Genomic DNA, 54,988 nt, shown 5'->3' on the forward strand with positions numbered 1-54,988 from the left:
AATCGGCACTACCCGCCCGCTGCCGCCTCCTCCTGCGCCCAGTTGGACATAATCCGACGGTTCTTCGAGGTGTCCAGATGACCAGCACCAGTTCGGGGTCGAGCGAGATGACCGGCAGACCGGGCACGAAGGCGAGCAAGGTGCCGCCGGTCAGCAAGGCGACCGCCGGCGGCAGGCCCAGCCGATGCGCGGCATAATGAAGCGCGATGATCGCCAGCAGCATGGCCACCAGCAGTTCGAACAATTCCACCGGATGCATCGGCCTGGCCCCTGTCTGTCGATCGCCCTACCCTAATAGGGTCGCCGATCCTGTCCAGCGGTCCGCCCGATCATCGCACCGGACAGGCGGCGAGGGCGGTGGCGATGGCATCATAAAAGGGTTTGGGCCGCAGCGCATCGTCAAAGGGGTTGCCGCGCATGGGCAGGCCATCCGGGCGGCGGCTCTTGGTCGGATAGCTGTCGCGATTGAGATTGGAATAGCGATCGCTGAGGCCCCAGCAGATGATCTGGGAAACATTGCGATGGCTGAGCGTGATGTCGAGATAGCCCTTCACAAAGGCGGCGATTTCGGCATCGCGTCTGGCCGGCTCCTGGTCGCTCAGATGGCGGTCGGCGCAATCCAGTTCGGTGATCAGCACCGTCATGCCCATGGCGTCCAGTTCGGCAAGGAAGCGATTCCAGGCCCGTTCGTCGCGGCCGCGGCCGAGCGTGTTGCCCAGATGGCTCTGGATGCCGATAGCATCGACCGGCACGCCGCGCTTGAGCGCCTGTTCCAGCACGCGCAGCACGGCGTCGCGATGATCGGGATTCTGCTCCCAGCTCATATTGCCATTATAGACGCGCTGCGCATGGGGGGCATATTGCGCCATCAGTTGAAAGGCGAGGTCGAAGAAGCCCATGCCGAGGATGCGGGTGTAGATCGAGTTCTTCAATTGTCCGCTCTGGACGACGAACGCCTCGTTCACGCAGTCCCATGATTCGATCTGGGGGAAGGTGGTCGCAAGATAGCGGGCATGGTCGTTCATCAGGGCGATGAGCGGCGCGCCCCCCTTCTGCGCCAGCGCTGCCTCATTGGCGATCAGCCAGCCGGGCACCCGATCATCCTGGTTCCAGACGAATGTATGGCCCCGCGGCGACATGCGATGGCGGCTGGCGAAGCGCAGGACGCGTAGCGCCTTCGCCGGGTTGCGCTGACCCTCCTTGGCTTCGAGATATTTCCATTTGAAATTATTCTCGGCGGTCAGCACCGAACATTCCCGGACGATCAACTGGGCAAAGGCAGAATCGTCCAGATGGGTGGGCGATACGGCGGTGCCAAAGCGCAGGCCCCGGCTGCGGGCGATGGCGTCGAGTCCGGAAGGCGGCGCGACGGCCAGGCCGGGCGCGCAGGACAGGGCCGGGATGGCGCCCGCCGTCAGCGACAGCATGTGCCGGCGGGACAGGGGCGGGCCATGGTCTTTCATGCTGCATTTGTCCGAGCGGAGAGGCGCAGAGGCAATCGGTAATTGGCCCGAGGGGGCTGCCCGCAAAAAAAAAAGGGCCGCCCCATGCGGGACGGCCCAATGCTTCTGTTGCCGGGGAGTTGCTGTCAGAAGCGGAATTTGAGCGCGGCGCGATAGCTCTGATAGCTGAGGTTGCCGCGCCAGGCGGTGGTGTCGGCCGACAGGCTGATGTCGACATTGCCGGTGCTGAGGGTCAGGCCGCCGCCCACTTCGCCCCAATTCTTGTCCGACCCGCCCAGCGCGAAGGGCGCGAGCGATCCGGTGCCGCCGACGAAATTGGCCAGGAAATAGGCCGGCTGGTCGCGGAACTCATGGACATAATTGGCGGTCAGATAGGGCTTGAACCCGCCGACATCGATCTTCGCCGTGGCCCCCAGGCGCCCCTGCGCGCTCTGGATCGCATGGCGATGGATCACCAGCGCGGTGTCGCCGCCATATTCAGCGAGGTTGCCGCCGCTGATATAGGCGCCGCGCAGCGAGGCGCGCGGCGTGATGGTGAAGGCGTCGCCACCCAGCGGCGCGCCGATGCCGATCTCACCCGACAGGGCCAGTTGCTGGTCGCTGCCGCGCAGTGTGTAGGGGGTGGTGCCCACCGCAAAGGCGCGCTTGGTCTTGCTGGTGAGGGTGCCGGCGCTGCCGACGCCATCCAGAACGACGCCGCCCAGATCCCAATTGCCATAGACGGTGGCCTGGTACAGGCGGGCACGGGCGGTGTCGCCGATGCCGGTATTGCCCTTCAGTTCGCTATAGGAGGCGGCCAGGCCGATCACGGCATCGTCGCCGATCATCTTTTCGATGCCGGCCGCACCATACCAGCCGTCGAACTTGTCGCGGCCGGTGGTGATGGCGCCCCGCATCGGATCGCTCTTGCCGTCGATATAGCCGCCGGCGATGAAGGCGCTGACGTCATCGGGCAAGGCATTTTCCTGGGTGACGGTTTCGTTGCCGCCGCCCTGATCCATGCCCAGGTTGAGATTGTTCATGCTGAGCGCGGCGAACTGGAGCGGCTGACCGGTCATGGTCAGCGTGCCGCCCATGCTGCCGCCGCTGACGCGTGCCAGGCGGTCGCGATAGAAGCGGGCCATATTGTCGTTCAGCACCTCGGACATGGAGGTGCGGAGCGCTTCGGTGCGCGGCGCCATGGCTTCGAGCGACGCCTGGATCGCGGCGATGCTCAGCAGGTCGGCCTCACCATAAAGGGTGGCATAATTGCCGTAGAGGGCGCGGTTCTGATCGAGCAGGCGGGCGAAGCTGGTCTGCACCTGCGAGCCGCCATTGACGACGCCGGCATAGGTGCCGGCATCGATCGTGACGCTGACACTGTTGGCGCCATAGGTCAGCACGGGCTTCAGGATGGCGCTGATGTTGGTCGGTGTGTCGAACGTGCCTTCGACGCCGCCTTCCGCAGTCAGGAAGGTGTAGCGGCTGCCATAGCGCAGCTTGGCGCCGGTCGCCGCGCCGAAGACGACCTTGCCATCGACCGCCGCGACGCCTTCGACATCATCGGTGGCCTTGACCGCGAGCAGATCGGAACCGCTGCTGCCAAGGTCGACATGCAGTGTGCTGCCCGAGGAGAGGATGGTATTACCCTCGACCGTGAGCGTGCCGACCGTGCCGATGCCGCCAGGGGCAACCACGCCCATGATGTTGGTGAAATAGGGGGTGCGCAGCGTGCCCTTGCCCGAGAGCAGGCCCGAGAGCAGCAGATAGTCGCCCGGTGTTTCGACCGCGCCATCGACATTCACCACGCCGGCGAGATGATTGATGTCCATCAGGCTGGTGAGCGACCCGGCGCTGGTCACGTCGAGCGTCGAGCCGGTGCCCGAGATGGTGAAGCGATCGACGGTGGCGTCGATGTCGAGCGTGGTCTTGCCGGCGGCGCTGAGCGTGACGTCATAATAGCGACCGACGACGCCCTGCGCGGCGACCGGGTCGATATTGTTCGGCACGAAATTGGTGGCGCCGGGCAGGCCATTGGCCAGGGTCGCGGCGGGCAGGACGGCATCGCCCTCCGCCTGGGCCTCCACGATGGCCTCGTCCGCCAGGCTGGCGGCACCATCGGACGGGCTGCGTTCGGCGATCTCGACCTTGCCCTTGTTGTCGGCGACAGTCTTGCTGCCGCTGGTGGTGGTCGCGTCGGTCGCCTCGACCGGCTCGCCATTGATCAGCAGCGTGTCGGTGCCGACATCGTAACAGGCGTCGTCCGAGCCATCATTGGGCTGGTAGCAGACCTGGCCGAACTTCTGCGCATCATCCTCGCCAAAGGCGCCGGCGCCGGGCGTGGTCGGCACGCCGTTCACCAACGATCCGTTGCTGTCGATGATCATGTAATTGGGATCGAGCGCCGTCACCCAGTGGCTGGCGTCGCTCCATTTGCCGTCGCCGGCCTTGGCAGTGGCGTAGCGATAGGGATTATTCTGCGCGATCCAGTCCCAGAAGAGGTAGAGCGGTTGATAGAAGGCGGAGCCGCCATAAGAGCTTTGCGGCTGTTCCAGGAAGTAGCGGCTGCCGCCCGACAGGACGCCCAGCACCACCTTCTGGTCGAAGGTCTGGTCGAGGATCAGCGGGCCGCCGGAATCGCCGCCAGCGGTATTGCCTTCATTGGGAAGCGCATCGTCCTTGAAGACATTGAAGTCGAATTCGTTGGTCCGGGTCGGATCGTCGAAGTCGGTCTGGTAGAGATTCTGGGTGTAGCCACCGCCTTCGCCGAACAGGAAGATGTCGATATCGTCGAGCGAGCCGAGCATGCCGAGGAAATTCTCGGCCACCTTGCGGCGATAATCGATGCCATAGCTGTTGCCGGTGGTGCCGCTGCCGCTGCGGCCATAGCCGGTGATCGTCACATGATAGCCGGTGCCGGTCGTGTCGCTGATGCTTTCCGGCGCGGGCAGGGCGGAAAAGAGCATCGCCCAGGTCGGCACGTCGCTGGCCGGCGTGTCGAGCGTGGCCATCGCCGTGTCGCCATAGAGGAAGCTGAGCGCCGGCGGATCGAGCGAGTCCGGATTATAGGCGATATTGTTGACGTTATAGACGCTGAGCGCGGTGTTGGTGCGATAGCCGTTGCTGATCCAGTTGACGAGGCCGGGACGGGCGTTGCTCTGGAAGGCGAAGGCGACGGGAATGCCGTCATTCACTGTGCTGTAGGTGCTGGGGTCATAGTCATTGACGCAGTGGGCGGCGAAAATGACGGTGCGCGGATTGATCAGCGTGCCGGTGCAGACATAGCCGTCGGCGCGATACATGATGCCGACGCCGTTCACATCGGTGCCATCGACGATGTCGGCCGGCGTATTATTGTCGTTCGGCACGACGGCATGAGCCGCCGGTGCGATGCTCAGAGCGGACAGAGCGGCCGATGCCAAAAGGGCAGAACGACCGGCGCGTGCCAACAGGCCCGCGCCATTCTTACGAATGCGCATGATGTTAACTCCCGAAAGACCGTTGGCGAGGCTATGCAGCTATCAGGCGCAAGACAATTGCCCAAAAATGAAAGTTTCTGTCATGTATCCAAAAAGACACAATGTTATCTTTGCGTTATGAATATCCAGCCTTGATTGATTGATCCGGCGGTCATGCCGTTTTCTATGTTAACGGTATCGATTATGTAATTTATGCAAATGTAATGGGTTGAAGAAATGCCGGGGATTTTCGGCTTGTTTCCCGCCCACTTGCGGAAGCGGGCGGTTCCGCTTAAGCATGAAGGCAAGTTCCGATCGGATTTGCGCGGTCGGCGATTGATGAAGTGAGATACGGCCTTGGTGCAGCATAGCCGCCCATCGCCGCAGAGTTCCGGCCCGGTTGGCCGCGTTTCGGGCAAGTCCGCCCGTTCCGGTTCGGGTAATGGGAGCAAGGCTGCGGCCATTACGCCCCCGTCGAAGCAACGGGGCCTTTATCCCTACACGGCGCGTGACCGCCGATCCTATGCGGCAATCGATCTGGGTACCAATAATTGTCGTCTGCTGATCGCCAAGCCGTCAGCGGACGGGTTCATCGTGGTCGATGCCTTTTCCCGGATCGTGCGTCTGGGCGAGGGGCTGGCGGCTACCGGTCGGATCAGCGATGCGGCGATCGACCGGGCCATCGCCGCGCTGTCGGTCTGTGCCGACAAGCTGCGCCGCCGCCATGTGACGCTGGCGCGGTCGGTTGCGACCGAGGCCTGTCGGCGGGCGAGCAATGGCGCCGAATTCATCCAGCGCGTCTATCGCGAGACCGGGATCGCGCTCGACATCATCAGCGCACAGGAAGAGGCGCGGCTGGCGGTGCTGGGGTGCCATGCGCTGCTGGAAGAGGGCAATGGCCCGGCGCTGATCTTCGACATTGGCGGTGGATCGACCGAACTGGTGCTGGTTGATTCCCATTGCGACGGCGCGCCGCGCATCGTCGATTGGGTGAGCGCGCCCTGGGGCGTGGTGTCGCTGACCGAGAGTGAATTGTTCGACCATGCCAATCCGACCGAGCGGCTGGCCGCCTATGGCCGGATGCGCGCGCGCGTGGCCGAGGCGTTCGCGCCGCTCGCCCGTCGCCTGCCGCAGGGCGAAGCCGGCATCAGGCTGCTGGGCACGTCGGGCACGGTGACGACTTTGGCCAGCCTGCACCTTGACCTGCCGCGCTATGACAGGCAGGCGATCGATGGGTTGATCGTGCCGAGCAGTTCGATGCGCGCGATTTCCGAACGGCTGTCGACCATGGCGCTGGCGGATCGGCAACGATTGCCCTGCATCGGCACGGAGCGCGCCGATCTGGTGGTCGCGGGCTGTGCCATTTTGGAATCGATCCTCGACATCTGGCCGGCCGAGCGACTGGGCGTCGCCGACCGCGGCATTCGCGAGGGCATATTGCGCGGCCTGATGGACCGCCATGGAGCAACGACGTGAGGGGTTCTGGCGCAGGCAAGGTGCGGGTGAAATCCGCCAAGGGGCGCACCGCGCAGTCGGTGCGCTGGCTGGAGCGGCACCTCAATGATCCCTATGTCCACAAGGCCAAGCAGGAAGGCTGGCGCAGCCGCGCCGCCTTCAAGCTGATCGAGCTGGACGAGAAATTCCATTTCGTGAAGGGATCGCGCGCGGTCGTCGACCTGGGCGTGGCACCGGGCGGCTGGGCACAGGTGATCCGCAAGATGGCGCCCAAGGCGGCGGTGGTCGGCATCGATCTGTTGCCGGTCGATCCGATTCCGGGTGTCACCCTGTTCGAAATGGATTTCATGGACGACAAGGCGCCCGACCTGCTGCGCGAGGCGCTGGGGCAGGAGCCGGACCTGGTGATTTCCGACATGGCCGCCAATACCGTCGGCCATGCCCAGACCGACCATCTGCGCACCATGGGGCTGGTCGAGGCAGCGGCGGATTTCGCGGTGCAGAATCTGCGCAAGGGCGGCACCTTCGTCGCCAAGGTCTTTGCCGGCGGCACCGATGCCGAACTGCTGGCGGTGCTCAAGAAGCATTTCACCACGATCAAGCATGCCAAGCCGCCGGCGAGCCGCAAGGGCAGCGTGGAATGGTATGTCGTGGCGCAGGGATTCAAGGGACGGCCGGACGCGCAGGAATAGCAGGAGCAAGCGATCGGCCGCCTTCTCGGGGGAAAGGGGCGGGGCCTTTGGTAGCGACGGTTTCGACGGTGGCCTATCTGGGCCTGGAAGCGCGCACGGTCGAAGTGCAGTGCCAGCTTGTTTCGGGATTGCCCGCCTTCATCGTCGTCGGCCTGCCCGACAAGGCGGTGGCCGAAAGCCGCGAGCGGGTGCGCAATGCGATCGCCGCGATCGGCCTGTCGCTGCCGCCCAAGCGGATCACCGTCAATCTCTCCCCGGCCGACCTGCCCAAGGAAGGATCGCATTTCGACCTGCCGATCGCGATCGCGCTGCTGGGCGCGATGGGGGTGATCGATGCCGAGACGCTGGCGGGCTATATCGTCGTCGGCGAACTGGGGCTGGACGGCCGTACCGCGCCGTCGCCCGGCGTGTTGCTGGCGGCGCTGCATGCCGGCGAACAGGATCTGGGTCTGGTCTGTCCGGCCGCACAGGGGAGCGAGGCCGCCTGGGCGGGGCAGGTGGAGGTCGTGGCGACACCCGATCTCCTCAGCCTGCTCAATCATTTCAAGGGCGCGGCCGCGCTGTCGCCGCCCCAGCCCGGCGCGGTCGAGCCGCCGATGCGCACGGCCGACCTGCGCCAGGTGAAGGGGCAGGAAAGCGCCAAGCGCGCGCTGGAGATCGCGGCGGCCGGCGGCCATAACCTGCTGATGGTCGGGCCGCCGGGGGCGGGCAAGTCGCTGATGGCGAGCTGCCTGCCCGGAATATTGCCCGAGCTGACGCCGACTGAGGCGCTGGAAACGTCGATGGTCGCGAGCGTCGCCGGCACGCTGGAGGGCGGACGGATCAGCCGCGCCCGGCCGTTCCGCAATCCGCATCATAGCGCATCGATGGCGGCTCTGGTCGGTGGTGGCCTCAAGGCGCGGCCTGGCGAGGTCAGCATGGCCCATCTGGGCGTGCTGTTCCTGGATGAGCTGCCGGAGTTTCAGCGGGTGGTGCTGGATTCGCTGCGCCAGCCGCTGGAGAGCGGCGAGGTCAGCGTGGCGCGGGCCAACGCCCATGTCACCTTCCCGGCGCGGGTGCAGTTGATCGCGGCGATGAACCCCTGTCGCTGTGGCCATCTGTCCGACCCGGCGCTGGCCTGTTCGCGCGCGCCGCGCTGCGCCAGCGATTATCAGGCCAAGGTGTCCGGGCCGCTGCTCGATCGCATCGACCTGCATGTCGAGGTGCAGGCGGTGACGGCGGCCGATCTGGTGCTGCCGCCGCCGGCCGAGGGATCGGCGGAGGTGGCGGCGCGCGTCGCGGCGGCCCGCACGCTGCAGACTCGGCGCTATGCCGGCAGCAAGGTGCGGACCAATGCGGAGGTTGATGGCGAGCGGCTGGAGGATGTGGCCGGGCCGGACGAGGCCGGGCGGCAATTGCTGGCACAGGCCGCTGCCGCGATGAAGCTGTCGGCGCGCGGCTATACGCGGGTGTTGCGGGTGGCGCGGACGATCGCCGACCTGGCCGGCGCCGAGCAAGTCGGCCGGGTGCATGTGGCCGAGGCGCTGAGCTACCGGCGGCGCGCGCCGGTCAACTGAGCGCTCAGGCTGCGCTGTCGCTGGTGATGAGCTTGAGGTCGGCGGCCGCGACCGGGCCATTATCCTTGTGGGCGAAGCGGCCTTCGACCCGGCTGCCGGCTTCGATCGTGATCCGCTCGTAGGTCACGTCGCCGGTGATGCGGGCGGTGCTTTCGACCACCAGTTCCTCGGCGCTGATCGATCCGTCGACCAGGCCCGCAAGGCGGGCGCTCTGCGCGGTGACATGGCCGATGATGCGGCTGTCGGGGCCCTGGACCAGCGCGGCGCAGCGAATGTCGCCGTCGATCACGCCATCGACATGCAGGTCGACGGTCGCGGCGAGATTGCCGGTAATCGTCACGTCGCTGCCGATCAGCGAGAAGGGGGTGTGCTTAGCCCCGGTTGCCGACATCGGCGAGACGGGCCGTGGCGATTTGCTGGACTTGGAGAACATCTTTGCGGGCCTCGAGGAAACGGCGGGGATTGATGGGATCGCCGTTGACGCGCACCTCGAAATGAAGATGCGTGCCGGTCGAGCGGCCGGTGGAGCCCATGCGGGCGATCTGGTCGCCGCGCGCGACCTGCTGGCCGACACGGGCATTGAAGCCGGACAGGTGGGCGTAGCGGGTCATGATGCCATTGCCATGGGTGACTTCCACGACATTGCCGTATCCGCTGCGCTGGCCGACATAGCTGACCTTGCCGGGGGCAGCGGCCAGAATCGGCTGGCCATAGCGGCCGGGAAAGTCGAGTCCGGCATGGAAGGCGGCGTGGCCGTTGAACGGGTCACGGCGATAGCCATAGGAGCTGCTGAGCATCGGCGTGCCGGTCGGCTGGCCCGATGGAATGCGCAGCAGGCTGGTTTCCAGAAATTCCATGCGCGACAGGGCGGTGGCGAGCTTTTCCAGCTCGGCCGGCATCGCATCTTCGTCCCCATGCCAGGGCACGAACGGGCCACCCTGGGCGCGGGCCGCGTTGCGGGCGAGCGCGTCGGGATTGAGGCCGAAGCTGCGGATCGCGGCGGCCGCCTTCTGCGCGCGGGCTTCCACCGCACCGGTCAGCAGGGCGGCAAAGCGGCGCTGGCGGGCGTCGACCTGCATCAGCGGCGCGGCTTCGGGCGCCATGCTGATCTTGGCGTCGAGCTTGCCCTGGCCGGCCTTGTCCGTGGCGGCGTCCGCCTTGCCGACCGGGGCATTGGCCGCGGCATCACCGGGTTCGCCGAAATGGGTCTTGTAGAGATCGTCGATGAAATCCTGGCGCGCTTCCAGGTCATGGGCGAGGTCGTTCACAGACTTGCGATAGCCGTCGACCTTGCGTGCCTTGCTGGCGACGGCCGCACCCTTGGCGTCCAGCATCGCCCGGTCATGGGCGACGGCGGCGCTGCTGGCGAGCATCGATATGGTGACCGCGCCCCAGCCGACCAGGCCGGTCGACAGGATGCCGAGGGCCATGAGCTGGGCGCGCTTGGAAATGCGGATGAACTTTACCTGGCCGCCCGAGCGCAGGAAGATTTCCCGCTCCGGGCACAAGGCACTGAGCCTGGCCCAGAGGGTGGCGACCCCCTTCTTCTTGCGCTGCGACAATTGCGACCCCGTAACTATTTATTTCGGTGAGTCGGGCCGGTAGCAAAAGAAGATCGGACGCGCGAATCCACAGCCGCGGACTCGTGACGAGTCGAAGCTAAACCGGGACGAAATGATCTTCGTCCCATTTGGTTCCCTGGCTTTGAAAATATTTTTCGCGATCCGCTTCAGCTTCGGCGGGCGAAGCGGGAGGGCTCAAGAAAGCTGGGTAATTGCGATGCCGGAACGGCAGCGCTCCAATAATAGCCCTGGCCATAATGGCAACCACCTGATCGCAAATATTCCAGTTGTTCAATCGTTTCGACGCCTTCGGCGACGGTCTTCACGCCCAGGCTGTAGGCGAGATTGAGCACGGTGCGCACGATGGCGGCATCATCCGGGTCGGTTTCCAGGTCGCGGACAAAGCCCTTGTCGATCTTGATGACGTCGATCGGAAACTGCTTGAGGTGGGACAGCGAGGCGTAGCCGGTGCCGAAATCGTCGAGGGCGATGGCCATGCCCGCCTGGCTGAGGCGCTGAAGATTGCGTTCCACCACATCGACATTGCGGCCGAGGAAGACGGATTCGGTGACTTCCAGTTCGATCCGGCGCGGTTCGACATCGGCATGGGCGAGGCGGGCGAGCAACCGGTCGGGGAAGGCGCGGTCATGCAGTTCGACGCCGGGGACATTGACCGCGACATGGCCGAAATCGATGCCGGCGCTGATCCAGCCCCGGCAATCGGCCAGCACCTGATCGATCATCCGCTCGGTGATCTTGCGGCTCAGTTCGGGATGTTCGAAGGCGGCCACTATCTGGTCGGGCATCATCAGCGTGCCGTCCGGACGGACGCAGCGCAGCAGCGCCTCGAAACCGATGACGCGGCCATCCTGCAGGTCGACCTTGGGCTGATACCAGGGCACGGGCTGGGCATGGGCGAGCGCGTCGCGGGCCCGTTCCAGCATCCGCGCCTCGGTCTGCCAGCTTTCCAGCAGGCCGGGTTCGAACAGGCAGGCACGTCCGCGTCCGCTATTCTTCGCCTCATACAGCGCGATGTCGGCATGCTTCATCAGGTCGATCATGTCGCCGGCATGATCGGGATAGAGGGCGACGCCCATGCTGACGCGGCAATCAATGTCCCGCCCGCCATGGCGCAGCGGCATGTGCAGGCGCGCGATCATGCGGCTGAGGATGGTGTCGAGATCGGCCAGGCCGCGCAGGCGGGTGAGGATGACGGCGAACTCGTCGCCGCCCATGCGGGCGATCATGTCGGCGGGGCGTACCGAGTCGCGCAGCCGTTCCGCCACGGCGCATAGCAGGGCGTCGCCGGCATCATGGCCGGCGCTGTCGTTGATCCGCTTGAATTCGTCGACGTCGATCAGCACGACCGCCATCTGGCCGCCGGATCGTTCGGTCGACTGGGCCGCCTGCATCAGGCTGGCCATGAAATGGGATCGGTTGGCGAGGCCGGTCAGGGCGTCGGTCATCGCCAGATGGGCAAGATGGCGTTCGGCCTGCTTGCGGTCGGTGATGTCGACGATGCTGGCAAGGATGCATTGTTCGCCGGCGAGCAGGATCGGGCGGGCGCCCAGCAGGACATCGCGGATGATGCCTTCGTCATTGGCGAGGCAGCATTCGTCATTGTCGATGCTGTCGCCCCGCGTCAGCCGATCGAGCAGGCGCAGCGGCGGGGCATGGTCGACGATCAGCGCCAGTCGGGCGACATCGTCCGCGGTGCCCAGGTTACGTGCGGCGGAATCGTTCATGCGCAGGACGGTGCCGTCGTCGCGGATGACGATCAGCGGCAGCGGCACGGTCATGAACAGCCGTTCGAGCGCTTCGCCATTGGCGGCGAGGGCGACGCGGGCGGCCTGCGCGTCCTGGCTGGCGGTCCATTCCAGCCGCTGCAGCCGGTTGGTGCGGGCGATCGCGATCCACATGCCGCAATGAAGCATCAGCACCGCCATGATCATGCCGGGCATGGTCGGTGATAGAGGGGCGGGGGCCAGATAGCCGATCAGCAGGGCGACGCCGCAGCCCAGGCCGCCGCCGACATTGCCGCGGAAGCTGGTCGGCACCACCAGGTAGAAGACGAGCGGCAGCATCACCAGGACGAAGATGGCGATGTCGCTGCGTGAGGAGACGAGGAAGGCGACGCCGATGGCGGTGACGCATTGCCAGGCGAAACAGATGCGTTCGACCGCCTTGAAGCTGTGCATGTAGCGGCACAGGCCCAGGCTGACGAGCGACCAGAAGACCACGACCAGGCGGGCGGGCACCGCGACCCAGAAATGGGCCGTGCCGGCAAAGCGCCAGTCGCTCAGCAGGAAGAGGGTGTTGAGCAGCGCCGACAAGGCGAAGAGCAGATGGGCATGGCGCCGCGATTCGGGCAGTCGATCGGCCTGGAAGGCGGCCTCCCGTTCCGGGCTGTGGAATTCGCCGCTAATGCGGGAAAGTGCAATCACGACTGGTCCATCTGGATATGGGGGCTGCGGGGAAAGATCCCATAATCTGCAGCATGTTAGCAAAATACTAAAAAGTCATTCACTATGTCGCGCGCGCATCTCCGCGCGCCTTCGGGCGCCGTGCTTGACCCTTCCGTCCCCCGTCGCTATAGGGCCGCTGCCCCGCGCTATGCGTCTGGAAGACTCGTTTTCCCGTCGCTTTCCGGGGCAAGCACTAGAGCTGAACATTATCGGCTGTCCCTGCGGCTCCGGGCGGATCTTGTCCGTCGGGGGCCTTTGCCGTTCGGAATTTTCGTGATTCCGGCCGGTCAGGAACGCAGGTGGCGTCCGGTAAAGTAACTGAAAAGGTGAAGGGCTTCATGCCAACAATCAACCAGCTGGTCCGCAAGGGCCGCGAACTGCAGAAGACCAAGTCCAAGGTCCCTGCGATGGATGCGAACCCGCAGAAGCGTGGCGTTTGCACCCGTGTCTACACGACGACCCCGAAGAAGCCGAACTCGGCTCTCCGTAAGGTGGCGAAGGTGCGTCTGGTCAACCAGCGCGAAGTCATCACCTACATCCCGGGTGAAGGCCACAACCTCCAGGAACACAGCGTCGTGCTGATCCGTGGCGGCCGTGTGCGAGATCTTCCGGGCGTGCGCTATCACGTTCTTCGCGGCGTTCTGGATACCCAGGGCGTCAAGGATCGCAAGCAGAGCCGTTCGAAGTACGGCGCCAAGCGTCCGAAGTAAGGGGAGAACAGTAATATGTCACGTCGTCGTCGCCCCGAAAAGCGCGTTATCCTGCCGGATCCCAAGTTCGGTGATATCGTGCTGTCGAAGTTCATGAACAGCATCATGCAGGACGGCAAGAAGGCCGTCGCCGAGTCCATCGTTTACGGTGCGCTCGACACTGTCGAAGCGAAGTCCAAGAAGGACCCGATCGGCATGTTCCATGACGCGCTGAACAATGTGAAGCCCGGCATCGAAGTCCGCAGCCGCCGCGTCGGCGGTGCGACCTACCAGGTCCCCGTCGAAGTGCGCCCCGAGCGCGCCCAGGCGCTGGCGATCCGCTGGCTGATCACGGCTTCGCGCAACCGCAGCGAAACCACCATGGCTGCCCGTCTGTCGGGTGAACTGCTGGACGCTGCCAACAACCGCGGCAATGCCGTCAAGAAGCGCGAAGATACGCACCGCATGGCGGAAGCGAACCGCGCCTTCTCGCACTACCGCTGGTAACAGCAGGGCGGGCGCTTATGTGCCCGCCTTGTTATTTGGTTTCCAAAATCGGTCCGTTCGCCGTGGGTGGCTACCCATGGCGAGCGGATTGGTTTAGGGGCCACGCGCAGAATTAACGAATCCCCAACCGCCGGCGCGCCGGCAACGGAGAAGCATCATGGCCCGCAGCCATCCGCTCGAACGCTATCGCAATTTCGGTATCATGGCGCACATCGACGCCGGCAAGACCACCACGACCGAGCGTATCCTTTACTACACCGGCAAGTCCTACAAGATCGGCGAAGTCCATGACGGCGCCGCGACCATGGACTGGATGGAGCAGGAGCAGGAGCGTGGTATCACCATCACCTCGGCTGCAACGACCTGCATCTGGAACGACCACCGCCTGAACATCATCGACACCCCCGGCCACGTCGACTTCACCATCGAAGTCGAACGCTCGCTGCGCGTGCTCGACGGTGCGGTCGCCGCGTTCGACGGCGTTGCCGGCGTTGAGCCGCAGTCGGAAACCGTGTGGCGCCAGGCGGACAAGTACAAGGTTCCGCGGATGTGCTTCATCAACAAGCTCGACCGCACCGGTGCCGACTTCTATTATTGCGTGCAGACGATCATCGACCGTCTGGGCGCGACCCCGGCCGTCCTGTATCTGCCCATCGGCGCAGAGTCGGACTTCAAGGGGCTGGTCGACCTGGTCGAGAACCGCGCGATCATCTGGAAGGATGAGAGCCTGGGCGCCGAATTCTACTATGAAGAAATTCCGGCCGACCTCGCCGACAAGGCTGCCGAATATCGCGAAAAGCTGATCGAACTTGCCGTCGAGCAGGACGATGCTGCGATGGAAGCCTATCTGGAAGGCAATCTGCCCGACACCGCGACCCTCAAGAAGCTGATCCGCAAGGGTACGCTGGGTCATGCCTTCGTGCCGGTGCTGTGCGGTTCGGCGTTCAAGAACAAGGGCGTTCAGCCGCTGCTCGACGCCGTCGTCGACTATCTGCCGAGCCCGCTCGACATCGAAGACGTCCAGGGCGTCAAGATGGACGGCGAAACCCCCGACAGCCGTCCGACCTCGGACGACGCGCCCTTCTCGGGCCTGGCGTTCAAGATCATGAACGACCCGTTCGTCGGCTCGCTGACCTTCCTGCGCATCTATTCGGGCACCCTGACCAAGGGCACCTACCTGAACTCGGTGAAGGACAAGAAGGAAAAGATCGGCCGTATGCTCCTCATGCATGCGAACAGCCGTGAAGACATCGACACCGCCTATGCCGGCGACATCGTCGCGCTGGCCGGCATGAAGGAAACCACCACCGGTGATACGCTGTGCGCCGAGCGCCAGCCGATCATCCTGGAGCGGATGGAATTCCCCGAGCCGGTCATCGAACTGTCGGTGGAGCCCAAGACCAAGGCCGACCAGGAAAAGATGGGCGTTGCCCTCAACCGCCTGGCCGCCGAAGATCCCTCGTTCCGCGTCTCGACCGATCACGAATCGGGCCAGACTATCATCAAGGGCATGGGCGAACTTCACCTCGAAATCCTGGTCGACCGCATGAAGCGCGAGTTCAAGGTCGAGGCGAATGTCGGTGCGCCGCAGGTGGCCTATCGCGAATATCTCAAGAAGGCCGTCGACGTCGACTACACCCACAAGAAGCAGTCGGGCGGTACCGGTCAGTTCGGCCGTATCAAGGTCAAGCTGACCCCCGGCGAGCGTGGTTCGGGCTTCGTCTTCAAGGACGAGATCAAGGGCGGTAACATTCCCAAGGAATATATCCCCGCGATCGAAAAGGGCATGCGCGAAACCGCTGCCACCGGTTCGCTGATCGGCTTCCCGATCATCGACTTCGAAGTGCTGCTCTATGACGGTGCGTACCATGACGTCGACTCGTCGGCGCTGGCGTTCGAAATCACCGGCCGCGCCGCGATGCGCGAAGCGGCGCAGAAGTCGGGCATCACCCTGCTCGAGCCGGTCATGAAGGTCGAAGTCGTGACCCCGGAAGAATATCTGGGCGACGTCATCGGCGACATGAACAGCCGTCGTGGCCAGATCCAGGGCACCGATACGCGCGGCAACGCGCAGGTGGTCGAGGCGATGGTCCCGCTGGCCAACATGTTCGGCTATGTGAACTCGCTGCGTTCCTTCACCCAGGGCCGCGCGAACTACTCGATGATCTTCTCGCACTATGACGAAGTGCCGCAGAATGTTGCGGACGAAGTCAAGGCGAAGATGGCCTGACGAGTTTCCCTGTCCGGGCCGTGCAATCGGCTCGGATAGGGGCTGGTAATCTGTGAATATGCTGCTATGGACGCGCCTTCGCGAGGCGCGGCCGAGCGGTCAGACCCAAGCTGATTTTGATTAGAAGGTAGGATAAAATGGCTAAGGCTAAGTTTGAGCGGAATAAGCCGCACTGCAACATCGGCACCATCGGTCACGTTGACCATGGTAAGACCTCGCTGACCGCGGCGATCACCAAGGTTCTCGCCGAAACCGGCGGTGCGACCTTCACCTCGTACGACAACATCGACAAGGCTCCCGAAGAGCGCGAGCGCGGCATCACCATCTCGACCGCCCACGTCGAATATGAGACCGAAGCCCGTCACTACGCGCACGTCGACTGCCCGGGTCACGCTGACTACGTCAAGAACATGATCACCGGTGCCGCCCAGATGGACGGCGCGATCCTGGTCGTTTCGGCCACCGACGGCCCGATGCCGCAGACCCGTGAGCACATCCTGCTCGCCAAGCAGGTCGGCGTTCCCCAGCTGGTCGTGTTCATGAACAAGGTCGACCTGGTCGACGACGCTGAAATCCTCGAGCTGGTCGAGCTGGAAATCCGCGAGCTGCTGAGCTCGTACGACTTCGACGGCGACAACATCCCCGTCATCGCCGGTTCGGCTGTCGCTGCCCTGCAGGACAAGACCCCGGAAATCGGCCACGACGCCGTTCTGAAGCTGATGGCTGCCGTCGACAGCTGGATCCCGCAGCCCGACCGTCCGGTCGACAAGCCCTTCCTGATGCCGATCGAAGACGTGTTCTCGATCTCGGGTCGTGGTACCGTCGTGACCGGCCGCGTCGAAACCGGCATCGTCAAGGTTGGTGAAGAAGTCGAAATCGTCGGCATCAAGCCCACCAAGAAGACCACCGTCACCGGCGTCGAAATGTTCCGCAAGCTGCTCGACCAGGGCCAGGCCGGCGACAACATCGGTGCGCTGATCCGTGGCGTGGGCCGTGAAGAAGTTGAGCGTGGTCAGGTTCTGGCCAAGCCCGGCTCGGTTACCCCGCACACCGAATTCGACGCTGAAGTCTACGTGCTGTCGAAGGAAGAAGGCGGCCGTCACACCCCGTTCTTCGCGAACTATCGTCCGCAGTTCTACTTCCGCACCACCGACGTGACCGGCGAAGTGATCCTCCCCGAGGGCACTGAGATGGTCATGCCTGGCGACAACGTGAAGCTCGGCGTCAAGCTGATCGCTCCGATCGCCATGGACTCGGGTCTGCGCTTCGCAATCCGTGAAGGCGGTCGTACCGTCGGCGCAGGGGTTGTCGGCACGATCTCGAAGTAATATAGGACCGCAGCGGCGCGAATCGCCCGATTCGCGCCGCTGAAGTTTTTTACCCGCCCCGGATCGCCTTTCTCCGGCTCGAATGAGCTAGAAGGGCAAGACGGGGCGGATATTTTTTTTGTTGGCGTGTTTTTGTAAATCAACGGCTGCTCCGGCTGATTCATGAAAATGCGCTGGTTATTGGCTCTTTCGCATCGGTACAGGAACAATGGACAGCAACATCCGCATTCGCCTTAAGGCGTTCGATCATCGCGTGCTCGATCAGGCGACCGGCGACATCGCCGAAACCGCCCGCCGCACCGGCGCCCTCATTCGCGGTCCGATTCCTCTTCCGACGCGCATCGAAAAGTTCACGGTCAACCGTGGTCCGCACATCGACAAGAAGTCGCGCGAGCAGTTCGAAGTCCGCACCTACAAGCGTATGCTTGACATTGTGCAGCCGACGCCGCAGACGGTCGACGCGCTGATGAAGCTGGACCTGGCTGCCGGCGTGAACGTCGAAATCAAGCTGGCCTAAGGTCGGCAAGTCCCCGCCTTCCGCAAGGTAGGCGGGGTATCGGGTATTCTGTTCCTCTTCTCTGGAGAGGCGGAAGCTCAAACGACACAAGGGATACCGCACGGCCCGCCGGTGAACCGGCCAAGGCGCGTGGTCCTGGTCCCCCGTCGCCTTTCCCGAGAGGGATCGGCATCCAACCCGGACGGGGTGATCTATACATTGGGTTGGGCCGCGAAGCAGAGATGCTGAGCGGTTTTTTCGTTGGATACGCCCGCTGCTATGGCGGGCCTCTATGGGAGTAATCAGTGATGCGCACTGGCGTGATCGCTAAGAAAGTCGGGATGACCCGCCTGTTCCAGGACGACGGACGTCACGTCCCCGTCACGGTCCTCAGCCTTGAGGGTACGCAGGTCGTCGCACGTAAGGAAGTCGAGCGCGACGGTTATGTCGCCCTTCAGCTGGGCGCTGGCGTTGCCAAGGCCAAGAATGTCGCCAAGCCGCAGCGCGGTCACTTCGCCAAGGCGGAAGTTGAACCGAAGGCGCGTCTGGTCGAATTCCGCGTCGCCGAGGATGCGCTCCTCGACGTCGGCGCCGAAATCGCCGCTGACCACTTCGTCGCTGGCCAGCTGGTCGACGTTGCCGGTCACACCCAGGGTAAGGGCTTTGCCGGTGCTATGAAGCGCTGGGGCTTCGGCGGTATGCGCGCCACCCACGGCGTGTCGATCAGCCACCGTGCGCATGGTTCGACCGGTAACCGTCAGGATCCGGGCCGCGTCTTCAAGAACAAGAAGATGGCCGGTCACATGGGTGATCGCGAGCGGACCCAGCAGAATCTCGAGATCGTCCGCACGGACGTCGAGCGTGGTCTGCTGTTCGTCAAGGGTTCGGTTCCGGGCGCCAAGGGCACCTGGCTGACCGTCAGCGACGCCGTGAAGGTTCCCCGTCACGCCGACGCGCCCTATCCCGCCAGCCTGAAGCAGGCTGCAAACAGCAATGCCGCGCCGGCCGAGACGCCCGCGGAAGCGGCCGCTCCCGAAGCGACCGAAGGCCAGGAGGGCTAAACCATGAAGGTCAATGTACAGACCCTCGACGCCGCAGCTGCCGGTGAGCTGGAACTCAACGATGCCGTTTTCGGCCTCGAGCCCCGCGCCGACATTCTGCACCGCGTCGTCACCTGGCAGCTCGAAAAGCGTCGTGGCACTGCCCGCGGCACGCGCGAGCGTTCGGATGTCGCTCGTACCGGCAAGAAGTTCGGTCGCCAGAAGGGCGGCGGTACCGCTCGTCACGGCGATCGCCGCGCTCCCGTCTTCATCGGCGGTGGTAAGGCTCACGGTGCCCGCGTTCGCGACTTCAACCCCTCGCTGAACAAGAAGGTTCGCGCGCTGGGTCTGAAGATGGCGCTGTCGTCGAAGGTCAAGGATGGTTCGCTGATCATTCTCGACAATCTCGACGTTGCCGAAGGCAAGACCAAGGCGCTGGTCGCCAACCTGGCCAAGCTGAACCTGAACAAGGTTCTGTTCATCGACGGCGACGCCGTGAACGTCAGCTTCGCCAAGGCTTCGGCCAACATCGTCGGCGTCAACCTGCTGCCGGCCGTTGGTGCCAACGTCTACGACATCCTGAAGGCCGACTCGCTGGTGCTCACCCGCGCCGCGGTCGAAAAGCTGGAGGCCCGTTTCAATGGCTAAGAAAGAAGCCGCGACCGTGGACAACCGTCACTTCGACGTCGTTGTCGCGCCGGTCATCACCGAGAAGTCGACCCTTCTCTCGGAAAACAACGCCGTTGTTTTCCAGGTCGCCAACGACGCATCGAAGCCTGAGATCAAGGCTGCCGTCGAGGCGCTGTTCGGCGTGACCGTCAAGGCGGTCAACACGCTGGTGCAGAAGGGCAAGGTCAAGCGCTGGAAGGGCAAGCCCTACAAGCGCAACGACGTGAAGAAGGCGATCGTCACGCTGGCCGAAGGTCAGTCCATCGACGTCACCACCGGTATTTGAGGCGAGATAGATGGCACTCAAGCACTATAATCCGACGAGCCCGGCCCAGCGCGGCCTGATCCTCGTCGACAAGTCGAGCCTGCACAAGGGCAAGCCCGTCAAGGCGCTGACCGAAGGCAAGCGCAAGACCGGTGGTCGTAACAACAAGGGCCATGTCACTTCGCGTGGTATCGGTGGCGGTCACAAGCAGCGCTATCGTATCATCGACTTCAAGCGTCGCCTGTGGGACGTTGAAGGTACGGTCGAGCGTCTGGAATATGACCCCAACCGCACCGCCTTCATCGCGCTGGTCAACTATCCCGACGGCACGCAGGCGTACATCATTGCGCCGCAGCGTCTGGCTCCCGGTGACAAGGTCATCGCGGGCAAGAAGACCGACGTGAAGCCGGGCAATGCGATGGAACTGGGTCAGATGCCGGTCGGCACGATCATCCACAACATCGAGATGAAGCCGGGCAAGGGCGCGCAGCTCTGCCGTTCGGCAGGCACCTATGCCCAGCTGGTCGGTCGCGATCGTGGCATGGTCATGGTGCGTCTGTCGTCGGGTGAGCAGCGCTACATCCGTTCGGACTGCATGGGCACCGTTGGCGCCGTGTCGAACCCCGACAATGGCAACACCAACCTTGCCAAGGCTGGCCGCAACCGTTGGAACGGCATCCGTCCTCTGACGCGCGGTGTTGCGAAGAACCCGGTCGATCACCCGCATGGTGGTGGTGAAGGCCGGACCTCGGGCGGCCGTCACCCGGTCACCCCGTGGGGCAAGCCGACCAAGGGTGCGCGCACCCGTCACAACAAGGCAACGGACAAGTTCATCATCCGTAGCCGCCACGCGAAGAAGAAGAGGTAAGCGAGATGGCTCGTTCCGTCTGGAAAGGTCCGTTCGTGGACCTCAGCCTTCTGAAGAAGGCGGAAGTCGCGCAGGAAAGCAATGGCCGCTCGGGTCCGATCAAGACCTGGTCGCGCCGTTCGACCATCCTGCCGCAGTTCGTTGGCCTGACGTTCAACGTCTATAACGGCCGCAAGCATGTTCCGGTTCTCGTGAACGAGGATATGGTGGGTCACAAGCTGGGCGAATTCGCTCCGACCCGCTTCTTCCCCGGTCACGCTGCCGACAAGAAGGGCAAGCGCTAATGAGCAAGGAAAAGGCTCCCCGTCGCGTCGCCGACAATGAAGCGCTCGCCGTCGGCACGCAGATCCGTGGTTCGGCCCAGAAGCTGAACCTGGTCGCCACGCTGATCCGCGGCCGCAAGGTCGAGGACGCGCTCAACATCCTCGCCTTCTCGAAGAAGGCGATGGCTGTCGACGTGCGCAAGGTGCTGGCTTCGGCCATCGCCAATGCGGAAAACAACCACAATCTGGACGTCGACGCCCTGGTCGTCGCGGAAGCATCGGTGGGCAAGAGCTTCACCCTGAAGCGCTTCCACGCTCGCGGCCGCGGCAAGTCGACCCGGATCCTCAAGCCCTTCAGCCGCGTGCGCATCGTCGTGCGTGAAGCTGGCGAAGAAGCGGAGGCGTAAGCACATGGGTCACAAGAGCAACCCGATCGGTCTGCGTCTGCAGATCAACCGTACCTGGGACAGCCGCTGGTTCGCCGAAGGCGCCGACTATGGTCGCCTGCTGCTGGAAGATCTCAAGATCCGCCAGTACATCATGAAGAACCTGCCGCAGGCCGCGATCTCGAAGGTCGTGATCGAGCGTCCGGCCAAGCTGTGCCGCGTGTCGATCTACGCTGCCCGTCCCGGTGTCATCATCGGCAAGAAGGGTGCAGACATCGAAAAGCTTCGCAAGAAGCTGGGTGCCTTCACCTCGTCGGACGTGTCGCTGAACATCGTCGAAATCCGCAAGCCGGAAATCGATTCGAAGCTCGTCGCACAGGGCATCGCCGACCAGCTGGAACGCCGCGTTGCCTTCCGTCGCGCCATGAAGCGTGCGGTGCAGTCGGCTCTCCGTCTGGGCGCAGAAGGCATCAAGATCACCTGCGGCGGCCGTCTGGGCGGCGCGGAGATCGCGCGTGTCGAATGGTATCGTGAAGGCCGCGTTCCGCTGCACACCCTGCGTGCGAACGTCGACTATGCCGAAGCCACGGCGCACACCGCCTATGGCGTTTGCGGCATCAAGGTCTGGATCTTCAAGGGCGAGATCCTCGGCCATGATCCGATGGCTACCGACCGGCTGATGCTGGAGGCTCAGACCTCCGGCGTGCGCCCGGCGCGCTGAGAATAAGAAGGTAATAGCGTCATGCTGCAACCGAAGAAGATGAAGTTCCGCAAGACCTTCAAGGGTCGGATCAAGGGCGATGCGAAGGGCGGCACTGCGCTGAACTTCGGCGCCTACGGTCTCAAGGCTCTGGAGCCCGAGCGGATCACCGCGCGCCAGATCGAAGCGGCTCGCCGCGCGATCCAGCGCCACCTGCGCCGTCAGGGTCGTCTGTGGATCCGCGTGTTCCCCGACGTTCCGGTCACCAAGAAGCCGGCTGAAGTCCGCCAGGGCAAGGGCAAGGGTTCGGTCGAATATTGGGCGGCTCGCGTCGCTCCCGGCCGTATCCTGTTCGAACTGGACGGCGTTCCCGGTCCGCTCGCAGCAGAGGCCTTCTCGCGCGCCGCGATGAAGCTGCCCATCAAGACGAAGGTCGTTGCCCGCCTCGGCGACACCTCGCACCTGGAGGGTTAAGCTGTGGCCAACGTTGCAGACCTCAAGACCAAGTCGGACGACGAACTGTCGACCGAGCTGAACAACCTGAAGCGCGAGCAGTTCAATCTGCGTTTCCAGGCGGCCACCAACCAGCTGGAAAAGCCCAGCCGCGTTCGTGAAGTCCGTCGTTCGATCGCGCAGATCAAGACCCTGCAGACCGAGCGTTCGCGCTCGGCCGCGAAGTAAAGGAAACACACGATGCCCAAGCGCGTGCTGACGGGAACGGTGGTTTCCGACAAGACCGACAAGACGGTGGTGGTTCGCGTGGAGCGCAAGGTTAAGCATGCGCTCTACGGCAAGATCATCCGCCGGTCGAAGAAGTACCATGCCCATGACGAGGGCAATGTCTACAAGGAAGGCGAAACGGTCCGTATCGAAGAGACCGCTCCGATTTCCAAGCTCAAGACCTGGAAGGTCATCGAGCGTGTGGACACCCACAAGTCGCCGGAATCGGCGGCCTAAGGGCAGTCACCGACTCTAGAGTCGAAAAAGTTCGGACGCGGGGCTGGCCTTTTCCTTCGGGAGGAGGTACAGGCCCGCGCTTCGTGCATTTCGATTCACCGGGTCGACTCACGAAATTCGGAACCGCCGGGATAGTCCCGGTAGGCCAAATAAGAAGGAACCGGATCCATGATCCAGATGCAATCCAATCTTGACGTCGCGGACAACAGCGGCGCCAAGCGCGTCCAGTGCATCAAGGTGCTGGGCGGCTCGAAGCGGCGTTTCGCCGGCGTGGGCGACATCATTGTCGTCTCCGTCAAGGAAGCTGCTCCGCGCGGTAAGGTGAAGAAGGGTGACGTGCATCGCGCCGTCATCGTGCGCACCGCCAAGGACGTGCGTCGCGCTGATGGCAGCGTGATTCGCTTCGACGGCAATGCCGCTGTGCTTATCAACAAGAACGAGGAGCCGATCGGCACCCGTATCTTTGGCCCGGTCGTTCGCGAGCTGCGCGCCAAGAAGCACATGAAGATCATCTCGCTCGCTCCCGAGGTGCTGTAATGAGCGCTGCTAAGATCAAGAAGGGCGACAAGGTCGTCGTCCTGGCTGGCAAGGACAAGGGCCGTACCGGCGCCGTCCTCCAGGTGATGCCGAAGGACGACAAGGTCCTGGTCGAAGGCATCAACGTGCATGCGAAGCATCGCAAGCCCGACCAGTCGAACCCGCAGGGTGGCATCGACCGCAAGCCGGCCCCGATGCACATTTCGAACGTCGCTGTCGCCGACAAGGATGGCAAGCCGACCCGCGTCCGTTTCGAGGACCGCGACGGCAAGAAGGTCCGCGTCGCCGTCAAGTCCGGTGAGGTGCTGTAATGGCCGACAAGTATATTCCGCGCTCGAAGTCGATCTACGACGACGCCATCGTGAAGGCGATGGTCGAGAAGTTCGGCTACAAGAATGTGATGGAAATCCCGAAGATCGAGAAGATCGTGCTCAACATGGGCGTCGGTGAAGCCACGCAGGACAAGAAGAAGGTCACTTCGGCCGCCGAGGAAATGGAACTGATCGCCGGCCAGAAGCCGGTCATCACCAAGGCGAAGAAGTCGATCGCGCAGTTCAAGCTGCGTGAAGGCATGCCGATCGGTGCCAAGGTCACGCTGCGCCGCGAGCGCATGTATGAATTCCTTGATCGCCTGATCAACATTGCCCTGCCGCGCGTGCGCGACTTCCGTGGTCTCAACCCGAAGAGCTTCGACGGCCGTGGCAACTATGCCTTCGGCATCAAGGAGCAGATCATCTTCCCCGAGATCAACTATGACCGCATCGACAAGGTGCGTGGCATGGACATCATCGTGACCACCACGGCGAAGACTGACGACGAAGCGCGCGAACTGCTGCGCCTCTTCGGCTTCCCCTTCCCGATTGAAGAGAAGCAGGCGGCCTAACAGGCCCCGCTTCTCTCCCAACGCTTAAGCTAAGGAAGAGAACTTAAGTCATGGCGAAACTGAGTTCGATCAACAAGAACGAGCGCCGCAAGAAGCTGGTGAAGAAGTATGCCGGCCGCTATGCGAAGCTCAAGGCGATCGCAGCCGATACCGCTCTCGACGACACCGAGCGTCTGATTGCGCGTCTGAAGATGGCGGAAGTCCCCCGCAACGGCAACCCGACCCGCATTCGCAACCGCTGCGAACTGACGGGCCGCCCGCGCGCTTACTACCGCAAATTCCGTCTCTGCCGCGTGCAGCTGCGTGATCTGGCCAACAAGGGCCTGATCCCCGGCGTCACCAAGTCGAGCTGGTAAGGATCATTTGAGATGGCATTGACCGATCCCCTGGGTGATATGCTCACCCGCATCCGTAACGGGCAGCAGGCGAAGAAGGACAGCGTTGTGTCCCCCGCCAGCAAGCTCCGTGCCCGCGTGCTCGACGTGCTGCAGCGCGAAGGCTATATCCGTGGTTATTCCGAGGAAACCCTCGGCAATCACCCCGGCCTGCGCATCGAGCTGAAGTATTTCGAGGGCCAGCCTGCGATCAAGCATGTTGCCCGCGTGTCCAAGCCTGGTCGCCGCGTCTATTCCGGTTCCAAGGAACTGCCGGTGATCCGCAACGGCCTGGGCATCACCATTGTCTCGACGCCCAAGGGCGTTCTGTCCGACGCCGAAGCGCGTGAACAGAATGTCGGCGGCGAAGTGCTGGCGGAGGTGTTCTGATGAGCCGCACTGGCAAGAAGCCGGTCACCGTGCCTGCGGGCGTGACCGCGTCGATCGCTGACGGTCAGCTGTCGGTGAAGGGGCCCAAGGGCACCCTCGCCATGCCGCTGGCCGACGAAGTGACCTACACCGTCGAAGAAGGCAGCATCGCTGTAAAGCCCGCCAACAACGGCAAGCGCGCTCGCGCTTTCTGGGGCATGCAGCGTACCCTGATCCAGAACCTGATCACCGGCGTGACCCAGGGCTTCTCGAAGAAGCTGCTGATCACCGGTGTCGGCTACCGTGCGAACTCGCAGGGCAAGACCCTGAAGTTGCAGCTCGGCTACAGCCACGACGTCGATTTCGAGATTCCGGAAGGCATCGAGATCAAGACCCCGGATAACACCACGGTCGAGATCAGCGGCATCGACAAGCAGCAGGTAGGCCAGGTCGCCGCCGAGATCCGCCGCTGGCGCAAGCCCGAACCTTATAAGGGCAAGGGTATCAAGTACGCCGGCGAATTCATCTTCCGCAAGGAAGGGAAGAAGAAGTAAGATGGCTAAGCTTTCCCTCTTCGCGCGGCGTCGTCGCCGCGTTCGCACCGCGCTCAAGGCTGTTTCGGGCACCCGCCCGCGCCTCAGCGTCCATCGTTCGGGCCGTCACATCTACGCCCAGATCATCGACGACGTCGCCGGTACCACCGTCGCCGCCGCTTCGACCCTGGACAAGGATGTTGGCTCGAAGGCTCTGGGCAAGACCGGCGCCTCTTCCGAAGCCGCTGCCGATGTCGGCAAGCGCGTCGCTGCCGCTGCTACGGCGGCCGGCGTCACCAAGGTCGTGTTCGACCGCGGTGGCTTCCTGTTCCATGGCCGCGTCAAGGCGCTGGCCGATGCCGCCCGTGAAGGCGGGCTGGAGTTCTGATCATGGCTGACGAAAACACCAACGAAGTCGTCGCGCCCGTCGAGGGTGCCGAGGCTCAGACCGAAGGTCGTGGTCCCGGCCGTGGCCGTGGCCGTGGCGGTGACCGCAACCGTGGCGAGCGTGGCGGCCGTGGCCGTCGCGACGACCGCCGTGGCGGCAATCGTGACGAGGAACAGGGCGAAGAGCTGATCGAGAAGCTGGTTCACATCAACCGCGTCTCGAAGACCGTCAAGGGCGGTAAGCGCTTCGGTTTCGCTGCTCTGGTCGTCGTCGGCGACGGCAAGGGCCGCGCCGGTTTCGGTCATGGCAAGGCGCGCGAAGTGCCTGAAGCCATCAGCAAGGCGACCGCTTCGGCCAAGAAGGCCATGGTTCGCGTTCCGCTGAAGGAAGGCCGCACCCTGCACCATGACGGCCTCGGCCACTTCGGTGCTGGCAAGGTGACTGTCCGTTCGGCTCCGGCCGGTACCGGCATCATCGCCGGCGGTCCGATGCGCGCCGTGTTCGAAAGCCTCGGCGTCGCTGACGTCGTGACCAAGTCGAACGGCACCTCGAACCCCTACAACATGATCCGTGCGACCTTCGCGGCGCTGGGCGAGCAGGCCAGCCCCAAGTCGGTGGCGCAGCGTCGTGGCAAGAAGGTCGCTGACCTTCTGCGTCGCGGTGGTGCCTCGGCCGAAGTCGCGCAGGCTGACGCCGAAGCGATTGCGGAGTAACTGACATGGCGAAGATCAAGATCAAGCAGATCGGTTCGCCGATCCGTCGCCCCGAAAGCCAGAAGAAGATTCTGATCGGCCTGGGCCTTGGCAAGATGCATCGCGTGGTCGAGCTGGAAGACACGGCGGAAGTCCGCGGTGCCATCAAGAAGCTCCCCCACATGGTGGAAGTGGTCGAGGGCTAAGCCCTTTCGATCCGACGAAATGAAGCGAAAGAGGGGGAAACCCCTCTTTCGTTTTTTCAGCGGAAGCGCTAACGGGCGCTTCCTTTAGATGATCCCGCACGGGATCAGCGCGACAAAAGCGAAAGCGAGTGCGAACATGAAACTGAACGAAATCAACGACAATGCCGGTGCCCGCAAGGGTCGTATGCGCGTCGGCCGCGGTATCGGCTCGGGCAAGGGCAAGACCGCCGGTCGCGGCCAGAAGGGTGCCAAGGCACGCTCGGGCGTCAGCATCAACGGCTTCGAGGGTGGCCAGATGCCGCTCCACATGCGCATCCCGAAGCGCGGCTTCAACAACATCTTCGCCAACGATTATGCGATCGTGAACCTGGGTGAAGTGCAGGCCGCGATCGACGCCGGCAAGCTGGACGCCGCTGCCGTCATCGACCATGCTGCGCTCAAGGCAGCCAACCTGGCCCGTGGTGGCAAGGATGGCGTCCGCGTTCTCGCCAAGGGCGAACTGACCGCCAAGGTCAGCTTCCTGGTCGCCGGTGCCTCGAAGAGCGCCGTCGAAGCGGTCGCCAAGGCCGGTGGCAAGCTGGACGTGATCGAAGTCGTCCCGGCAGCCGAGAAGGCCAAGGCGAAGAAGGGCACCGCCCTTGCCGCCAAGAAGGCCGCCAAGGCCTAAGTCTCGCCCGAGACTTGCAAGCACGGCCCCGCTGCCCGATATGGGTTGGCGGGGCTATGTGTATCGGGGGGAGCATATGTTCGTCGCAACGGCGGCAACTCCCGTTCGACATGGTCTTCCCGCCCCGCTAAGGGGGTAGCGATTCCGCCACGGAGCCCGATGGCTCCGGCAAGAATGATTTGAAGGGCAGCCACAATGGCATCGAGAGCCGACCAGCTCGCATCCAATCTCAGCCTCGCGAAGTTCAGCCAGGCGACCGACCTCAAGAAGCGCCTGTGGTTCACCCTCGGCGCGCTGATCGTCTTCCGCTTCCTCAGCTTCGTGCCGCTGCCGGGTATCGATCCCACCGCGCTCGCGGCCTGGTCGCAGAAGTCGGCCGGTGGCATCCTCGACATCTTCAACACCTTCTCGGGTGGTGCATTGTCGCGCGCGAGCCTCATCACGCTCGGCATCATGCCCTATATCACCGCGTCGATCGTGGTGCAGCTGGCCGCTTCCCTCTCGCCGCAGCTCGCGGCGATCAAGAAGGAAGGCGAGAGCGGCCGCAAGAAGCTGAACCAGTATACACGCTACGGCACCGTCGGCCTGACCGCCGTGCAGGGCTATGCCGCCGCCGCCAACTGGCAGGCGCAGGGCGTGGTCGTGGACCCCGGCATGCTGTTCGTCGTCTCGGCGATCATCTCGCTGATCGGCGGCACCATGTTCCTGCTGTGGCTGGGTGAGCAGATCACCTCGCGCGGTATCGGCAACGGCACCAGCCTGATCATCATGGCCGGTATCGTCGCGCAGTTGCCGGTGACGCTGAGCAACCTGTTCAAGTCGGGCAGCGAAGGCTCGATCTCGGGCCTGGTCATCTTCCTGGTCGTCGTGCTGGGCTTTGGTCTGATTGCCTTCATCTGCTTCATGGAACGGGCGCAGCGCCGGGTGCTGATCCAGTATCCCAAGCGCCAGACGCGCCAGGGCCTGATGCAGGCCGATCGCAGCCACCTGCCGCTGAAGGTCAACACCGCGGGCGTGATCCCGCCGATCTTCGCCAGCTCGCTGCTGCTGCTGCCGCTGACCATCTCGCAGTTCATGGGCGTGAAGGCGGACGACGACAGCCGCTGGAGCAGCATCGTGCTGACGATCAACCAGTATCTGTCGCACGGCAGCCCCTTCTACATGGGCCTCTATGGCCTGGGCATCGTCTTCTTCTGCTTCTTCTACACCGCCGTGGTGTTCAATCCGGAAGAGACGGCCGACAATCTGAAGCGCAATGGCGGCTTCATTCCGGGCATCCGTCCGGGCAAGAATACCGAGAATTATCTCGATTATGTCCTGACCCGGATCACCGTGATCGGTGCCGCCTACCTGGCCTTCATCTGTCTGGTGCCGGAATTTGCCATCGCCCGGGCGGGAATTCCCTTCTACCTTGGTGGGACTAGCCTGCTGATCGTCGTCAATGTTACGGTCGATACCGTGACCCAGATCCAGAGCCATCTGCTTGCCCATCAATATGGGGATCTGATCAAGAAGGCGAAGCTGAAGGGCCGTCTGCGCTAAGGGGGCGCAGACAGGCAAGCGCAAGTACAAGGGGAGAATGCGCGCAATGAATATCATTCTGCTTGGTCCTCCGGGTGCCGGCAAGGGCACCCAGGCCACGCGGCTCGTCGACAGCCGTGGCATGGTTCAGCTGTCGACCGGCGACATGCTGCGGGCTGCGGTGAAGGCGGGGACTCCGGTCGGCCTTCAGGCCAAGGCGCTGATGGAATCGGGTTCGCTGGTGCCGGACGAGGTCGTCTCGGGCATCATCGGCGAAGCGCTTGATGCGCTGGCGGCCGATACCGGCGTGATCTTCGACGGCTATCCGCGGACCGAGGCCCAGGCCCATTCGCTCGACACCATCCTTGCCGATCGCGGCCGTACGCTCGATCATGTGATCGAGCTGGAAGTGGACGAGGATGCGCTGGTCGAGCGCATCACCGGCCGCTTCACCTGCGCGACCTGCGGCGAAGGCTATCATGATGTCTTCAAGCAGCCCAAGGTCGAGGGTACGTGCGACAAGTGCGGCGGGCACGAATTCAAGCGTCGTCCCGACGACAATGAGGAAACGGTGCGCACCCGCATGGCCGAATATCGCGCCAAGACCGCACCGATCCTGCCGATCTACGAAGCGCGCGGCATCGTCAGCCGCGTCGACGGCATGGCCGACATGAACGATGTCAGCGGCGCGATCGTCGCTATCTTGGACGGCGTTCCGGCCTGAGCTATTCTCCCTCCCCGACGACAAGGCGGGGAGGGGACATGGCCTATCCAATCAGATTGATACTGACAGGCGCCGGCATGGCGCTGGCGGCCGCGCCCGGACAGGGTGGGGTGGTTGCCAGCAGCGATGCCGGCTTTGTCGTGCAGGCGAGCGTGGACGTGGCCATGGCGCCCGACGCGGCCTATGCGCTGCTGGCAGAGCCGGGGCGCTGGTGGAACAGCGCGCACACCTATAGCGGCGATGCGCGCAACATGGTGCTGCAGGCGAAGGCCGGGGGTTGCTTCTGCGAGACCCTTCCCGACAAGAGCGGAAAGGGCGCCTCAGGCGGCATCGAACATGCGCGGGTCATCTATGCGGCACCGGGCCAGCGATTGCGGCTGAGCGGGGCTCTGGGGCCGCTGCAGAGCGAAGCCGTGACCGGCGTGCTGGACTTCGCCATTGCGGCCGCGCCGGGCGGCAGCCATGTGACGCTGACCTATTCGGTGGGCGGTTATATGCGCGCTGGCCTGGCGCCGATCGCGCCGATCGTCGACAAGGTGCTGGTGGAGCAACTCGACGGCTATAAGCGGGCGGCCGACAGCAAGGGCTGAAGCACGACTGCGCCGGCAGGCAGAAGCAAATCGGGGTGGAAGCCCGATGGCCTCCACCCCGATGGATGATGCTTAATTCTCGTCGCCCATGCGCAGGGCGGCGATGAAGGCTTCCTGCGGAATCTGGACGCTGCCATATTCGCGCATCCGCTTCTTGCCTTCCTTCTGCTTTTCCAGCAGCTTCTTCTTGCGGGTGATGTCGCCGCCATAGCATTTCGCCGTGACGTCCTTGCGCATCGCCGCGATCGTCTCGCGCGCGATCACCTTGCCGCCGATCGCCGCCTGAATCGGGATCTTGAACAGGTGGCGGGGGATCAGATCCTTGAGGCGCTCGCACATGTGGCGGCCGCGCGCTTCGGCGGCCGAGCGGTGGACGATCATCGACAGCGCATCGACCGGCTCGTTGTTGACGAGGATGCTCATCTTGACGAGGTCGCCCTCGCGCGTGCCGATCTGGTGATAGTCGAAGCTGGCATAGCCACGGCTGATGCTCTTCAGGCGATCATAGAAGTCGAACACCACTTCGTTGAGCGGCAGTTCATAGGTCACCTGGGCGCGGCCGCCGACATAGGTGAGGTTCTTCTGGATGCCGCGACGGTCCTGGCAAAGCTTCAGGATCGAACCGAGATATTCGTCGGGGCAGTAGATCACCGCCTCGATCCAGGGCTCCTCGATCATCTCGATATGGTTGGGATCGGGCATGTCGGCCGGATTGTGCAGGTGAAGGGTGCGACCATCCTTCATGTGCATGTCATAGACGACCGACGGCGCCGTGGTGATCAGGTCCAGATCATATTCGCGGCTCAGCCGCTCCTGGATGATTTCCAGATGCAGCAGGCCCAGGAAGCCACAGCGGAAGCCGAAGCCGAGCGCGGCCGAGGTTTCCATCTCGAACGAGAAACTGGCGTCATTGAGGCGCAGCTTCGAGATCGACTCGCGCAGCTTCTCGAAATCATTGGCATCGACCGGGAACAGGCCACAGAATACCACCGGCTGCACTTCCTTGAAGCCCGGCAGCGGCTTGGCGGCGCCATTCTTCACGGTCGTGATCGTGTCGCCGACGCGGGTCTGGGCGATTTCCTTGATCTGCGCGGTGATGAAGCCGATTTCGCCGGCGGCGAGTTCCGGCAGCGCCTCGATCTTGGGGCGCATGCAGCCGACGCGATCGATCAGATGCTCGGTGCCGCCGATCATGAACTTGATCGCCTGGCCCTTCTTGATGACGCCGTTGACGACGCGCACCAGGATGACGACGCCCAGATAGGGGTCGTACCAGCTGTCGACCAGCATCGCCTCCAGCGGCGCGTTGCGGTCGCCCTTGGGCGCCGGGATCTTGGTGACGATCGCTTCCAGGATGTCGTCGATGCCGATGCCGGACTTGGCGCTGGCCAGCACCGCTTCCGACGCGTCGAGGCCGATCACCTCCTCGATTTCCGCACGCACCTTTTCCGGCTCGGCGGCGGGCAGGTCGATCTTGTTCAGCACCGGCACGATCTCATGATCATGCTCGATCGACTGATAGACATTGGCCAGCGTCTGCGCTTCCACGCCCTGCGCGGCGTCGACGACCAGCAGCGCGCCCTCGCACGCGGCCAGCGACCGCGACACTTCATAGGCGAAGTCGACATGGCCCGGCGTGTCCATGAGATTGAGCTCATAGGTCTCGCCATTCTTGGCGGTATAGTCGAGGCGCACGGTCTGCGCCTTGATGGTGATCCCGCGCTCCTTTTCGATGTCCATGTTATCAAGGACTTGCGCGCTCATCTCACGGTCGGTCAGGCCGCCGGTGCGCTGGATCAGGCGATCGGCCAGCGTCGACTTGCCATGGTCGATATGCGCAATGATCGAAAAGTTTCGGATATGGGACAGGTCGGTCATCGGCGCCCGATAGCAGCAGTTGCGGGCGCTGTCAGCAGGATCACGTAGTGCATGGCATGCGAAATTGCCGTGCGATGACAAGCATCGTCATTAACCCCCTTTGCTTGGAAGCCCCCTGCGGCTGTGTTACGTTCCAGAAAAATATCCGGGGCGCACCAATTTCTCTCGACCAGACAGGAAACGGGGTTTTTGAAAATGCGTGTATTGAAGATGCTGACTGCGGCTGCGGTCTGCCTTGGTTCGGCCGCGCCGATGGCGATGGCTGCCGAAAAGGGTTCGTCGGCCCGTCAGGAACAGTCGCGAAAGCAGGCGGAGATCCCGCGCTGCACCCGCCGCCTTGGCACCGTCGCGATCGTCGAGCCCGACAATCAGTGGTGGCGCGAACTCAATCTGGGCAGCCCCGAGGCGATCCTGAAGATCTTCGTGCAGCAGTCGGGCTGCTTTGGCCTCGTCAATCGAGGCCGGTCGATGGCGAGCCGCAACATGGAACGCGCCATGGCTGACAATGGCGAATTGCAGGCGAACAGCAATCTGGGCCGTGGCCAGGTGAAGGCGGCGGATTATTTCCTGGAGCCGGATATCGTCTCGTCCAACCGCAACAGCGGCGGCAATTCGCTGGGCGGCGTGCTCGGCGGCTTCATGGGTGGCAGCACCTGGGGCCGGATCGCCGGTGGCATCAACGTCAAGAAGAGCGAGGCCAATGTCACCCTTTCGGTCGTCAATGCCCGCACCACCGAGGAAGAGGCGTTGACCGAAGGCTATGCCCGCAAGTCGGACCTGAGCTTCAACGCGAGCGGCGGGTCGAGCTGGTGGGGCGGTTTTGCCGGCGCAGGCGGCGGCGGCTACCAGAATACCGAGATCGGTCAGGTGATAGTGCTCGCCTATCTCGACGCCTATACGAAACTGGTGACGCAGTTGGGCGGCCTGCCCGAAAATGCGGCCGCAGCCGCGCCGGTCGCGCAGCCCTGATGGCGAGGGGGCGCTGCCGCTGCGGCAGCGCCCTCATCCGCTCGGCGCGATTTCCGCAAGCGGACCGGGCGCCCGTCGCCGCTTCTTCCACCAGCGCAGGATGATCTCTCCCACCGGTCGCTCGACCAGGCGGTTGATCAGCGTGCCGAGCGTCAGCGCGACGAGGAAGGCGGCGGCAAAGCCGATCCAGGGGCTGTAACCGGCCCTGGCGATTTCCAGCATGACGACGAAACCGACATGCTGGTGGATCAGGTAGAAGCTGTAGCTGATTCCGCCCATCCAGACGAGCGGCCGGATCGCCAGGAAGCGCAGATGGTTGCGGATCAGCGCTGCGAAGGTCACCATCAGCACCAGGCCGACGATCGCCACGTCCCATGTTTCCATGGTCGCGATCGATAGCAGGGCCAGCGCGGCATAGGGCGCCTGTTGCTGCCAGCTGCGCTGTCCCGCCCAGATGCGGTAGGCCAGCATGCCGATGATGAAGAAGGGCGTATAGCGCAGCACCAGCAGCATCACGACCCGTTCGGGCACGATGTCGGGCCAGAGCTGCATCACCCAGCGCAGGATCAGCCAGACCACCAGCGTCGGTTCCAGATGCCGCAGGCCGATCCATTTCCAGATCGAGACCATGCAGAAATAGAAGGCGATCTCCACCGTCAGCGTCCAATAGGCGCCGTCCACTTCAGGAATGAAGGCAAAGCCCTGAAGCATCGTCAGATTGGCGAGAATCGCAAAGGGGCCGACCAGCAACTGGGTCGCCTGGGCCAGATATTCGATCGACAGCGTCACCAGCATCGCCACCAGATAGGCGGGATAGAGGCGGGCGAAACGGTTGACGATGAAGTCGGCCACCGTGCCGATCCGGTCCAGCGTGAAGAAGATCGCAAAGCCGGAAATGGTGAAGAACAGCAGCACGCGGTAATTGCCGCCGGGAAAGCTGAAGGGCACATGGCTGGCCTGCGGGAACAACTCATGGAAGCGGGTCGAATAATGGAAGACCAGCACGCACAAGGCGCCGATCCCGCGCAACGCGTCCAGCTCCGTCAGCCTTGTCCGTTTCGGCTTCGTTTCGACCATGATGCTTCATAGCAATGATGGAGCAACGAATGGGATATTTTCTTGGTTAACGCGTAATGCGCAAATGGCGGATACGGGCGCTGTCGGTCCCAATCTGGAACGTCCCGCCTTTGCCTCCTTGCGGGATAGCGGTCTTAGCCGGCCGCACACCAGTCGATTGGCTTGGCCGACCAGGGACGGGCATAATGTTTGAGAATGAGAAGCTGGCCCAGCGAGACACCGTCGCGCAGCAGGATGCGGGCGGTCGGGTCACTGTCGGCGGGGTCGGCATGGGCTTCGAAGCTGCCGCCGTTCAGCATGCCCTGCAACGCGGTGCGGCCGGCGCGGGCAAGGGCGGCTTCCTGCGGGCAGGCAGCGCCTTCGAGACGCGGCGCGCTGATGTCGGCGAGATGGTAGCGACGGCCCTGATAGGCATAGGCGTCGGTGGCAAGGACGCAGGCCTGGCCGTCCAGATCGTCACAAGCGGCAAAACGGGTGGATATGGTGGCGGGGGCGTCGATGGATGGTGCTGAAGCCGTCGTCGACGCGGGCAGCACATGGCGCATCAGGACCAGGAGGAGGGCCCCCATCAACAGGGCGATGAGGATGAGGCGTAGCGGCACGATGGCGCGGCGCTGATCCTGCTTGTCATTCAGCCAATGGCCGGAACGGTCCCGGTCTTCGTCACCAATATCATGCAGGCTATAGGCCATGATTCATCCCCAATCGGAGGCTATCGCTAGTAAATATTGGGAAATTTTTGGTTAACCATGGCGGTTGAACAGGGGGCGGCGGACGGCGCCTTGACGCCGCGCCGGGGGCATGGTGAAAAACCGCGGAAGCCAGACGAAGGAGGCGGCGTGAGCGAAGCATGGCTGTATGACGAGCATCCGGCGATGGTCCGGGCGCATCCCTTCCTGTTCCTGCTGCTGCTGGTTTCGGTGGTCGGCATCCTGGCGATCGGCGTGTGGTGGGTGATGCACAAGGGCGAGCGGCTGGCGCTGAGCGAGCGCGAGGTGCTGCTGGAGCGTGGCTTGCTGGCCAAGCAGCGGACCGAGGTGGCGCTGTCCAGCATCCGCAGCGTACGGATCACGCAGACCTTCGGCCAGCGGCTGTTCGACGTCGGCAATGTGGAGCTGTTCAGCGCCGGTGACGTAGCGGAAATCGCGATCCGCAACATGCCACGACCGGGCCGGATTCGGGCGATTGCGGCGGCCCGCAACCTGGACCTTCTGCCCCAGCGCTGAGCGGTCGGGCAGGGGCGGCGCGCACGGAAAGCGCACGAAATCCGCCATTTTCTTGTCGAACATAATGTCTAGGCCCTTGACTTGGGCGCATTTATTTTAACCAATAGGAGCCCAGGGGCCGGCAGAGCTTTCCACCGCACGAGGACGCCAGGAACAAGCAACGTCGATCTGCATCAGGCGGACGGCGGGAAAAAGGGGGCGCCTTGATGGTGGGTTTGCGCGTAATGCCGCTGTTGCCGGAACTGACGGCCGATCAGCGGGCCGAGATTCGGCAGTCCTGCGGCTTTGCCTGCGTGCGCTGCGGGGTCACCATCTATCGTTATCTGGGGCTGCCAGACGGGCCGGGGGCGACGCTGCTCTGCCCGACCTGTCATGGACTGGTGGAAGAGGGGCGGCTGACCGCGAATCAGGTCCACAGCTTCCATGCCAATCCGGTGGTACGCCAGCGCCACTTCGCGCGCGATCGCCTGCCCTTCTCCAACGAATTGCCGCAATTGATCGTCGGTGGATCGCGGATGCTGCGCGATACGCCGATTCCCATCACCCTGGATGGCGAGCCGATCCTGATCTTCGCGCCGCCGCGCCGATCCATGGGGGCGACGCGGATCAGCGTCAGACTGGGCGCGGCCGACGGCACGCCGATGCAGGTGATCGATGGCAATGAATGGAAGCCGCATGACGGCAGCTGGCATTTCCTGTTGCGTGGCGACCGCTATTCGATGATGGCGGCGCGGGGCGACGGATTGTGCGTTTTGCGTATCGTTGCGCGCAACCGGCTTGCGGTCGAGCATCTGCGGACCACGATCAACGGGCGCCGGCTGGAAGTGACGCCGGACTGGCTGGAGGTCGATGGCAAGCGCTATGTCGACCGGATCGGCAGCGGTACGCTGATCGGCCTGGAACTGTAGACGGCGCCTTTCGGGGCGCTATCCGGGTTCCCGATTGCAGCTATTGCGGATCGAGTCATGTCATGACTGGATTCCGTAACGGAAACAGGCGATGCCCACAGGCGTCGCCTTTTTCGTCTCACCGATATGGATGAAGTGTATCTGATATAAATCAATGGCTTGGCCGGCATCATAAAAAATTGATCATAGAAGAAGTTTACATCCGTTCCGGGGCATGATTCCCTGTGGGCGATCAGAGGGGTTGGAATGTCGAATGCGGTTGCCAGTCTGGACGATAATCAGCGGGCATGCCTGCGGCTGGTGGCACAGGGCTATACCTCCAAACAGATCGCGCAGCGTACATCGCTGACCCCCGGCACGGTCGATCAATATGTCTATCGCGCGACCGTGGCGCTGGGCGCCAAGGATCGGCGCGAAGCCGCCCGGATATTGGTAGAGGCCGAGAAAAACGAGCAATTCAAGCAATTTGAATTAAAGCCGGAGCCGCTTGTTGAACCGGCGATGGCGGGTGAGAAGGAGGCGTCGGCACCGATCAGGCCGACCCGGACCGGCGACATCCCGGCTGGTGCAGAGCGGCAGGAAAAGGGTCGTTTGCGCCAATTGGGTAACCGGATTCTGGCAACCATGGGAGGGGAACCGCATGGGCTGAATCGATGGCAGATCCTGACGACCATCTTCCGGGTCGCGTTATGGGCAGGGGGGTCCCTGGCCGCGCTGATCACGATGGGATATTGGCTCAATCATCTGTTCGGCTGACGGTCTCCAACAATCCAACCATCTGATGGGCCAGCGAGCGCTGGCCTGAAAAGGGAGCCTTGCCATGTCCAATGCCCGCCGCGCCGAGCGCGCCGCCAAGAGCGAAATGCACATGTCGGACGACACCTTCTTCAACCTGAGCGGCCAGGTCCGCGATGCCTATGTGAAGCTGGACGATGTTCTGGCCCATACGCTGCGGATGAGCGCCGACATGATCGACACCGCCCGCACCATCGGCCTGGCCCCCGAACAGGGACAGAAGCTGTTCAAGCGCTTCCATGGCTGCATCGACACGATGATGCAGAGCCGCGAGCAGCTGCTGGGCGCCCATCTGGAAGCGACCAAGATCCGCATGAAGACCAACCAGGCCGAACGCGCCGACGGCTGCTACAGCCCGTGGAGCGCCTTGGAAGAAAAGCAGGCCGACGCCCTGCGCCTGGTCGCCTGACGCGACCGGACCGGAAGGCAGGATCGTGCAGATCTTCCTCGCCTATACGATCGCGCTGATCGCCACCTCGATCTTCGTGGTGCGCTATGGCGGTGCGACCGGGCGCTGGAGCATCGTCGGCGTCTGGGCAGGGTTCATCCTGGCCCAGACGGCGGTCCTGACCATCCGGCCGGAGGCGGTGCTGATCCGCACGATCCTGGCGATCGAATGCGCCTCGCTGCTGTTCAAGATCATCATTTCGATGCTGAGCAGCCGGCGCTGGCCGATCATCGTTGCCGCCTTCCAGCTGAATGTGGCGGCGGTTCAGGTCGCGGTGATCGTGTCACCCGCCTACCTCACCAAATTCTTCTACGCCATGTCGACAATCTGGGCGGTGCCGGTGCTGGTCGTGATGGCCATGGGCACGCAGATGGACCGGAAACACGCGTTTCCGGCCTGAGCAAAGGAAACAGGATGCGGAAATGCCCGTCATTCCCTCTTGAAGCCGTCCCGTCCCGAGGAAGGCATGTTGCTTCTGTTTTTGTCCGATTGATGGAGGGCCGATAATTATGGCATCAAGGGACATGACCCAGCGCGTTACGCGCCATCTGAACCCAGTAGGGAGTGATGGAATGGAGGGAGAGGGTGGTTATCCGGCCGAAAGTCCGGTCGTCACCGCGGCCGACCTGGTCCGCGGCTTTTCCGAATGTCGCGACATGGCGACACGCACGCCGCTTTACATCACCCATCATGGCCGGGCGACTCATGTGCTGCTGGGCGTCAACGAATTCCGGGCGCTGAAAGCCCAGTCGGGCAGCGCCGGTCAGGAAAGCGCCGAGGAGAAATTGTTCGCGCTGGCCGACTGGGTCGATCAGGCGGTGATCATCTGCGACCAGGATATGCGCGTCGACTTCGTCAACCGGGTCGCCAGCGCCATCTGTCGCAAGCCGGTGGGACAGATGGTCGGCCCCAAGCTGGACGTCGTCCTGCCGTCCATCAGTGGCAGCCTGATGGAAGTGCATGTGCGCCGCACCGTGAGCGGCGGCGAGCCGAGCGCAGCCGATATTCCCTCTCCCTTTGCCGACGGCGCCTGGCTGCGGCTGCAGAGTTTTCCCCTTGGAAGGTCAACCGTCATCATGTTCCGCGACATTACCGAGGATGTGCGCCGCCATCGGCTGGCCGATGCCAAGGCCGCGATCATCGAAGCGATGACCGCCCATGGCGATGTCGGCTATGTCCGCCTGTCGGTGCGCGGCACGATCGACGCGGTCGATGTGCCCTTCACCGATATGCTGAGCCTGCCGCGCGAACGGGTGATGGGCGTGCAACTGACCGACCTGGTGCTGACCCATGGCCGCGCGGCATTCCGCCAGGCGCTGGAGCGGGCGATGCAGGGGCAGGGCGCGCAATGCGTGCAGACCATGCTGCTGAGCAATCGCGGCGAGGCGGTGGCCGTGAAGGCCTCCATCGTCGCCCTGCACGGCGCCTATGGCGCCGAGGGGGCGGTGGTGCTGATTACCGCACTCGATGGTAGCACGGTGGTGGAGTTGCCGCGCGCCGCCGAATGAGGCGGGCGCGAGTCAGCCGCAGCGGGCGCTGGTGACGACCAACTGATCGTCATAGCTGACGGTCAGCCGGTCGGGGCGGAAGTCCATGGTCATGGCCATATTGGGGCCGCCCCAGCGCAGCGTCTTCGCGCCCGACGCCTTGAGCAATTCCGCGCCCAGATCGGCCGTCGCCTTCTGGCCGGTGAAGCGGTCGAGCCCGTCATGGCTGCACGGCCCTTGCGCCATGGCTTGTGGCGACGCGGAGCCGGGGCCTTCGCTGCCGGTCCCGGCACAGGCGGCCAGGGGCAGGAATATCATCGCCATCATCGGCATGGGCATCGCCATCCGCATCGTCCGTCTCCTTATTCGGTCCGCGTCATTTTCAGCCGGCCATTCTTGACCGCGAAGGCCAGGCGCCCTTCGACCAGGTCCACCGCATCCCGGCCGAACTGGTCATAGCGCCAGCCCTCCAGGATCGCGAGATCGTCACGCACGCCGGCGGCCAGCGCCTCGATATCGTCGGTGCGGGCGAGCAGGCGCGGGGCGACATTGATGTCGCGCGAGCGGATCTTGAGCAACAGCTTCAACAGGTCGGCGACCAGCGCGCCATCCTTGCCCAGGCCCGGACGCTTGGGATCGCGTTCGGGCATCTCGTCCTTGCCGAGCGGCTTGTGCGCGCCGAGCGCAGCCATCAGCCGGCCGCCAATGTCGTTGCTCTTCCAGGTGGCGGACAGGCCGCGCACCTTGCCCAGATCCTCCTGCGCGCGCGGCGGGTGGCTGGCGATGTCGGCCAGCGTCTCGTCCTTGACGATGCGGCCGCGTGGCAGATTCTTGTCCTGCGCTTCCTTCTCGCGCCAGGCGGCCAGCGCCTTCAGGCGACCCAGCACATCGGCCTTGCGGCTGGCGATACGGACGCGCTTCCAGGCTTCGGACGGATCATTCTCGTAATTGGAGGGATCGCTGATCCGCTCCATTTCCTGGTCGAGCCAGTCGCCGCGCCCGGTCTTGCGCAGTTCCTCCAGCATCTTGGGGAAGATTTCGATCAGATAGGTGACGTCGCCGATCGCATAGTCGATCTGGCGCTTGTCGAGCGGGCGGCGCGCCCAGTCGGTGAACCTTGCGCCCTTGTCGAGTTGCACGCCGAGCCAGGCGTCGACGAGATTGCCATAGCCGATCTGTTCGCCAAGGCCGAGCGCCATGGCGGCGATCTGGGTGTCGAACATCGGATGCGGCGTCTTGCCGGTCAGATTATGGACGATCTCGATGTCCTGGCCGCCGGCATGGAAGACCTTGAGCACGTCCTCATTATTGACCAGCAGGTCGAGCAGGGGCGTAAGGTCGATGCCCGGCGCCTTGGGGTCGATCGCCGCGGCCTCGCTGGAGTCGGCGACCTGGACCAGGCAGAGTTCGGGCCAGTAGCTATTCTCGCGCATGAACTCGGTATCCACCGCGACATAGGGGGATTTGGCCATGCGGGCGCAGAAATCGGAAAGCGTCTTGCTGTCGGTAATCAGCGGATGAATTTGCATATGGTCTTCGATCTTATTATGGGCTGGCCCGCGTCCTGCGGGCTGGTCGATAGTCGACAAGGCAAGCCCATAGCTGGGCCGCAACAATTTGTCATTTCCGTAAAACGAATTTGAAAGATCGAAACGCCATGCACGCCTATCGCACCCACAATTGCGGCGCCCTTCGTGAAGCCGATGTCGGCGCGAATGTGCGCCTGTCCGGCTGGGTGCATCGCAAGCGCGATCATGGCGGCGTTCTCTTCATCGACCTGCGCGACCATTATGGCCTGACCCAGATCGTCGCCAAGGCGGACAGCGAGCCGCTGCGCATCCTGGACGGCCTGCGTGCGGAATCGGTCGTGACGATCGACGGCACCGTGGTCGCGCGCGGCCCGGAAGCGACCAACCCGAAGATGGCGACCGGCACGATCGAGGTCGTGGCCGACAAGGTGACCGTGCTGTCGACCGCGGCCGAACTGCCGCTGCCGGTGGCGGGCGAGCAGGAATATCCCGAGGATATCCGCCTGCGCTATCGCTTCCTGGACCTGCGCCGCGAAACGCTGCACGCCAATATCGTCACCCGCACCAAGATCATCCGCGACATGCGTCGCCGCATGGAAGATGCCGGCTTCACCGAATATTCGACGCCGATCCTGACCGCGTCCAGCCCGGAAGGCGCGCGCGACTTCCTGGTGCCCAGCCGCATCCATGCGGGCAAGTTCTACGCCCTGCCGCAGGCGCCGCAGCAATATAAGCAGCTGCTGATGGTTGCCGGTTTCGACCGCTATTTCCAGATCGCCCCCTGCTTCCGCGACGAAGATCCGCGCGCCGATCGCCTGCCGGGCGAATTCTACCAGCTTGACCTGGAAATGAGCTTCGTCACCCAGGAGGATGTCTGGAACACGATGGAGCCGGTCATCGCGTCGGTGTTCGAGGAATTTGCCCAGGGCAAGCCGGTCACCCCGGCCGGCAGCTTCCCGCGCATTCCGCATGCCGAAGCCATGCTGAAATATGGCAGCGACAAGCCGGACCTGCGCAACCCGATCATCATCCAGGACGTGACCGAGCATTTCCATGGCTCGGGCTTCGGCATCTTCGCCAGCCTGGTCGAGAGCGGCAATGTCATCCGCGCGATCCCGGCGCCGGGCGCGGGCGCGGGCAGCCGCAAATTCTTCGACGACATGAACAACTGGGCGCGCGGCGAAGGCTATTCGGGCCTTGGCTATATCAACATCAAGGATGGCGTGCCCGGCGGCCCGATCGCCAAGAATCATGGCGAGGAAGCGACCGCCAAGCTGATCGCGGCGCTGGGTCTTGGCCCGAACGACGGCGTGTTCTTCGCCGCGGGCAAGGAGACGCAGGCAGCCAAGCTGGCGGGCCTGGCGCGCATCCGCGTCGGCGAGACGCTCGACCTGATCGACAAGGACCGGTTCGACCTGTGCTGGATCGTCGACTTCCCCTTCTATGAATATGACGAGGACGAGAAGAAGGTCGACTTCGCCCACAATCCCTTCTCGATGCCGCAGGGCGGGCTGGACGCGCTCAACAATCAGGATCCGCTGAGCCTCAAGGCCTATCAGTATGACATGGTCTGCAACGGCTATGAGATCGCGTCGGGCTCGATCCGTAACCAGTCGCCCGAGGCGATGGTCAAGGCGTTCGAGTTGGTCGGCCTCAGCCAGGCAGACGTGGAAGAGCGTTTCGGTGGTCTCTATCGCGCGTTCCAATATGGCGCGCCGCCCCATGGTGGCATGGCCGCCGGTGTCGACCGTATCGTGATGCTGCTGTGCGGCGCGCAGAATCTGCGCGAGATCACGCTGTTCCCGATGAACCAGCGCGCCGAAGACCTGCTGATGGGGGCGCCGAGCGCCGCCGAGTTCAAGCAGCTGCGCGAACTGCATGTACGTGTCGTGGAGCCGCAGGCGAAGGCATAAGCCTTTCCATAGGCTGGAAGGAACAGGGCTCCCACCATCTGGCGGGGGCCTTTTTCTTTGCCGTCTTGCCTTGCTGTATTGTTATGATAACACACATGGCGGCAAGGGAGCAGGGCGGATGATGCGGACGATCATGGCGACGCTGGTGGCGGGACTGGCAGCGGGGCTTGCGGCGGTGTCGGTGCAGGCGACTGGTCCCGGTTTCGATCCGCGCGCTTTGAAGGCGGTTGCCGGGCCGCCCAATGAGGTGATGGTGCTGGGCACGCCCCATCTGTCGGGCTGGCCAAAGGATTTCGATGCGCAGGCGCTGGGGCCGATGATCGACCGGCTGGCGGCGTGGAAGCCGCAATCGATCGCGGTCGAGTCCCTGTCTGGTCTGCAATGCGATGCGTTGCGCCGCGCGCCGTTCCGCTATGCGGAGACGGTGGAAACCTATTGCTGGGACGCGACGCCGGCGCGCCAGGCGACTGGGTTGGACGTGCCGGCCGCCACGGCCGAGGTCGAGCGGCGTCTGGCCGCCTGGCCGGAGCGGCCGACGGCATCGGACCGGCGCCATATGGCGGCCTTGTTCCTGGCGGCGGAGGATCAGGGATCGGCGCTGGTGCAATGGCTGCGACTGGACGCGGTCGACCGGCATGTCGGGGACGGGCTGGATACTGTGCTGGTGGCGCGCCTCGAAACGCTGCGCCAGCGCCGCAATGAGGAGTTCCTGATTGCCGCGCCGCTGGCTGCCAAGCTGGGGCTGGAGCGGCTGGAACCGATGGACGACCACAGCGCCGACCGGCCCTATCGCAATGCCGAGGAGGAAAAGGCAGCGGGCGCGGCGATCATGAAGGCATGGGGCAATGAAGCGACGGCGCGCCGCAAGGCGGCCGATGCGGCGCTGCAACCCGGCATTGGGACGGGCGCGGGCGTGCTGGCGCTCTATCGCGCCTATAATGCGCCGGACCAGGCGCAGACCATCTATGACAGCGACTTCGGCGCGGCGCTCAAGGAACCTTCGCCTGAGCGCTATGGGCGCGGCTATGCCGGCTATTGGGAGGTGCGCAATTTGCGCATGGCGGCCAATATCCGCGATGTGTTCGCCGCCGCGCCGGGACAGCGCATGTTGGTGATCGTCGGCGCCTCGCACAAATTCTATCTCCAGGCCTATCTCGACATGATGCACGATGTGCGGCTGGTCGATACCGACGCCGTGCTGCGCTGAAACCGCTCTTGCCCTTCGGACCGGGCTTCGATCTAATCGGCGGTCCCCTTGCAGGAGAGCGGCGCATGACGATCAATCTGTCGGACTATGAGACCGGGGCGAAGTATAAGGGCGATTATGCCGCCAAACTGCTGGCGCTGCAGCATCGCCTGTCGAAGATCCAGGTCGCCCATATCCTGCATCGCCGCCGGACCGTCATCATGCTGGAAGGCTGGGATGGTGCGGGCAAGGGCGGCATCATCAAGCGGATGACCGCGGACTGGGACCCGCGTTACTATCAGGTCCACCCGATCGCCGCGCCGACGCGCGAGGAACTGGACCATCATTTCCTCTGGCGCTTCTGGACCCGGCTGCCCGCCAGCCAGAATATCGGCCTGTTCGACCGAAGCTGGTATGGCCGGGTGCTGGTCGAGCGGGTGGAAAAATATGCCTCCAAGGCGGAATGGAAGCGTGGATACAAGGATATCAACGCGTTCGAGGCGCAGCAGGTCGAGACCGGCACCAACATCATCAAGCTGTTCGTCCACATCACGCAGGAGACGCAGGACGAGCAACTGGCGCAGCGGCTGGATACGCCGTGGAAGCGGTGGAAGACCGGCACCGACGATTATCGCAACCGGGCCAGGCGGGCCGAATATTGGGATGCGATGCACGACATGTTCGAGAAGACCGACACCAAGCAGGCACCCTGGAAGGTGATCGACAATAATAATCGCAAGGCCGGACGAATCGCGGCGCTGACCTATGTCGCGGAGCGACTGGAGAAACTGGTGCCGATGGATTTTCCGGCGCCCGATCCCGAGGTGGTCAAGCTGGCGCGGGAGGCGTTTGGCTATAAGTCGGCAAAATAATTCCGCAAAAACAATGATATGTAACAAAAGCGTCATCAAATACTAAGCGGTCATTTACCCTTTTCTTCTAGGCCGGGCGCCATGTACGCGCCCCAGATGCTTGATCGGCCCGACCCGGAGCCGCATGTTGCCGCCGGCACCGCCTTGCCCTTTGCCCAGGGCTGCGCCGCGGTCCGGCTGGGCCAGCCGCTCAGCCAGGCGGTCGATCGTTTCCAGGATGATGCGGCGCTGCGGCTGCTGCCGGTGGTGGACGCCGCCGATCGGCCGGTGGGGGCCATTTATGAGCGCGACATGCGACGCATCCTGTTCAACCCCTTCGGCCATGCGCTGCTGCGCAATCCGAGCTTTGGCGGGCGGCTGGACGAGCATGTGCGGCCGTGCGCGACGGTGGAGCAGAGCGCCAGCATCGAACGGCTGATCGACCTTTATGCAGCGCAGGGGAGTGATTGTGAGGGGCTGATCGTCACGCAGGGCGGCGATTATGCCGGCGTGGTCGGCGGTCCGCTGCTGCTGCGGCTGGCGGCGGAGCGGGATACGCGCGATGCGCTGGCCCGCACCCGGCGGCTGGAACATGTGACGCGCGAGAGCGGCGCATTTCGCGCGGATGTCGAGGCGCTGATCGCGGATCTGGTCGGCATGGCCGACATGCTGTCGGTGCGCGCTGAACAGGCGGTAGACCGGGCGTCGGGCAATGGCGAGGCGGCGGCCGGCATGGCGGTCGCGGCGGAGCAGACGGCCGACAGCCTGCACGGCATCGCCAGCGGCGGGCAGGAACTGGGCGGGCTGTTCCAGGCGATGGAGAGCCAGGTGCGCGCGGCGGGCGAGGCGATCCGCGCGGCGGTGGCGCAGACGCAGGTCGGCGCCGAGCAGACGGCGGCGCTGCGGGTCGAGGCGGACGGGATCGGCGCGGTCATCACCCTGATCGACGATATTGCGCGGGCGACCAGCATGCTGGCGCTCAATGCCAGCATCGAGGCGGCACGGGCCGGCGAGGCGGGGCAGGGCTTTGCCGTGGTGGCGCGCGAGGTCAAGCTGCTGGCGAGCCAGACGCGTGAGGCGGCGGCCGAGATCGGCCAGCGCATCGGCCATGTCCGGCTGGCGGTGGAGACGGTGGCGCAGGGGCATCTGCACATGGACGCGGCGATGGCGACCGCGAACGAGGTGTCGGCATCGGTTTTTTCGGCGGTGGCGCGCCATGGTGCCTTCAGCCGGTCGATCGCCGCCAGCCTGTCGGAAGCCGGATCATCGAGCGACCATATCCGCCAGAGCGCGCGCCAGATCAGCGACAATGCGAGCGCGGCGGCGGCAGGCGCCCATGATATCGGCGTCGCGGCGGGGCAACTGGCGACGGTCGCGCACCGGCTGGACGATCGGGCGAGCCGGTTCCTGCAGGCGATCCAGGCAGGCTGAACCGCACAAAGCCTCTGGTAACGGCGCAAAAAGCAGCTAGTCTTGCACCCAATGGGTCCGGCACGGGCCGAAAATGGGAGAGAAGATCATGCTCGTCATGTTCGTCGGCGTCGATCGCACCGAAACCGCGGTCAACCCTACCCAGGTGACCTTCGTCTCATCCGTGACCGACGGCACCCGCATCCGCTTTGGCGAAGGCCGCAGCGTCACCGTGACCGAACCGATCGCCGAAGTGCTGGATTCGCTTAACCGCGCCCTGCGGCCGCACGAATAGCGGTCTTTTCCCTCTTCCCCTCCGTTGCGCCTGCATGGCGACAGCCCTGTCGTGCGCACGACAGGTAAAAGGCCCGCCGCGCCTTCGCGCAACGGGCCTTTTCAGAGCGTGAAGCCAGAGGTGGACGAAAGGCAGGATCAGGCGCCCGGTTGATCCGGTCGGGCGCGGTCGTCCTGCTTAGTCGTCATCCCCCGCTTCGGGTCCGGCCATCATCCCTTCGGCGACTTCCTCGGTCTTGCCGCGGATCGCCTTTTCCAGGCGGTCTGCCATTTCGGGATTTTCCTTGAGGAAGGTCTTGGCGTTCTCGCGACCCTGGCCGATGCGGACCGAGTCATAGGAGAACCAGGAGCCCGACTTCTCGACCAGCCCGGCCTTGACGCCGATGTCGAGCATTTCGCCGATCTTGGAAATGCCCTCGCCATACATGATGTCGAATTCGACCTGCTTGAAGGGCGGGGCGACCTTGTTCTTCACCACCTTCACGCGGGTCGCGTTACCGACGATATCGTCGCGATCCTTGATCTGGCCGGTGCGACGGATGTCGAGACGGACCGAGGCGTAGAATTTGAGCGCGTTGCCGCCGGTGGTGGTTTCCGGATTGCCGTACATCACGCCGATCTTCATGCGCACCTGGTTGATGAAGATCACCATGCACTTGGAGCGGGCGATCGACCCGGTCAGCTTGCGCAGCGCCTGGGACATGAGGCGCGCCTGCAGGCCGACATGGCTGTCGCCCATCTCGCCCTCGATCTCGGCGCGCGGCACCAGCGCGGCGACCGAGTCGACGACGAGGATGTCGATGGCGTTGGAACGGACCAGCGTGTCGACGATTTCCAGCGCCTGTTCGCCGGTGTCGGGCTGCGACACGATCAGTTCGTCAATGTCGACGCCCAGCTTCTTGGCATAGATGGGGTCGAGCGCATGTTCCGCGTCGACGAAGGCGGCGGTGCCGCCGGCCTTCTGGGCTTCGGCGATCGCATGCAGCGTCAGCGTGGTCTTGCCCGAGCTTTCGGGGCCGTAAATCTCGATGATGCGGCCCTTGGGCAGGCCGCCGATGCCGAGTGCGATGTCGAGGCCGAGCGAGCCGGTCGAGATCGATTCAATCTCGATCTTCTCACGGCTGCCGAGCTTCATCGCGCTGCCCTTGCCGAAGGCGCGATCAATCTGGGCGAGCGCCGCCTCCAATGCTTTCTGTCTGTCCATTGTGCCTGTCTTCTTGGAATCGATGAGTGAGAGCATAGCGGTCATCGGCCTATCCCCTGTCAAGCGGATCGCGTCGAGTCACTCGGCGCCTGCCAATGATGTATCCTGTTTGTTCCTGCGGAACAAGAGGGGAACGGAAATTTCCTATCCTGCCTATTCAGTCGGCGAGAATCTTCTCCAGCGCGCGCTCCACGGCGCCGATGGTGAAGGGCTTGGCCAGCGTCGGCCGATCGGCATGACCCTGCGGCAGATCATCCGCCATGCCGCCGGTGGCGAACAGGAAGGGGATCGACTGCTGGGCCAATATGTCGGCGACCGGCCAGCTTTTTTCACCCTGGAGATTGCAGTCGAGCAGGGCGGCGTCGAACCCGCCCTCGCGCGCCAGGGCGCACGCCTCGTCCACCGACGCGGCGGTCGCGTGGAGGCGATAGCCGAGCGCGTCGAGATAATCTTCCAGCATCATGCCGATCATCGCTTCATCCTCGACGATGAGGATGGACTTGCCGTCAGCCATGCGCCCTTGTCCCTTGTGCTTGCTTCCCATCGCTAGCCAAAGGGGCAGGCGATGCCCAGCATAATCGTTTGCCGGCGGGCAAGTTCATTCCGCCGCCGGTCGCATCGCCAGCGCGTCGCGCGCCGCTTCGGCCAACTGGTTGACGGAAAAGGGCTTGGGCAGGAAGGCGACATTGGCGATGTCGATCGACTTGCGCAGTTGCTCCTCGGCATAGCCGGACATGAACAGCACGGGGAGGTCGGGGAAACTGCGCCGCGCCTGCGCCACCATCGCCGGGCCATCCATATTGGGCATCACCACGTCGGAGATCAGCAGGTCGATCTTCTCGCCGCCGCCCAGCACTTCCAACCCCTGTTCGCCGTCGCTGGCGGTCAGCACCTTGTAGCCCTGGCGGGTGAGGGCGCGTTCGGCCACGGCGCGGACCATATCCTCATCCTCGACCAGCAGCACTGTGCCGGTGCCCCAGGTTTCGCTGCGCTTGATCGGCGTCTTGGGCTTGGCCTGCTCGATGTCGCCGCCGGCATAGACCGGCAGATAGATGACGAAGCTGGCGCCCCGGCCCAGTTCGGATTCGGCGAAGATATAGCCGCCCGACTGCTTGACGATGCCATAGACGGTGGAAAGGCCAAGGCCCGTGCCCTTGCCCAGTTCCTTGGTGGTGAAGAAGGGTTCGAAGATCTTGGACAAGATGTCGGGCGGGATGCCCAGGCCCGTGTCGGACACGCGCAGCGCGGTATAGTCGCTGATCGGCAGAATTTGCTGCCGCATCTCGCGCACGCGGTTCGCCGGCACGCCATAGGTCTGGATATTGAGCGTGCCGCCTTCGGGCATGGCGTCGCGGGCATTGACCGCCAGGTTGACGATCACCTGTTCCAGCTGGCCGGGGTCGGCGCGCACCGCGCCGAGGTTGCGGCCATGGCTGACGTCGAGCTTCACATTCTCGCCGAGCAGGCGCTTCAGCAGGTTGGAGACGTCGGCGACGATGTCGGGCAGCTGCAATATCTGCGGGCGCAGCGTCTGCTGGCGCGAGAAGGCGAGCAACTGGCGGGTGAGGCCGGCGGCGCGATTGCTGTTCGACTTGATCTGGGTGATGTCGTCATAGTCGCTGTCGCCCGGCGTATGGCGCATCAGCATCAGGTCGCAATGGCCGATGATGGCGGTCAGGATATTGTTGAAGTCATGGGCGACGCCGCCGGCTAGCTGGCCGATCGCCTGCATCTTGGTCGCCTGTGCGACCTGGCGCTTGAGCTTCGATTCCTCGCTATTGTCCTTGAGGCTGAGCAGCACGGCGGCCTCGCCCAGGCCGCGCACGCCGGCAAGGCTGAGCGCGATCGGTTCTTCGGGCTGTTCGCGCATGCGCACGGCGATGTCGCCCGACATTTGCGGGCCGACGGCAAAGCGGCGCACCGCGTCGGCCACCGCCGCCTGATCCTCGCGCACGACAAGGTCGCCGGGATAGCTGGGCGTTTCGGCATCCTTGATGCCGGCGGCGCGGGCGAACGCCTTGTTGACGAACAGCACCCGGCCGTCGCGATCGGCCATGGCGAGGCCGAAGGGCAGCAGCGAGAGCAGGGTTTCGATATAGGAAAGGGCCGAGGTGCCGCCGCCGCCGGCCGGCTCGTCGATCAGCAGCAGCAGCATCGGGCCGTCCTGCGCGCCATTCTGGACGCCGCCCGGCTGCGACGCACGGCGCAGCGGCACCTGGAGCAGGCGCAGCGGCAGGCCGCCGCTTTCCTCGCGCGCCAGGAACAGCCGGCCCTTGTCATCGACCCGCATATGGGCGGCGAAATCGCGGCCGGTGATGTTGGCGTCGATCCGTCCGGCGGCGCGCAGCAGGAAGGCACCGTTGGCGGCGCGGATGCGGCCTTCGCCGCCGATCATCACCGCCATGATGCCGGCTTCGCCCAACTGTCGTCCGGCTTCGCCCGTCAGCACGCGATGGACATCGTCGAGCGCGCTGGGCTGGCGCATCGGGGTGAAGCGCCAGAGCAGATAATCTTCCGACCGGCCGGTGCGGGTGATGTCGACGTCGAGGCGCAGGGTCGCATGGGCGATCGCCTCGACCTTGGCCTCACCATCGCGCCAGGCGGCGCGGGCGGCGGCGGTCAGGCTCTCGATCAGCGAGGCATCGGCATTGACGGCCGGCGGGGAGGGATAGCCGGGGAACCATTCGCCGAACAGGTCGCTGGCGCAGACCAGTCGGCCGGCGCGGTCGGTGACGGCGATCGCCATGCTGGAGGCGTCGGCGGCGGCGCGCGCGACGGTCCAGTCGGGCACGGCATCACTGGCGGACAGCGGCGGGGGGTAGAGGCGGCGATACCAAGCGAGCAGCGCGGCGATGGTGATGACCGTGGCGGCAAAGCCGGCGGCCAGCGCCCAGTCGCCAATGGCATAGAGGACGATCGCGGCGGAGGCGGCTGCGGCGAGCGCGAGCAGGGGCACGAAGCTGCGCGACGGGGCCTGCCCCATCCACGCCTCATCATCCCTATTTACCCGCGCGACCATCGGCGCCGTCCCCTTAAGCCCTTACAATGGAACCATGACGCCACGGATCAGACCCGGGCGATCTCTTCCAATGCGCTGCTTTCATTGCGCTTGCCAATCCTCAATTTGCGCGCCTGCCACTTGCGCCCCATGCGGCGGCGCCAGAACCAGTCGGCACCGACATAGCCGAGCACCGCGCTGGCGAGCGAGATGAGGAAGAGGCCGAGCAGCATGGCCGGGGCGGCTTCGGAAAAGAGCCAGGCGCACCATTGGCCGATCGAGGCATGGCCATCGACCAGCGCCATGAAGCCCGAGGCGTCGGCGCTGCGGCCGAGCATCCAGTTGCCGAGCCACACCGATGCCATCAGGATCAGCGGCGTGGTGGCCGGGTTGGACAGGAAGGTCATTGCCGCCGCCACCGGAATATTGGCGCGGAAGGGCAGGGCGAAGATAGCAGCGCCGGCGATCTGGACGCCGGGGATCAGCAGGAAGATGCCGACGAACAGGCCGAGCGCGACGCCGCGCGGCACCGACCGACGGGTGAAGCGCCACAGCGAGGGTTCCAGCACGCGATGGGCGACGGGGGCAAGGACGCGGCTCTTCTCCAGCGATTCACGGGTCGGCGCGTTGGCGTGCCACCAGCGGGAGAAGCGATTGTCCATGGATCAGCTATGCGCCTTCATGATGCGCTGCTGATCGCGCTTCCAGTCGCGTTCCTTGATCGTGTCGCGCTTGTCGTGATTCTGCTTGCCCTTGGCCAGCGCCAGTTCGACCTTGGCCCGGCCCTGGCTGTTGAAATAGACCATCAGCGGCACCAGCGTCATGCCCTTGCGCGACACGGCGCTGTGCATCTTCTCGATCTCACGCTCGTGCAGCAGCAGCTTGCGCACCCGCTTGGGCTCGTGATTTTCGCGGTTGCCATGGCTATATTCGGGGATGTTGCTGTTCACCAGGAAGACCTGGTTGCCCTTCACCTCGGCATAGCTTTCGGCGATATTGCCCTCGCCGCCGCGCAGGGCCTTCACCTCGGTGCCCTGCAGCGCGATGCCGGCCTCGAACACGTCCTCGATGAAATAATCGAAACGGGCGCGCCGGTTCTCGGCGACGATCTTCTTCTTGTCGAAGGTTGCGGGGCGGGGGCGGGCCATATTCTGCTGCTTAACTCAATTCATCATATAGGGACGCCGGCGCGTCAAACCAGACCGGCGATCTCCAGCGCGCGATCGACCGCGGCGCGGCTCGATTCCGACGGCCAGGTAATCGGCAGCCGAAGCTCGCCGGGCATGTCGGGTCGCACGCGGGTGAGGGCATATTTGACAGGGCCGGGTGAAGAATCGCTGAACAGGGCATCATGCAGGGGATAGAGACGATCCTGCAGCGCCAGGGCACCATCCCAATCCTGCGCGGCGCAGGCCGCCTGGAAATCGGCGACCAGGCGCGGGGCGACATTGGCGGTGACCGAAATACAGCCCCGGCCGCCCATCGCGTTGAAGCCGAGTGCGGTTTCGTCATTCCCCGAAAGCTGGCAGAAGTCCGGGCCGCAGGCGAGGCGCTGCGCGGTGACCCGCCCCAGATTCCCGGTGGCGTCCTTCACCCCGACGATCGACTGATATTCCTGGCTCAGCCGGTGCATCACCGGCACGCCGATGTCGGTGATGGTGCGGGTGGGGACATTGTAGAGGACGATCGGCAGGTCGCAGCGCTGCGCCAGATAGGCGAAATGCTGGTAGACGCCGTCCTGATTCGGCTTGTTGTAATAGGGCGCGACGACCAGCGCCGCGTCGGCGCCGGCGGCCTGCGCCGCATACATATGTTCCAGCGCGATGCGGGTGTCGTTCGATCCGCAGCCGGCGATCACCGGCACGCGGCCGGCCGCCTGGTCGACGCAGATGGCGATGACGCGATTATGCTCCTCGACCGTCATGGTCGCGCTTTCGCCGGTGGTGCCGCAGGGGACCAGCGCGCTCGACCCTTCCTCGATCTGCCAGTCGACCAGGGCGCGGAAGGCGGCCTCATCCACCGCTCCATCGCGGAAAGTGGTCACCAGGGCTGGAATCGACCCGGAAAACATCATTAAACTCCTTCAATTCTCCGGGCGACCGGGGCATGATCGGGCAAGCGGCGCGCTATAGCGCGTCATTCAGGGCCTGATAAGGATGCAATAGCGATTATGTCCAGCATGCCGAAGCCCGGAACTGTCGAAAGTTACCTGATCCGCATGCCTGTCATTGCTTTATTGCTCGCAACCGCCGGTGCCGGCGCCCAGACCGAAACCCCCACCGTCTATGCCCAGGCGATGGTGCAGCCCCTGCCGGGCCAGCCGGGCTCGACTCAGCCCAGCGCCTGGAACCAGGCGGCCAGCCGCGTCGGCATGCCGTCCGATCCCTCGATCGCCGGCACGATCAGCCAGTGGCGCGCCTTGCAGCAGAGCGATGGGCTGGGCTTTTCCACCTATGCCAGCTTCATCATGGCCAATCCCGGCTGGCCGGGCGAGGACCGGATGCGGCGGCTGGCCGAGACCGGGATCAATCCCGACAGCTTTGATCCGCGCCAGGTGGTCGCCTTCTTCGCCCGCTTCCCGGCGCGCACCGCGACCGGCCATGCCCGCAATGCCGTGGCGCTGATGCAGACCGGCCGGATGGACGAGGCGCGGGTGGCCGCGCGCACCGCCTGGATCACCGGCACGCTGAGCCCGACCGACGAGGCGCGGCTGCTGTCACTGTTCGGATCGGGCTTTACCGTGGCCGACCATGACCAGCGCGCCGACATACTGCTGTGGAGCAATGACACGATCGGCGCGATGCGGATGCTGGCCTATGTCAGCCCGGCGCGGCGGGCGATCTATGATGCGCGCATCGCCTTTCGCCAGAAGTCGCCGGACGCCGCGATCAAGATGCAGACGGCCGAGCCGGCCGGCGGGGCGAGCGATGCGGGCTTCATCGCCGACAAGGCGACCTGGCTGCTCAACAGCGGCAACTGGATCGCCGGGCGCCAATATCTGGCCAATCGCCAGCCGCTGACCTTCCGCCCCGGCAATGCCGAAAAATGGTATGAGACGCTGCTGGCCCAGGCGCGGTCGTCGGCGAACGACAGCCAGTGGAGCTTTGCCTATGGCATCGCCAGCCAGCTGGACGACGCCTATGCGCCGGGCACGGACGTGTCGACCCGGCCGATCGGCGAGCGCGACGATTATACCAGCCTTGCCTGGCTGGCGGGCACGACCGCCTTCTACAATCTCAACCGTCCGACCGATGCGGTGGCGATGTTCCGCCGCTATGCGACCGGCGGCAAGTCGCCCCAGGTCCAGGCCAAGGGCTATTATTGGGCCGGGCGCGCGGCGCTGCAGGCGGGCGATGCCGCCAGCGCCAACAGCTATTTCAACCAGTCGGCACAGTTCCCCGATCAATATTATGGCCAGTTGGCGCTGGAGCGGCTGGGCCGGCCAGTGCCGCCGCCGCCCGAACGGGCGGTGTCGATTTCGGCCGCAGAACGCAGCGAGTTCAACAACCGGTCGGTGGTGCGCGCCGCCAGGGCGCTGGGGCAGATGGGCTATTGGGAAGACCAGAGCAAATTTGTCCGCGCCATTGCCAATGGTGCGGACAGCGATGGCGATCATTTCCTGGCCGCCGAGCTGGCGCAGAATCTGGGCCGCCCGGACATGGGCGTGATGGTCGGCCGCCGAGCGGTGTCCAACGGCCTGACCGGCTATGGCGCCAGCGCCTTCCCGCGCGTGCCGGTGCCGCCGACGGCGCAATATAACTGGACCATGGTCCATGCGATCGCGCGACAGGAAAGCCAGTTCGACAAGCAGATCGTCAGCCATGCCGGCGCGCGCGGCCTGATGCAGCTGATGCCGGGCACGGCGCGGGAGCAGGCGGGCAAGCTGGGCCTGAGCTATGACGCAGGTTCGCTCAATGATCCCAGCTACAACATCATGCTGGGGTCGGGCTATTTCCAGCGCATGCTCGACTATTATGGCGGCAGCTATCCGCTGGCGGTCGCCGCCTATAATGCCGGGCCGGGCAATGTGAATCGCTGGGTCAAGGCCAATGGCGACCCGCGCCTGCCGGGCGCCGACATGCTGCGCTGGATCGAGCAGATCCCGATCTTCGAGACGCGCAACTATGTGCAGCGGGTGCTGGAAAATGCCGTCGTCTATGAGGCGATGAATCCGGAGCGGGCCAAGTTCAAGGGCAGCAATGCGGTGCTGAGCCGCTATCTGGGCAAGCAGACGCCGGGCTGATCTTTCCGGTTTGCGCGTCGGCCAAGGCTGTGGATAAGGGGCGGCATGAGCGGTCCCTAT

At 64.2% G+C, this 54,988-nt stretch carries 61 protein-coding genes and 1 pseudogene (1 of these 62 cut by a window edge); 45 read left to right on the plus strand and 17 right to left on the minus strand.

Annotated elements, in window-relative coordinates; translation table 11 throughout:
- From AC0KVN_RS10660 to AC0KVN_RS10670, 3 genes and pseudogenes are all read right to left on the minus strand, one after another.
- Positions 1-259, minus strand: a pseudogene (locus tag AC0KVN_RS10660) (hypothetical protein); the annotation flags it as partial.
- 70 nt (positions 260-329) lie between these two features.
- Positions 330-1,463 carry an endo-1,4-beta-xylanase gene (locus AC0KVN_RS10665; RefSeq protein WP_435566935.1) on the minus strand — a complete coding sequence of 378 codons (1,134 nt, stop codon included), beginning with the start codon at positions 1,461-1,463 and terminating at the stop codon, positions 330-332.
- Positions 1,464-1,588: 125 nt separating this feature from the next.
- A complete protein-coding gene (locus AC0KVN_RS10670; protein ID WP_435566936.1) occupies positions 1,589-4,921 on the minus strand; it encodes an autotransporter domain-containing protein in 3,333 nt (1,110 codons plus the stop codon).
- A 336-nt stretch (positions 4,922-5,257) separates the two neighbouring features.
- Between AC0KVN_RS10670 and AC0KVN_RS10675 the strand changes: the two genes are divergently transcribed.
- Genes AC0KVN_RS10675 through AC0KVN_RS10685 form a run of 3 tightly spaced genes read left to right on the plus strand, consistent with a single transcriptional unit; the run spans position 5,258 to position 8,603 of the window.
- On the plus strand, positions 5,258-6,376 hold the full coding sequence (locus tag AC0KVN_RS10675) for a Ppx/GppA phosphatase family protein (RefSeq protein WP_037490575.1): 1,119 nt from the start codon (positions 5,258-5,260) through the stop codon (positions 6,374-6,376).
- Complete coding sequence (locus tag AC0KVN_RS10680) at positions 6,373-7,047, plus strand: RlmE family RNA methyltransferase (protein ID WP_004208734.1); 675 nt, start codon at positions 6,373-6,375, stop codon at positions 7,045-7,047. Before AC0KVN_RS10675 ends, AC0KVN_RS10680 begins: the two co-directional genes overlap by 4 nt.
- Before the next feature lie 47 nt (positions 7,048-7,094).
- Positions 7,095-8,603, plus strand: a complete 1,509-nt coding sequence (locus AC0KVN_RS10685) for a YifB family Mg chelatase-like AAA ATPase (RefSeq protein WP_435566937.1) — start codon at positions 7,095-7,097, stop codon at positions 8,601-8,603.
- 4 nt (positions 8,604-8,607) lie between these two features.
- On the opposite strand, the gene AC0KVN_RS10690 is transcribed toward AC0KVN_RS10685, so the two are convergent.
- The 3 genes from AC0KVN_RS10690 to AC0KVN_RS10700 form a co-directional block, all read right to left on the minus strand.
- Entirely contained in the window at positions 8,608-8,994 is a 387-nt protein-coding gene (locus AC0KVN_RS10690) for a bactofilin family protein (RefSeq protein ID WP_010337288.1), read from the minus strand.
- Positions 8,975-10,165 (minus strand): M23 family metallopeptidase, encoded by a 1,191-nt coding sequence (locus AC0KVN_RS10695; RefSeq protein ID WP_010337289.1) that lies wholly within the window; start codon positions 10,163-10,165, stop codon positions 8,975-8,977. Before AC0KVN_RS10695 ends, AC0KVN_RS10690 begins: the two co-directional genes overlap by 20 nt.
- A 167-nt stretch (positions 10,166-10,332) precedes the next feature.
- Entirely contained in the window at positions 10,333-12,609 is a 2,277-nt protein-coding gene (locus AC0KVN_RS10700) for a putative bifunctional diguanylate cyclase/phosphodiesterase (RefSeq protein ID WP_435566939.1), read from the minus strand.
- A gap of 359 nt (positions 12,610-12,968) precedes the next feature.
- On the opposite strand from AC0KVN_RS10700, the gene rpsL reads away from it, so the two are divergent.
- The 28 genes from rpsL (at position 12,969) to AC0KVN_RS10840 (ending at position 30,512) form a co-directional block, all read left to right on the plus strand.
- Entirely contained in the window at positions 12,969-13,340 is a 372-nt protein-coding gene (gene rpsL, locus AC0KVN_RS10705; RefSeq protein WP_004208728.1) for a 30S ribosomal protein S12, read from the plus strand.
- Positions 13,341-13,355: 15 nt separating this feature from the next.
- Positions 13,356-13,826 carry a 30S ribosomal protein S7 gene (gene rpsG, locus AC0KVN_RS10710; RefSeq protein ID WP_004208727.1) on the plus strand — a complete coding sequence of 157 codons (471 nt, stop codon included), beginning with the start codon at positions 13,356-13,358 and terminating at the stop codon, positions 13,824-13,826.
- Between the two features lie 157 nt (positions 13,827-13,983).
- Positions 13,984-16,056, plus strand: a complete 2,073-nt coding sequence (fusA, locus tag AC0KVN_RS10715; RefSeq protein WP_004208726.1) for an elongation factor G — start codon at positions 13,984-13,986, stop codon at positions 16,054-16,056.
- Between the two features lie 137 nt (positions 16,057-16,193).
- Positions 16,194-17,384: an elongation factor Tu gene (gene tuf / locus AC0KVN_RS10720; RefSeq protein ID WP_004208725.1), complete on the plus strand. Its 1,191-nt coding sequence runs from the start codon at positions 16,194-16,196 to the stop codon at positions 17,382-17,384.
- Positions 17,385-17,592: 208 nt separating this feature from the next.
- The gene (rpsJ, locus tag AC0KVN_RS10725) at positions 17,593-17,901 is read left to right on the plus strand and encodes a 30S ribosomal protein S10 (RefSeq protein ID WP_004208724.1); all 309 of its coding nucleotides are present in this window, start codon (positions 17,593-17,595) and stop codon (positions 17,899-17,901) included.
- 287 nt (positions 17,902-18,188) lie between these two features.
- On the plus strand, positions 18,189-18,941 hold the full coding sequence (gene rplC / locus AC0KVN_RS10730) for a 50S ribosomal protein L3 (protein WP_004208723.1): 753 nt from the start codon (positions 18,189-18,191) through the stop codon (positions 18,939-18,941).
- A 3-nt stretch (positions 18,942-18,944) separates the two neighbouring features.
- Positions 18,945-19,568, plus strand: a complete 624-nt coding sequence (rplD, locus tag AC0KVN_RS10735) for a 50S ribosomal protein L4 (RefSeq protein WP_004208722.1) — start codon at positions 18,945-18,947, stop codon at positions 19,566-19,568.
- Positions 19,561-19,875 (plus strand): 50S ribosomal protein L23, encoded by a 315-nt coding sequence (locus tag AC0KVN_RS10740; protein ID WP_004208721.1) that lies wholly within the window; start codon positions 19,561-19,563, stop codon positions 19,873-19,875. Before rplD ends, AC0KVN_RS10740 begins: the two co-directional genes overlap by 8 nt.
- Positions 19,876-19,885: 10 nt before the next feature.
- Complete coding sequence (rplB, locus tag AC0KVN_RS10745) at positions 19,886-20,722, plus strand: 50S ribosomal protein L2 (protein ID WP_004208720.1); 837 nt, start codon at positions 19,886-19,888, stop codon at positions 20,720-20,722.
- Between the two features lie 5 nt (positions 20,723-20,727).
- Positions 20,728-21,006 (plus strand): 30S ribosomal protein S19, encoded by a 279-nt coding sequence (gene rpsS, locus AC0KVN_RS10750; protein WP_004208718.1) that lies wholly within the window; start codon positions 20,728-20,730, stop codon positions 21,004-21,006.
- Complete coding sequence (rplV, locus tag AC0KVN_RS10755; RefSeq protein ID WP_004208717.1) at positions 21,006-21,392, plus strand: 50S ribosomal protein L22; 387 nt, start codon at positions 21,006-21,008, stop codon at positions 21,390-21,392. Before rpsS ends, rplV begins: the two co-directional genes overlap by 1 nt.
- Before the next feature lie 4 nt (positions 21,393-21,396).
- Complete coding sequence (rpsC, locus tag AC0KVN_RS10760; RefSeq protein WP_004208716.1) at positions 21,397-22,092, plus strand: 30S ribosomal protein S3; 696 nt, start codon at positions 21,397-21,399, stop codon at positions 22,090-22,092.
- Positions 22,093-22,113: 21 nt separating this feature from the next.
- Positions 22,114-22,545, plus strand: coding sequence for a 50S ribosomal protein L16 (rplP, locus tag AC0KVN_RS10765; protein ID WP_004208715.1), 432 nt, complete (start codon positions 22,114-22,116; stop codon positions 22,543-22,545).
- 3 nt (positions 22,546-22,548) lie between these two features.
- On the plus strand, positions 22,549-22,752 hold the full coding sequence (gene rpmC, locus AC0KVN_RS10770) for a 50S ribosomal protein L29 (protein ID WP_004208714.1): 204 nt from the start codon (positions 22,549-22,551) through the stop codon (positions 22,750-22,752).
- Positions 22,753-22,764: 12 nt separating this feature from the next.
- Positions 22,765-23,028, plus strand: coding sequence for a 30S ribosomal protein S17 (gene rpsQ / locus AC0KVN_RS10775; protein WP_004208713.1), 264 nt, complete (start codon positions 22,765-22,767; stop codon positions 23,026-23,028).
- A 168-nt stretch (positions 23,029-23,196) separates the two neighbouring features.
- Complete coding sequence (gene rplN, locus AC0KVN_RS10780) at positions 23,197-23,565, plus strand: 50S ribosomal protein L14 (protein ID WP_004208712.1); 369 nt, start codon at positions 23,197-23,199, stop codon at positions 23,563-23,565.
- Positions 23,565-23,876, plus strand: a complete 312-nt coding sequence (gene rplX / locus AC0KVN_RS10785) for a 50S ribosomal protein L24 (RefSeq protein WP_004208710.1) — start codon at positions 23,565-23,567, stop codon at positions 23,874-23,876. The genes rplN and rplX overlap by 1 nt, the downstream gene beginning before the upstream one ends.
- The gene (gene rplE, locus AC0KVN_RS10790) at positions 23,876-24,448 is read left to right on the plus strand and encodes a 50S ribosomal protein L5 (protein WP_010337292.1); all 573 of its coding nucleotides are present in this window, start codon (positions 23,876-23,878) and stop codon (positions 24,446-24,448) included. The genes rplX and rplE overlap by 1 nt, the downstream gene beginning before the upstream one ends.
- Before the next feature lie 50 nt (positions 24,449-24,498).
- Positions 24,499-24,804: a 30S ribosomal protein S14 gene (gene rpsN / locus AC0KVN_RS10795; protein WP_004208708.1), complete on the plus strand. Its 306-nt coding sequence runs from the start codon at positions 24,499-24,501 to the stop codon at positions 24,802-24,804.
- Positions 24,805-24,816: 12 nt separating this feature from the next.
- On the plus strand, positions 24,817-25,212 hold the full coding sequence (gene rpsH, locus AC0KVN_RS10800) for a 30S ribosomal protein S8 (protein WP_004208707.1): 396 nt from the start codon (positions 24,817-24,819) through the stop codon (positions 25,210-25,212).
- Positions 25,212-25,745: a 50S ribosomal protein L6 gene (gene rplF, locus AC0KVN_RS10805; RefSeq protein WP_004208706.1), complete on the plus strand. Its 534-nt coding sequence runs from the start codon at positions 25,212-25,214 to the stop codon at positions 25,743-25,745. The genes rpsH and rplF overlap by 1 nt, the downstream gene beginning before the upstream one ends.
- 1 nt (position 25,746) lies before the next feature.
- On the plus strand, positions 25,747-26,112 hold the full coding sequence (gene rplR, locus AC0KVN_RS10810; RefSeq protein ID WP_004208705.1) for a 50S ribosomal protein L18: 366 nt from the start codon (positions 25,747-25,749) through the stop codon (positions 26,110-26,112).
- A gap of 2 nt (positions 26,113-26,114) precedes the next feature.
- On the plus strand, positions 26,115-26,825 hold the full coding sequence (rpsE, locus tag AC0KVN_RS10815; protein WP_435566940.1) for a 30S ribosomal protein S5: 711 nt from the start codon (positions 26,115-26,117) through the stop codon (positions 26,823-26,825).
- Positions 26,826-26,830: 5 nt separating this feature from the next.
- Complete coding sequence (gene rpmD / locus AC0KVN_RS10820; RefSeq protein WP_010337294.1) at positions 26,831-27,010, plus strand: 50S ribosomal protein L30; 180 nt, start codon at positions 26,831-26,833, stop codon at positions 27,008-27,010.
- A 136-nt stretch (positions 27,011-27,146) separates the two neighbouring features.
- Complete coding sequence (rplO, locus tag AC0KVN_RS10825; protein ID WP_004208702.1) at positions 27,147-27,677, plus strand: 50S ribosomal protein L15; 531 nt, start codon at positions 27,147-27,149, stop codon at positions 27,675-27,677.
- 195 nt (positions 27,678-27,872) lie between these two features.
- Positions 27,873-29,219, plus strand: coding sequence for a preprotein translocase subunit SecY (secY, locus tag AC0KVN_RS10830; protein WP_004208701.1), 1,347 nt, complete (start codon positions 27,873-27,875; stop codon positions 29,217-29,219).
- Positions 29,220-29,265: 46 nt separating this feature from the next.
- Positions 29,266-29,922 (plus strand): adenylate kinase, encoded by a 657-nt coding sequence (locus AC0KVN_RS10835; RefSeq protein ID WP_004208699.1) that lies wholly within the window; start codon positions 29,266-29,268, stop codon positions 29,920-29,922.
- 38 nt (positions 29,923-29,960) lie between these two features.
- The gene (locus AC0KVN_RS10840; protein ID WP_435566941.1) at positions 29,961-30,512 is read left to right on the plus strand and encodes an ATPase; all 552 of its coding nucleotides are present in this window, start codon (positions 29,961-29,963) and stop codon (positions 30,510-30,512) included.
- A 72-nt stretch (positions 30,513-30,584) separates the two neighbouring features.
- On the opposite strand, the gene lepA is transcribed toward AC0KVN_RS10840, so the two are convergent.
- Positions 30,585-32,390, minus strand: a complete 1,806-nt coding sequence (gene lepA, locus AC0KVN_RS10845; RefSeq protein ID WP_037510832.1) for a translation elongation factor 4 — start codon at positions 32,388-32,390, stop codon at positions 30,585-30,587.
- 195 nt (positions 32,391-32,585) lie between these two features.
- On the opposite strand from lepA, the gene AC0KVN_RS10850 reads away from it, so the two are divergent.
- Positions 32,586-33,359: a CsgG/HfaB family protein gene (locus tag AC0KVN_RS10850; RefSeq protein ID WP_017499622.1), complete on the plus strand. Its 774-nt coding sequence runs from the start codon at positions 32,586-32,588 to the stop codon at positions 33,357-33,359.
- Positions 33,360-33,392: 33 nt separating this feature from the next.
- Here the strand turns inward: AC0KVN_RS10850 and AC0KVN_RS10855 are convergent, their stop codons facing one another.
- The gene (locus AC0KVN_RS10855) at positions 33,393-34,436 is read right to left on the minus strand and encodes an acyltransferase family protein (RefSeq protein ID WP_435566942.1); all 1,044 of its coding nucleotides are present in this window, start codon (positions 34,434-34,436) and stop codon (positions 33,393-33,395) included.
- Positions 34,437-34,570: 134 nt separating this feature from the next.
- Positions 34,571-35,128: a nuclease gene (locus AC0KVN_RS10860; protein ID WP_435566943.1), complete on the minus strand. Its 558-nt coding sequence runs from the start codon at positions 35,126-35,128 to the stop codon at positions 34,571-34,573.
- Positions 35,129-35,275: 147 nt separating this feature from the next.
- On the opposite strand from AC0KVN_RS10860, the gene AC0KVN_RS10865 reads away from it, so the two are divergent.
- From AC0KVN_RS10865 to AC0KVN_RS10890, 6 genes are all read left to right on the plus strand, one after another.
- Entirely contained in the window at positions 35,276-35,662 is a 387-nt protein-coding gene (locus AC0KVN_RS10865; RefSeq protein ID WP_004208693.1) for a PH domain-containing protein, read from the plus strand.
- A gap of 224 nt (positions 35,663-35,886) precedes the next feature.
- The gene (locus AC0KVN_RS10870) at positions 35,887-36,570 is read left to right on the plus strand and encodes a hypothetical protein (RefSeq protein WP_010337301.1); all 684 of its coding nucleotides are present in this window, start codon (positions 35,887-35,889) and stop codon (positions 36,568-36,570) included.
- 246 nt (positions 36,571-36,816) lie between these two features.
- The gene (locus AC0KVN_RS10875) at positions 36,817-37,326 is read left to right on the plus strand and encodes a helix-turn-helix domain-containing protein (protein ID WP_435566944.1); all 510 of its coding nucleotides are present in this window, start codon (positions 36,817-36,819) and stop codon (positions 37,324-37,326) included.
- A 64-nt stretch (positions 37,327-37,390) separates the two neighbouring features.
- Complete coding sequence (locus tag AC0KVN_RS10880) at positions 37,391-37,774, plus strand: hypothetical protein (protein ID WP_004208690.1); 384 nt, start codon at positions 37,391-37,393, stop codon at positions 37,772-37,774.
- Positions 37,775-37,799: 25 nt separating this feature from the next.
- Complete coding sequence (locus tag AC0KVN_RS10885; protein ID WP_004208689.1) at positions 37,800-38,213, plus strand: hypothetical protein; 414 nt, start codon at positions 37,800-37,802, stop codon at positions 38,211-38,213.
- Between the two features lie 172 nt (positions 38,214-38,385).
- Entirely contained in the window at positions 38,386-39,321 is a 936-nt protein-coding gene (locus AC0KVN_RS10890) for a PAS domain-containing protein (protein ID WP_010337303.1), read from the plus strand.
- 12 nt (positions 39,322-39,333) lie between these two features.
- On the opposite strand, the gene AC0KVN_RS10895 is transcribed toward AC0KVN_RS10890, so the two are convergent.
- Together AC0KVN_RS10895 and rnd are read right to left on the minus strand one after the other, a co-directional pair.
- The gene (locus AC0KVN_RS10895) at positions 39,334-39,651 is read right to left on the minus strand and encodes an I78 family peptidase inhibitor (RefSeq protein ID WP_435566945.1); all 318 of its coding nucleotides are present in this window, start codon (positions 39,649-39,651) and stop codon (positions 39,334-39,336) included.
- 11 nt (positions 39,652-39,662) lie between these two features.
- Entirely contained in the window at positions 39,663-40,829 is a 1,167-nt protein-coding gene (gene rnd / locus AC0KVN_RS10900; protein ID WP_010337305.1) for a ribonuclease D, read from the minus strand.
- A 128-nt stretch (positions 40,830-40,957) separates the two neighbouring features.
- Here rnd and aspS point away from each other — a divergent pair, with 128 nt between their 5' ends.
- The 5 genes from aspS to AC0KVN_RS10925 all read left to right on the plus strand — a co-directional run bounded on the left by aspS (position 40,958) and on the right by AC0KVN_RS10925 (position 46,484).
- On the plus strand, positions 40,958-42,742 hold the full coding sequence (aspS, locus tag AC0KVN_RS10905; protein WP_483656106.1) for an aspartate--tRNA ligase: 1,785 nt from the start codon (positions 40,958-40,960) through the stop codon (positions 42,740-42,742).
- Positions 42,743-42,860: 118 nt separating this feature from the next.
- Entirely contained in the window at positions 42,861-43,949 is a 1,089-nt protein-coding gene (locus tag AC0KVN_RS10910; protein ID WP_435566947.1) for a DUF5694 domain-containing protein, read from the plus strand.
- Positions 43,950-44,014: 65 nt separating this feature from the next.
- On the plus strand, positions 44,015-44,800 hold the full coding sequence (locus tag AC0KVN_RS10915; protein ID WP_435566948.1) for a polyphosphate kinase 2 family protein: 786 nt from the start codon (positions 44,015-44,017) through the stop codon (positions 44,798-44,800).
- Positions 44,801-44,881: 81 nt separating this feature from the next.
- Complete coding sequence (locus AC0KVN_RS10920; RefSeq protein ID WP_435566949.1) at positions 44,882-46,210, plus strand: methyl-accepting chemotaxis protein; 1,329 nt, start codon at positions 44,882-44,884, stop codon at positions 46,208-46,210.
- A gap of 88 nt (positions 46,211-46,298) precedes the next feature.
- Positions 46,299-46,484 carry a hypothetical protein gene (locus AC0KVN_RS10925; protein WP_004208680.1) on the plus strand — a complete coding sequence of 62 codons (186 nt, stop codon included), beginning with the start codon at positions 46,299-46,301 and terminating at the stop codon, positions 46,482-46,484.
- Between the two features lie 177 nt (positions 46,485-46,661).
- Here the strand turns inward: AC0KVN_RS10925 and recA are convergent, their stop codons facing one another.
- The 6 genes from recA to dapA form a co-directional block, all read right to left on the minus strand.
- Positions 46,662-47,732, minus strand: a complete 1,071-nt coding sequence (gene recA / locus AC0KVN_RS10930; protein ID WP_004208679.1) for a recombinase RecA — start codon at positions 47,730-47,732, stop codon at positions 46,662-46,664.
- A gap of 112 nt (positions 47,733-47,844) precedes the next feature.
- Positions 47,845-48,201, minus strand: a complete 357-nt coding sequence (locus AC0KVN_RS10935) for a response regulator (RefSeq protein ID WP_004208678.1) — start codon at positions 48,199-48,201, stop codon at positions 47,845-47,847.
- Positions 48,202-48,285: 84 nt separating this feature from the next.
- Positions 48,286-50,706 (minus strand): hybrid sensor histidine kinase/response regulator, encoded by a 2,421-nt coding sequence (locus AC0KVN_RS10940; protein ID WP_435566950.1) that lies wholly within the window; start codon positions 50,704-50,706, stop codon positions 48,286-48,288.
- Positions 50,707-50,753: 47 nt separating this feature from the next.
- Positions 50,754-51,347, minus strand: a complete 594-nt coding sequence (locus AC0KVN_RS10945) for a DUF2062 domain-containing protein (protein ID WP_037510853.1) — start codon at positions 51,345-51,347, stop codon at positions 50,754-50,756.
- Between the two features lie 3 nt (positions 51,348-51,350).
- Complete coding sequence (gene smpB / locus AC0KVN_RS10950; RefSeq protein WP_010337314.1) at positions 51,351-51,833, minus strand: SsrA-binding protein SmpB; 483 nt, start codon at positions 51,831-51,833, stop codon at positions 51,351-51,353.
- Positions 51,834-51,877: 44 nt separating this feature from the next.
- Positions 51,878-52,756 carry a 4-hydroxy-tetrahydrodipicolinate synthase gene (dapA, locus tag AC0KVN_RS10955; protein ID WP_004208674.1) on the minus strand — a complete coding sequence of 293 codons (879 nt, stop codon included), beginning with the start codon at positions 52,754-52,756 and terminating at the stop codon, positions 51,878-51,880.
- 99 nt (positions 52,757-52,855) lie between these two features.
- Between dapA and AC0KVN_RS10960 the strand changes: the two genes are divergently transcribed.
- Both AC0KVN_RS10960 and greB read left to right on the plus strand, forming a co-directional pair.
- Positions 52,856-54,928 carry a lytic transglycosylase domain-containing protein gene (locus tag AC0KVN_RS10960; protein ID WP_435566951.1) on the plus strand — a complete coding sequence of 691 codons (2,073 nt, stop codon included), beginning with the start codon at positions 52,856-52,858 and terminating at the stop codon, positions 54,926-54,928.
- Between the two features lie 45 nt (positions 54,929-54,973).
- Positions 54,974-54,988 carry the 5' end (the start) of a transcription elongation factor GreB gene (gene greB / locus AC0KVN_RS10965; protein WP_435566952.1) on the plus strand. It continues 471 nt past the right edge of the window, so only the first 15 of its 486 coding nucleotides appear in the window; it begins with the start codon at positions 54,974-54,976; its stop codon lies off the right edge, out of view.

This window comes from Sphingobium sp. SG1 (assembly GCF_057063145.1).

Excerpts from the sequence above, each read along its gene's own strand:
- AC0KVN_RS10665 (WP_435566935.1), bottom strand. The coding sequence starts at position 1,463 with ATGAAAGACCATGGCCCGCCCCTGTCCCGCCGGCACATGCTGTCGCTG.
- AC0KVN_RS10670 (WP_435566936.1), bottom strand. The coding sequence starts at position 4,921 with ATGCGCATTCGTAAGAATGGCGCGGGCCTGTTGGCACGCGCCGGTCGT.
- AC0KVN_RS10690 (WP_010337288.1), bottom strand. The coding sequence starts at position 8,994 with ATGTCGGCAACCGGGGCTAAGCACACCCCCTTCTCGCTGATCGGCAGC.
- rpsL (WP_004208728.1), top strand. The coding sequence starts at position 12,969 with ATGCCAACAATCAACCAGCTGGTCCGCAAGGGCCGCGAACTGCAGAAG.
- rpsG (WP_004208727.1), top strand. The coding sequence starts at position 13,356 with ATGTCACGTCGTCGTCGCCCCGAAAAGCGCGTTATCCTGCCGGATCCC.
- fusA (WP_004208726.1), top strand. The coding sequence starts at position 13,984 with ATGGCCCGCAGCCATCCGCTCGAACGCTATCGCAATTTCGGTATCATG.
- tuf (WP_004208725.1), top strand. The coding sequence starts at position 16,194 with ATGGCTAAGGCTAAGTTTGAGCGGAATAAGCCGCACTGCAACATCGGC.
- rpsJ (WP_004208724.1), top strand. The coding sequence starts at position 17,593 with ATGGACAGCAACATCCGCATTCGCCTTAAGGCGTTCGATCATCGCGTG.
- rplC (WP_004208723.1), top strand. The coding sequence starts at position 18,189 with ATGCGCACTGGCGTGATCGCTAAGAAAGTCGGGATGACCCGCCTGTTC.
- rplD (WP_004208722.1), top strand. The coding sequence starts at position 18,945 with ATGAAGGTCAATGTACAGACCCTCGACGCCGCAGCTGCCGGTGAGCTG.
- AC0KVN_RS10740 (WP_004208721.1), top strand. The coding sequence starts at position 19,561 with ATGGCTAAGAAAGAAGCCGCGACCGTGGACAACCGTCACTTCGACGTC.
- rplB (WP_004208720.1), top strand. The coding sequence starts at position 19,886 with ATGGCACTCAAGCACTATAATCCGACGAGCCCGGCCCAGCGCGGCCTG.
- rpsS (WP_004208718.1), top strand. The coding sequence starts at position 20,728 with ATGGCTCGTTCCGTCTGGAAAGGTCCGTTCGTGGACCTCAGCCTTCTG.
- rplV (WP_004208717.1), top strand. The coding sequence starts at position 21,006 with ATGAGCAAGGAAAAGGCTCCCCGTCGCGTCGCCGACAATGAAGCGCTC.
- rpsC (WP_004208716.1), top strand. The coding sequence starts at position 21,397 with ATGGGTCACAAGAGCAACCCGATCGGTCTGCGTCTGCAGATCAACCGT.
- rplP (WP_004208715.1), top strand. The coding sequence starts at position 22,114 with ATGCTGCAACCGAAGAAGATGAAGTTCCGCAAGACCTTCAAGGGTCGG.
- rpsQ (WP_004208713.1), top strand. The coding sequence starts at position 22,765 with ATGCCCAAGCGCGTGCTGACGGGAACGGTGGTTTCCGACAAGACCGAC.
- rplN (WP_004208712.1), top strand. The coding sequence starts at position 23,197 with ATGATCCAGATGCAATCCAATCTTGACGTCGCGGACAACAGCGGCGCC.
- rplX (WP_004208710.1), top strand. The coding sequence starts at position 23,565 with ATGAGCGCTGCTAAGATCAAGAAGGGCGACAAGGTCGTCGTCCTGGCT.
- rplE (WP_010337292.1), top strand. The coding sequence starts at position 23,876 with ATGGCCGACAAGTATATTCCGCGCTCGAAGTCGATCTACGACGACGCC.
- rpsN (WP_004208708.1), top strand. The coding sequence starts at position 24,499 with ATGGCGAAACTGAGTTCGATCAACAAGAACGAGCGCCGCAAGAAGCTG.
- rpsH (WP_004208707.1), top strand. The coding sequence starts at position 24,817 with ATGGCATTGACCGATCCCCTGGGTGATATGCTCACCCGCATCCGTAAC.
- rplF (WP_004208706.1), top strand. The coding sequence starts at position 25,212 with ATGAGCCGCACTGGCAAGAAGCCGGTCACCGTGCCTGCGGGCGTGACC.
- rplR (WP_004208705.1), top strand. The coding sequence starts at position 25,747 with ATGGCTAAGCTTTCCCTCTTCGCGCGGCGTCGTCGCCGCGTTCGCACC.
- rpsE (WP_435566940.1), top strand. The coding sequence starts at position 26,115 with ATGGCTGACGAAAACACCAACGAAGTCGTCGCGCCCGTCGAGGGTGCC.
- rpmD (WP_010337294.1), top strand. The coding sequence starts at position 26,831 with ATGGCGAAGATCAAGATCAAGCAGATCGGTTCGCCGATCCGTCGCCCC.
- rplO (WP_004208702.1), top strand. The coding sequence starts at position 27,147 with ATGAAACTGAACGAAATCAACGACAATGCCGGTGCCCGCAAGGGTCGT.
- secY (WP_004208701.1), top strand. The coding sequence starts at position 27,873 with ATGGCATCGAGAGCCGACCAGCTCGCATCCAATCTCAGCCTCGCGAAG.
- AC0KVN_RS10835 (WP_004208699.1), top strand. The coding sequence starts at position 29,266 with ATGAATATCATTCTGCTTGGTCCTCCGGGTGCCGGCAAGGGCACCCAG.
- AC0KVN_RS10840 (WP_435566941.1), top strand. The coding sequence starts at position 29,961 with ATGGCCTATCCAATCAGATTGATACTGACAGGCGCCGGCATGGCGCTG.
- lepA (WP_037510832.1), bottom strand. The coding sequence starts at position 32,390 with ATGACCGACCTGTCCCATATCCGAAACTTTTCGATCATTGCGCATATC.
- AC0KVN_RS10850 (WP_017499622.1), top strand. The coding sequence starts at position 32,586 with ATGCGTGTATTGAAGATGCTGACTGCGGCTGCGGTCTGCCTTGGTTCG.
- AC0KVN_RS10855 (WP_435566942.1), bottom strand. The coding sequence starts at position 34,436 with ATGGTCGAAACGAAGCCGAAACGGACAAGGCTGACGGAGCTGGACGCG.
- AC0KVN_RS10860 (WP_435566943.1), bottom strand. The coding sequence starts at position 35,128 with ATGGCCTATAGCCTGCATGATATTGGTGACGAAGACCGGGACCGTTCC.
- AC0KVN_RS10870 (WP_010337301.1), top strand. The coding sequence starts at position 35,887 with ATGCCGCTGTTGCCGGAACTGACGGCCGATCAGCGGGCCGAGATTCGG.
- AC0KVN_RS10875 (WP_435566944.1), top strand. The coding sequence starts at position 36,817 with ATGTCGAATGCGGTTGCCAGTCTGGACGATAATCAGCGGGCATGCCTG.
- AC0KVN_RS10880 (WP_004208690.1), top strand. The coding sequence starts at position 37,391 with ATGTCCAATGCCCGCCGCGCCGAGCGCGCCGCCAAGAGCGAAATGCAC.
- AC0KVN_RS10890 (WP_010337303.1), top strand. The coding sequence starts at position 38,386 with ATGGAGGGAGAGGGTGGTTATCCGGCCGAAAGTCCGGTCGTCACCGCG.
- AC0KVN_RS10895 (WP_435566945.1), bottom strand. The coding sequence starts at position 39,651 with ATGCGGATGGCGATGCCCATGCCGATGATGGCGATGATATTCCTGCCC.
- rnd (WP_010337305.1), bottom strand. The coding sequence starts at position 40,829 with ATGCAAATTCATCCGCTGATTACCGACAGCAAGACGCTTTCCGATTTC.
- aspS (WP_483656106.1), top strand. The coding sequence starts at position 40,958 with ATGCACGCCTATCGCACCCACAATTGCGGCGCCCTTCGTGAAGCCGAT.
- AC0KVN_RS10910 (WP_435566947.1), top strand. The coding sequence starts at position 42,861 with ATGATGCGGACGATCATGGCGACGCTGGTGGCGGGACTGGCAGCGGGG.
- AC0KVN_RS10915 (WP_435566948.1), top strand. The coding sequence starts at position 44,015 with ATGACGATCAATCTGTCGGACTATGAGACCGGGGCGAAGTATAAGGGC.
- AC0KVN_RS10920 (WP_435566949.1), top strand. The coding sequence starts at position 44,882 with ATGTACGCGCCCCAGATGCTTGATCGGCCCGACCCGGAGCCGCATGTT.
- AC0KVN_RS10925 (WP_004208680.1), top strand. The coding sequence starts at position 46,299 with ATGCTCGTCATGTTCGTCGGCGTCGATCGCACCGAAACCGCGGTCAAC.
- recA (WP_004208679.1), bottom strand. The coding sequence starts at position 47,732 with ATGACCGCTATGCTCTCACTCATCGATTCCAAGAAGACAGGCACAATG.
- AC0KVN_RS10935 (WP_004208678.1), bottom strand. The coding sequence starts at position 48,201 with ATGGCTGACGGCAAGTCCATCCTCATCGTCGAGGATGAAGCGATGATC.
- AC0KVN_RS10940 (WP_435566950.1), bottom strand. The coding sequence starts at position 50,706 with ATGGTCGCGCGGGTAAATAGGGATGATGAGGCGTGGATGGGGCAGGCC.
- AC0KVN_RS10945 (WP_037510853.1), bottom strand. The coding sequence starts at position 51,347 with ATGGACAATCGCTTCTCCCGCTGGTGGCACGCCAACGCGCCGACCCGT.
- smpB (WP_010337314.1), bottom strand. The coding sequence starts at position 51,833 with ATGGCCCGCCCCCGCCCCGCAACCTTCGACAAGAAGAAGATCGTCGCC.
- dapA (WP_004208674.1), bottom strand. The coding sequence starts at position 52,756 with ATGTTTTCCGGGTCGATTCCAGCCCTGGTGACCACTTTCCGCGATGGA.
- AC0KVN_RS10960 (WP_435566951.1), top strand. The coding sequence starts at position 52,856 with ATGTCCAGCATGCCGAAGCCCGGAACTGTCGAAAGTTACCTGATCCGC.